Annotated in this window: 45 protein-coding genes (2 of these 45 cut by a window edge); 23 read left to right on the top strand and 22 right to left on the bottom strand. The window is 71.2% G+C overall.

Annotated elements, in window-relative coordinates; translation table 11 throughout:
• Window positions 1–1,874: the 5' portion of an HDIG domain-containing metalloprotein gene (locus WME76_RS36115; protein ID WP_437956732.1), read on the bottom strand. The gene continues 85 nt to the left of window position 1, outside the view; the window shows 1,874 of its 1,959 coding nt (coding positions 1–1,874); the start codon lies at window positions 1,872–1,874; its stop codon lies beyond the left edge, outside the window.
• Window positions 1,875–2,285: 411 nt separating this feature from the next.
• On the opposite strand from WME76_RS36115, the gene folP reads away from it, so the two are divergent.
• Genes folP through WME76_RS36100 form a run of 3 tightly spaced genes read left to right on the top strand, consistent with a single transcriptional unit; the run spans window position 2,286 to window position 5,426 of the window.
• On the top strand, window positions 2,286–3,200 hold the full coding sequence (folP, locus tag WME76_RS36110) for a dihydropteroate synthase (RefSeq protein WP_437956731.1): 915 nt from the start codon (window positions 2,286–2,288) through the stop codon (window positions 3,198–3,200).
• Window positions 3,193–4,491, top strand: coding sequence for a diadenylate cyclase CdaA (gene cdaA / locus WME76_RS36105; protein ID WP_437956730.1), 1,299 nt, complete (start codon window positions 3,193–3,195; stop codon window positions 4,489–4,491). Before folP ends, cdaA begins: the two co-directional genes overlap by 8 nt.
• Window positions 4,488–5,426, top strand: a complete 939-nt coding sequence (locus tag WME76_RS36100) for a CdaR family protein (protein WP_437956729.1) — start codon at window positions 4,488–4,490, stop codon at window positions 5,424–5,426. Before cdaA ends, WME76_RS36100 begins: the two co-directional genes overlap by 4 nt.
• A 62-nt stretch (window positions 5,427–5,488) precedes the next feature.
• On the opposite strand, the gene WME76_RS36095 is transcribed toward WME76_RS36100, so the two are convergent.
• Both WME76_RS36095 and WME76_RS36090 read right to left on the bottom strand, forming a co-directional pair.
• On the bottom strand, window positions 5,489–6,523 hold the full coding sequence (locus WME76_RS36095) for a BMP family lipoprotein (protein ID WP_437956728.1): 1,035 nt from the start codon (window positions 6,521–6,523) through the stop codon (window positions 5,489–5,491).
• An 80-nt stretch (window positions 6,524–6,603) separates the two neighbouring features.
• Window positions 6,604–7,092 (bottom strand): nitrate reductase associated protein, encoded by a 489-nt coding sequence (locus WME76_RS36090; RefSeq protein ID WP_437956727.1) that lies wholly within the window; start codon window positions 7,090–7,092, stop codon window positions 6,604–6,606.
• Window positions 7,093–7,178: 86 nt separating this feature from the next.
• On the opposite strand from WME76_RS36090, the gene WME76_RS36085 reads away from it, so the two are divergent.
• From WME76_RS36085 to WME76_RS36075, 3 genes are all read left to right on the top strand, one after another.
• Window positions 7,179–7,895, top strand: coding sequence for a hypothetical protein (locus tag WME76_RS36085; RefSeq protein ID WP_437956726.1), 717 nt, complete (start codon window positions 7,179–7,181; stop codon window positions 7,893–7,895).
• A gap of 703 nt (window positions 7,896–8,598) precedes the next feature.
• The gene (locus WME76_RS36080) at window positions 8,599–9,849 is read left to right on the top strand and encodes a serine hydrolase domain-containing protein (RefSeq protein ID WP_437956725.1); all 1,251 of its coding nucleotides are present in this window, start codon (window positions 8,599–8,601) and stop codon (window positions 9,847–9,849) included.
• Window positions 9,850–10,964: 1,115 nt separating this feature from the next.
• Complete coding sequence (locus tag WME76_RS36075; RefSeq protein WP_437956724.1) at window positions 10,965–12,275, top strand: carbohydrate porin; 1,311 nt, start codon at window positions 10,965–10,967, stop codon at window positions 12,273–12,275.
• 97 nt (window positions 12,276–12,372) lie between these two features.
• Here the strand turns inward: WME76_RS36075 and WME76_RS36070 are convergent, their stop codons facing one another.
• On the bottom strand, window positions 12,373–13,164 hold the full coding sequence (locus WME76_RS36070) for a UPF0158 family protein (RefSeq protein WP_437956723.1): 792 nt from the start codon (window positions 13,162–13,164) through the stop codon (window positions 12,373–12,375).
• A 304-nt stretch (window positions 13,165–13,468) separates the two neighbouring features.
• Window positions 13,469–14,980: a glycerol kinase GlpK gene (gene glpK / locus WME76_RS36065; protein WP_437956722.1), complete on the bottom strand. Its 1,512-nt coding sequence runs from the start codon at window positions 14,978–14,980 to the stop codon at window positions 13,469–13,471.
• Window positions 14,981–15,259: 279 nt separating this feature from the next.
• Between glpK and WME76_RS36060 the strand changes: the two genes are divergently transcribed.
• From WME76_RS36060 to WME76_RS36015, 10 genes are all read left to right on the top strand, one after another.
• Complete coding sequence (locus tag WME76_RS36060) at window positions 15,260–17,194, top strand: adenylate/guanylate cyclase domain-containing protein (RefSeq protein ID WP_437956721.1); 1,935 nt, start codon at window positions 15,260–15,262, stop codon at window positions 17,192–17,194.
• A 116-nt stretch (window positions 17,195–17,310) separates the two neighbouring features.
• Window positions 17,311–18,264, top strand: coding sequence for an acetyl-CoA carboxylase carboxyltransferase subunit alpha (locus WME76_RS36055; protein WP_437956720.1), 954 nt, complete (start codon window positions 17,311–17,313; stop codon window positions 18,262–18,264).
• A gap of 56 nt (window positions 18,265–18,320) precedes the next feature.
• Window positions 18,321–18,713 carry a hypothetical protein gene (locus WME76_RS36050; protein WP_437956719.1) on the top strand — a complete coding sequence of 131 codons (393 nt, stop codon included), beginning with the start codon at window positions 18,321–18,323 and terminating at the stop codon, window positions 18,711–18,713.
• Entirely contained in the window at window positions 18,710–19,699 is a 990-nt protein-coding gene (locus WME76_RS36045; RefSeq protein ID WP_437956718.1) for a Gfo/Idh/MocA family protein, read from the top strand. Before WME76_RS36050 ends, WME76_RS36045 begins: the two co-directional genes overlap by 4 nt.
• 238 nt (window positions 19,700–19,937) lie before the next feature.
• Window positions 19,938–20,276, top strand: a complete 339-nt coding sequence (locus WME76_RS36040) for a gamma-butyrobetaine hydroxylase-like domain-containing protein (protein WP_437956717.1) — start codon at window positions 19,938–19,940, stop codon at window positions 20,274–20,276.
• A complete protein-coding gene (yihA, locus tag WME76_RS36035; RefSeq protein ID WP_437956716.1) occupies window positions 20,273–21,127 on the top strand; it encodes a ribosome biogenesis GTP-binding protein YihA/YsxC in 855 nt (284 codons plus the stop codon). The genes WME76_RS36040 and yihA overlap by 4 nt, the downstream gene beginning before the upstream one ends.
• Before the next feature lie 210 nt (window positions 21,128–21,337).
• Complete coding sequence (locus WME76_RS36030) at window positions 21,338–23,917, top strand: NADH-quinone oxidoreductase subunit L (protein ID WP_437956715.1); 2,580 nt, start codon at window positions 21,338–21,340, stop codon at window positions 23,915–23,917.
• A 7-nt stretch (window positions 23,918–23,924) separates the two neighbouring features.
• Complete coding sequence (locus tag WME76_RS36025) at window positions 23,925–26,168, top strand: complex I subunit 4 family protein (protein WP_437956714.1); 2,244 nt, start codon at window positions 23,925–23,927, stop codon at window positions 26,166–26,168.
• 3 nt (window positions 26,169–26,171) lie between these two features.
• Window positions 26,172–27,695, top strand: a complete 1,524-nt coding sequence (locus WME76_RS36020) for an NADH-quinone oxidoreductase subunit N (RefSeq protein ID WP_437956713.1) — start codon at window positions 26,172–26,174, stop codon at window positions 27,693–27,695.
• 149 nt (window positions 27,696–27,844) lie between these two features.
• The gene (locus tag WME76_RS36015; protein WP_437956712.1) at window positions 27,845–29,995 is read left to right on the top strand and encodes a beta-galactosidase; all 2,151 of its coding nucleotides are present in this window, start codon (window positions 27,845–27,847) and stop codon (window positions 29,993–29,995) included.
• A gap of 273 nt (window positions 29,996–30,268) precedes the next feature.
• Here WME76_RS36015 and WME76_RS36010 read toward each other — a convergent pair whose 3' ends face one another.
• The gene (locus tag WME76_RS36010) at window positions 30,269–31,123 is read right to left on the bottom strand and encodes a TM2 domain-containing protein (protein ID WP_437956711.1); all 855 of its coding nucleotides are present in this window, start codon (window positions 31,121–31,123) and stop codon (window positions 30,269–30,271) included.
• Window positions 31,124–31,346: 223 nt separating this feature from the next.
• Here WME76_RS36010 and WME76_RS36005 point away from each other — a divergent pair, with 223 nt between their 5' ends.
• The gene (locus WME76_RS36005; protein ID WP_437956710.1) at window positions 31,347–32,495 is read left to right on the top strand and encodes an AI-2E family transporter; all 1,149 of its coding nucleotides are present in this window, start codon (window positions 31,347–31,349) and stop codon (window positions 32,493–32,495) included.
• A 22-nt stretch (window positions 32,496–32,517) separates the two neighbouring features.
• On the opposite strand, the gene WME76_RS36000 is transcribed toward WME76_RS36005, so the two are convergent.
• The gene (locus WME76_RS36000; protein WP_433930183.1) at window positions 32,518–33,261 is read right to left on the bottom strand and encodes an HAD family hydrolase; all 744 of its coding nucleotides are present in this window, start codon (window positions 33,259–33,261) and stop codon (window positions 32,518–32,520) included.
• Complete coding sequence (mrtC, locus tag WME76_RS35995) at window positions 33,258–34,070, bottom strand: myxosortase MrtC (RefSeq protein WP_437956709.1); 813 nt, start codon at window positions 34,068–34,070, stop codon at window positions 33,258–33,260. The genes WME76_RS36000 and mrtC overlap by 4 nt, the downstream gene beginning before the upstream one ends.
• A 187-nt stretch (window positions 34,071–34,257) precedes the next feature.
• Here mrtC and WME76_RS35990 point away from each other — a divergent pair, with 187 nt between their 5' ends.
• The 5 genes from WME76_RS35990 (at window position 34,258) to WME76_RS35970 (ending at window position 41,785) form a co-directional block, all read left to right on the top strand.
• Window positions 34,258–35,892: an extensin family protein gene (locus WME76_RS35990; RefSeq protein ID WP_437956708.1), complete on the top strand. Its 1,635-nt coding sequence runs from the start codon at window positions 34,258–34,260 to the stop codon at window positions 35,890–35,892.
• Between the two features lie 198 nt (window positions 35,893–36,090).
• Window positions 36,091–37,086 (top strand): serine/threonine-protein kinase, encoded by a 996-nt coding sequence (locus WME76_RS35985; RefSeq protein WP_437956707.1) that lies wholly within the window; start codon window positions 36,091–36,093, stop codon window positions 37,084–37,086.
• Window positions 37,083–38,516, top strand: a complete 1,434-nt coding sequence (locus WME76_RS35980) for a serine/threonine-protein kinase (protein ID WP_437956706.1) — start codon at window positions 37,083–37,085, stop codon at window positions 38,514–38,516. The genes WME76_RS35985 and WME76_RS35980 overlap by 4 nt, the downstream gene beginning before the upstream one ends.
• A gap of 92 nt (window positions 38,517–38,608) precedes the next feature.
• Window positions 38,609–39,580, top strand: coding sequence for a hypothetical protein (locus WME76_RS35975; RefSeq protein ID WP_437956705.1), 972 nt, complete (start codon window positions 38,609–38,611; stop codon window positions 39,578–39,580).
• An 87-nt stretch (window positions 39,581–39,667) separates the two neighbouring features.
• Window positions 39,668–41,785: an ATP-dependent helicase gene (locus WME76_RS35970; RefSeq protein ID WP_437956704.1), complete on the top strand. Its 2,118-nt coding sequence runs from the start codon at window positions 39,668–39,670 to the stop codon at window positions 41,783–41,785.
• A 156-nt stretch (window positions 41,786–41,941) separates the two neighbouring features.
• Here the strand turns inward: WME76_RS35970 and WME76_RS35965 are convergent, their stop codons facing one another.
• Window positions 41,942–43,609 (bottom strand): nitrite/sulfite reductase, encoded by a 1,668-nt coding sequence (locus WME76_RS35965; RefSeq protein ID WP_437956703.1) that lies wholly within the window; start codon window positions 43,607–43,609, stop codon window positions 41,942–41,944.
• Between the two features lie 85 nt (window positions 43,610–43,694).
• On the opposite strand from WME76_RS35965, the gene WME76_RS35960 reads away from it, so the two are divergent.
• Window positions 43,695–44,891 (top strand): trans-sulfuration enzyme family protein, encoded by a 1,197-nt coding sequence (locus WME76_RS35960; RefSeq protein WP_433930171.1) that lies wholly within the window; start codon window positions 43,695–43,697, stop codon window positions 44,889–44,891.
• Here WME76_RS35960 and WME76_RS35955 read toward each other — a convergent pair.
• The 13 genes from WME76_RS35955 to WME76_RS35895 all read right to left on the bottom strand — a co-directional run.
• Window positions 44,888–45,439, bottom strand: a complete 552-nt coding sequence (locus WME76_RS35955) for a response regulator transcription factor (protein ID WP_433930169.1) — start codon at window positions 45,437–45,439, stop codon at window positions 44,888–44,890. The genes WME76_RS35960 and WME76_RS35955 overlap by 4 nt on opposite strands.
• 7 nt (window positions 45,440–45,446) lie before the next feature.
• On the bottom strand, window positions 45,447–46,865 hold the full coding sequence (locus tag WME76_RS35950) for an ATP-binding protein (RefSeq protein WP_437956702.1): 1,419 nt from the start codon (window positions 46,863–46,865) through the stop codon (window positions 45,447–45,449).
• Between the two features lie 246 nt (window positions 46,866–47,111).
• Window positions 47,112–47,609, bottom strand: coding sequence for a cytochrome C oxidase subunit IV family protein (locus WME76_RS35945; RefSeq protein WP_437956701.1), 498 nt, complete (start codon window positions 47,607–47,609; stop codon window positions 47,112–47,114).
• Window positions 47,610–47,616: 7 nt separating this feature from the next.
• Window positions 47,617–48,303 (bottom strand): cytochrome c oxidase subunit 3 family protein, encoded by a 687-nt coding sequence (locus tag WME76_RS35940; RefSeq protein ID WP_437956700.1) that lies wholly within the window; start codon window positions 48,301–48,303, stop codon window positions 47,617–47,619.
• Window positions 48,300–49,937, bottom strand: coding sequence for a cytochrome c oxidase subunit I (gene ctaD, locus WME76_RS35935; RefSeq protein WP_061620480.1), 1,638 nt, complete (start codon window positions 49,935–49,937; stop codon window positions 48,300–48,302). Before ctaD ends, WME76_RS35940 begins: the two co-directional genes overlap by 4 nt.
• Window positions 49,938–49,956: 19 nt before the next feature.
• The gene (coxB, locus tag WME76_RS35930; RefSeq protein ID WP_437956699.1) at window positions 49,957–50,901 is read right to left on the bottom strand and encodes a cytochrome c oxidase subunit II; all 945 of its coding nucleotides are present in this window, start codon (window positions 50,899–50,901) and stop codon (window positions 49,957–49,959) included.
• Window positions 50,902–50,931: 30 nt separating this feature from the next.
• Window positions 50,932–51,774, bottom strand: a complete 843-nt coding sequence (locus WME76_RS35925) for an SCO family protein (protein ID WP_437956698.1) — start codon at window positions 51,772–51,774, stop codon at window positions 50,932–50,934.
• The gene (locus WME76_RS35920) at window positions 51,774–52,469 is read right to left on the bottom strand and encodes a hypothetical protein (protein ID WP_437956697.1); all 696 of its coding nucleotides are present in this window, start codon (window positions 52,467–52,469) and stop codon (window positions 51,774–51,776) included. The genes WME76_RS35925 and WME76_RS35920 overlap by 1 nt, the downstream gene beginning before the upstream one ends.
• Before the next feature lie 10 nt (window positions 52,470–52,479).
• Window positions 52,480–53,685, bottom strand: a complete 1,206-nt coding sequence (locus WME76_RS35915) for a hypothetical protein (RefSeq protein WP_437956696.1) — start codon at window positions 53,683–53,685, stop codon at window positions 52,480–52,482.
• A complete protein-coding gene (locus tag WME76_RS35910; RefSeq protein ID WP_437956695.1) occupies window positions 53,682–54,287 on the bottom strand; it encodes a c-type cytochrome in 606 nt (201 codons plus the stop codon). Before WME76_RS35910 ends, WME76_RS35915 begins: the two co-directional genes overlap by 4 nt.
• A complete protein-coding gene (locus WME76_RS35905; RefSeq protein WP_437956694.1) occupies window positions 54,284–55,054 on the bottom strand; it encodes a DUF3341 domain-containing protein in 771 nt (256 codons plus the stop codon). Before WME76_RS35905 ends, WME76_RS35910 begins: the two co-directional genes overlap by 4 nt.
• A complete protein-coding gene (gene nrfD, locus WME76_RS35900; protein ID WP_437956693.1) occupies window positions 55,044–56,477 on the bottom strand; it encodes an NrfD/PsrC family molybdoenzyme membrane anchor subunit in 1,434 nt (477 codons plus the stop codon). Before nrfD ends, WME76_RS35905 begins: the two co-directional genes overlap by 11 nt.
• Window positions 56,474–57,671: the 3' portion of a TAT-variant-translocated molybdopterin oxidoreductase gene (locus WME76_RS35895; protein WP_437956692.1), read on the bottom strand. The gene runs 1,805 nt beyond the window's last position; only the last 1,198 of its 3,003 coding nucleotides appear in the window; the start codon falls outside the window, past its right edge — the gene reads right to left on this strand; its stop codon occupies window positions 56,474–56,476. The genes nrfD and WME76_RS35895 overlap by 4 nt, the downstream gene beginning before the upstream one ends.

Raw genomic sequence — 57,671 nt, 5'->3', positions numbered from 1 at the left:
GCCGCCGCGGCCGCGCCCCGCGCGGTCGACGCGGGCGCCGCGGCAGCGCCCCGCGCGGTCGACGCGGGCGCCGCTGCCGCACCCCGCGCGGTCGACGCGGGCGCCGCCGCGGCTGCGCCCCGCGCCGTCGAGGCGGGCGGCGCCGCGGCGCTCCCGTCGCGCGCCGTCGCGCCGGACGGCGGCACGGGCGTGGGCGTGGCGGGGCGCACGGGGTGCGGCGTGGCCGTGGCCGGCGGCGGGGTGTGCCCGGCGCGATCGCTCTCGCGCTGCCACGGGTACTTGATGCGCCCGTGGTACATGTTGACCAGCGTCGAGGCCATCCGGCTCGTCATGATGCGCAGGTCCTCGATCGTCAGCCCCGACTGATCGAGCTGGCCAGACGCGAGCTTCGAGAACATCACGCGCTGGATCATCTCCTCGAACTTCTTGTGCTCGGGAGGCCAGATGGTGCGCGACGCCGCCTCGATCGAGTCGACGAGCATCAGGATCGCCGTCTCCTTCGTCTGCGGCTTCATGCCCGGATAGCGGAAGTGCTCCTGCGTCAGGTCCTTCGGGTTCCCCTGCTCGACGCACTTGTGCCAGAAGTACTCGACCACCTGCGTGCCGTGGTGCGTGTACGCGAACTCGACCACCGGCTCGGGGATGTTGCCCTCGCGCAGGATCTTCGTGCCCATCACCACGTGCGCCATGATGGCGTCGGCGCTCACCTCCGGCTCGAGATCCTCGTGCGGCGATCGCTCGCCCGGCCCGAGGTTCTCGATGAAGTACTTCGGCTGAACCGTCTTGCCGAGGTCGTGGTAGTAGGCGCCCACGCGCGTCAGCAGGGCGTCGGCGCCGATCGCCGCGGCCGACGCCTCGGCGAGGTTCGCCATCGCGCGCGCGTGCTCCCAGCTCCCCGGCGCCTCCGCCGCCATCTTCTTGAGCAGCGGCTGCTCCAGGTCGGTGAGGTCGAGCAGCTTGTCGCGGGGCACGTGCCCCATCGCGCGCTCGGCCGGCTCCCGGAGGCTCCGCCCGAGCAGGCCGACGAGCAGCCCGCCGCCGATGCAGGCCAGCACGTTGGACCCGAGCCAGCGCTTCAGATCCGCCCCGAGGTCGAAGCTGCCCTCGAACAGCACGGTGAGCGCGATGAACCCGATCGCCCCGGCGAGGCCCGCGAGGCTCCCCGCGATGAGGAGCTGCCGCGAGCCCTTGCGCTTGAAGAAGAACATCGTCGCCGCGATGCCGCGCACGAGCAGCACCGACAGGAGGACGACGTCGAACCGGAGCAGCGACGCGGCGATGAACGCGACGCCCACCTCGACGAGGAACGCCGTCCGCCGATCGAACGCGATCGCGACCCAGAGCGGGAGCGCCGCGACCGGTATCCAGAACTCGGGCAGCGCCGTGAAGAGCAGGAGGAGCTTCGCGACGAGGAACGAGCCCGTCATCAGGACGAACATGCCCACCTGCGTGCGGAGCAGCCGCACCCGGTTCTGTCCGAACCGGCGCAGGTAGACCGTCAGCATCAGGCAGACGATCAGGTAGATGACGTACGTGCTCGCGATGCGCGCGCCGAGCCCGGGCCGCCGCATGCGCCGCACCGTCTCGTACGCCATCGCGGCGTCGTGATCCTCGTTGCGCTCCGACAGCACCGTGCCGCGCGGCACGATGACGCGCCGGTGCTCGTACGAGAGCGAGAAGCCCCCGTCGTGCGAGTCGCGCACGATGCGCGGCCCGTACGGGACCCGCAGCGTCACGGGCGCAGGCTTGCCCATCTCGGGGCTCAGCACGGGGATGAAGAGCTCGCCCACGCTGATCACGGCGAAGAGCGCCGAGAAGAGGACGCTCAAGACGAAGCCGGCGAGGGGACCTGCCCGGATACGCGTGCGCAGCATGGAACCGCTCGGTCTCGTCCGCTGGAGGGAACCTGAGAAACGGTTGACGGGGCACGCTCGCGCGTCACCCCGCCGCCACCGAACGGCCGCGGGCGGCCGCCGATGTCAAGGTGTAGGCGGGACCCTAGCAAAGAAGCGTGGCCGAGTCAGCGTCGTGCGGAGCGTCGCCCCCGGCGCACGTCCCTGGACGAGGGGCCGCCCCGAACGAGAGGCAGCGCCCTGGAAGCCGGACGCGCGGCCGAATGTTGATGGAGGCGCGTCGTCCAACACCCGCGCGCGCCCGCTGTACGCCGGAGCGCCGCGTTCGGACGCCCTCGCGATGTTCCAATTGCTCCCAGAAAACATCGATCGGAGCAGACAATTGCCGTTCGGCGCAAAAGTTGCTACCCACAGGAAATGTCCCCGCTGCGCATGCTGCTCGAACGCCGCAGGAGCGTGGTGATCATGGGGGTCCTCAACCGCACGCCGGACTCGTTCTCGGACGGCGGTCGCTTCGAGAATGAACAGACGGCGCTCGCCCAGATCGATGCGATGCTCTCCGAGGGGGCGGACATGATCGACATCGGCGCGGAATCGACGCGACCGGGGGCGCAGCCGGTGCCTGACGACGAGCAGATCGCGCGGATCGGCGGGAGCGTGCGCGACGCGGTGAAGAGGGGGGCCATCGTCTCGATCGACACGACCTCTCCTGCCGTCGCGGCGCGCGCGCTCGACGACGGCGCGGCGGTGGTCAACACGATCTCGCTCGACAGCGCGGCAGAGCTCGGCGCGCTCTGCGCGCGCCGGGGCGCGTCGCTCGTGCTCATGCACAGCCGCGGCCCGATGTCGGCGATGGCCGGCTTCTCCGCGTACCCGGACGACGCGTACCGCGACGTCGTCGCCGACGTGGCGCGCGAGTGGTCCGTCGCCGCCGCGCGGGCGCTCGACGCGGGCCTGCCGCAGGGCGAGCTCGTCCTCGATCCGGGCCTCGGCTTCGCCAAGAACGCGCGGCAGTCGATCGAGCTGTGCGCCCGGCTCGACGAGCTGTGCGCGCTCGGCTTCCCGGTGCTCGTCGGGCCGAGCCGCAAGTCGTTCCTCGCGCGCGCCGCCGCCTCGGAGCGCGGCGCGGCCGGCGGCGACGCGCTCGCGCCGCCCTCGGAGCGGCTCGGCGGCACCGTCGCGGCCGCGCTCGCGTGCGCGGCGCGCGGCGCCGCGGCGGTCCGCGTCCACGACGTCGGCCCGGTGCGCCAGGCGTTCGACGTGATGCGCGCGATCGAGCGCGCCGGCCCGGGCGGCCGCCGGCGCCCCGGTGCTCCCCTGACCGAGGGGGCGCGCGGCGATGACTGACGGGTTCCTCCGCCTCTTCGCGGCGAGGCCGGTGACGCAGGTCGCCCGGGACCTCGTCGACATCTTCATCGTCGCCTACGTCGTCTACCGCGCGCTGCTCGTGCTGCGGGGGACGCGCGCGATGCAGATGGGCCTCGGGCTCGGCATCGTCTTTCTCATCTACCTCGGGGCGAAGGTCTTCGGCCTGACCACGCTCCTCAACCTCCTCTCGTGGCTGCTCTCGTCCATCATCCTCATCGTGGTCGTCGTCTTCCAGAACGACATCCGCCGCGCCCTCATCCGCGTCGGCGGCAGCAACTGGTTCACGAGCGGCCGCGAGCAGCAGTCGCGCGTCATCGACGAGGTGGTCGCGGCCGCGACCGAGCTCGCCCGCCACCGCATGGGCGCGATCATCGCCTTCGAGCAGGACGCGAACGTGCTGGAGTTCGTCAAGAGCGACGGCATCCACATCGACTCGGTCGTGACCCGGGAGCTGCTCGTGTCGCTCTTCGTCCCCGAGTCGGTGAACAAGCTGCACGACGGCGCGGTGCTGATCCGCGATCTCAAGATCGCGCGCGCCGGCGTCTTCTTCCCGATGCCCGAGACGAAGATCCTCGACGCGAGCCTCGGCTCCCGGCACCGCGCCGCGCTCGGCATCACCGAGGAGACCGACGCGGTCGTGGTGGTGGTCAGCGAGGAGCGCGGGACGATCAGCTTCTGCTTCAGCGGCAACATCGTGTCGAACCTCGACGGCCAGTCGCTGCGGCACGCGCTGCTCGGGCTGTTCGGCCGCTCGTCGCGCCGGCGGCGCTTCGCGAAGAAGGTGGCGCAGGGCGGCCGCGCGAGCCTCCCGACGCCGCCGGTCCGCAGCCCCGCGGCGGGCGCCCCGGCCGGCGCCGCCGCCGCGCCGGGCCACGAGCCCGGCAAGCCCGCCGCGGCCAAGCCCGCGCCGATCGAGGGCAAGCCCGCGGCGCCGATCACGAAGACGACCTCGATGATCAAGGCGCCCGCGGAGGGCGAAGCGCGGACGATGTCGAGGATGTCCACCTCCACGCCGATGCGCTCGGGCGCCGAGGCGCGCGCCCCGGCGGCGTCCAGCGCCGACCTCCGGAGCGCGGCGGCCGCGCCGGCGCCGCCGGACGGCGATCGCCCCTCGTCGGAGCGCGGCCGGCCGGCCATGGTCGACGTCCCGGCGGGCGCGACCGACTCTCCGGTCCCGTCGCAGCGCACCTTCGTTCCGACGGGGCAGGCCGCGGCGACCGCCGCATCCAAGGGGAGCGCGGAGGGCATGCCCCCGCGAGATGAGCCATGACGCTGGCCGGCCTCCGCGAGGCGCTCCGCGCGGCGCTGCTCGACAACCTCGGCCTCAAGCTCCTCTCGCTCACGTTCGCGCTGTGCCTCTACGCCTTCATCCACGGGGCGGAGAACGCGCAGCGCACCTTCTCGCTCGACATCGTCACGATCATCCCGCCCGAGTCCAACAACCGGCAGCTCATGACTCAGGTCCCGAACGCGGTCTCGGTCACGGTGCGGGGCTCGCGCACCCAGCTCGACGACCTCCGCGCCGACGACCTCGGCACGCTGCAGCTCGACCTCCGGAACGGCACGGTCACGCGCATCGAGCTCGACAAGTCGATGTTCCACGTCCCGGCGGGGCTCACGGTCGAGCAGATCTACCCGCCGACGATCGATCTCCGCTGGGACGACGTCATCGTGCGCCCGATCCCGGTGCAGGTGCCGCGCACGGGGGACGCCGCGCAGGGGTTCCTCGTGAAGGGGACGGTCGGGATCGAGCCGGCGATGGTCAACGCCCGCGGCCCGCGCTCGGTCGTCGACGTGATGCAGCTCGCGCGCACCGCGCCGTTCGACATCAGCGGGCTCACCGAGGGCACCTACCAGCGGCTGCTCGCCCTCGACCGGCCGCCGAAGCTCGTGACGTACGACGTCGACAGCGTCATGGCGACGATCGAGATCGGGCGCGAGCTCGCCACGCGTACCTTCGATCGCAGGGTGGAGGTGGTCGGGATCCCGCGCGCCACGGTGACGCCGTCCATCGTGCAGGTGAGGATCACGGGGACGCCGGAGGACGTGGGCGCCGTCAACCCCGACGCGATCCTGGCGCGCGTGGAGCCCAAGGCGGCGAACCTCGATCTGAGCCAGCCGGGCAGCGATTTCCTCGACGTGCTCGTCGACGTCCCGCGCGTCACGGCCGAGGTCAACCCGCCGAAGGTGATGGTGAAGTGGTGAGCGCGCCGCGCTGACGCCGCCGCGTGGACGCTCCGCCGCGCGGAGATCGACGCGGCGGCGCGTCAGCGCGACGGGACCTCGAGCTCGCCCCGCGCGATCCGCGCCGCGAGCGCGTCGACGCGCGCGCTCGCCCCGGCGGGGATCCCGGCCGCGTGCGGGCCCTCGTTCACATAACCGACGCCGCCCTCGGCCAGGCCGAACGACGACAGCCCGCCCTCGAAGCGCCCCTCGACGAGCGCGCGGATCACCTCGAAGACCGCCACGTCGGCGCGCTTGATCATGCTGGTGAGCACCGTCCCCGGCATCTCGTCGTGCTGGTCGCGGTCGACGCCGATCGCCTTGACGCCCATGTCGCGCGCCGCCTCGAACACGCCGTGGCCCGTCGCGCCGGAGACGTGGAAGAGGACGTCGGCGCCCGCCGCGGCCTGGCTCACCGCGAGCGCCTTGCCCTTCACCGGATCGCGGAAGGCGTCCGGCGTCATCCCGGCGTAGGCGACGCTGACCTCGCACGCGGGGCAGACCTCGCGCACGCCCGCGCGGTAGCCCGCCTCGAACCTGTGGACGAGCGGCATGTCCATGCCGCCGATGAAGCCGACGCGCCCCGTCGCCGTCGTGAGCCCGGCGACGGCGCCGACCAGGAAGGCCCCTTCCTCCTCGCGAAAGGTGAGGCCGGCGAGGTTCTCCGGCACGGCGCGGCCCGGCGTCGGCGCGTGATCGAGGCACGCGAAGCGGACGGCCGGGAACGCGCGCGCGACGACCTCCATGTCGGTCGAGAAGATGAAGCCCACGCCGATCACCAGGTCGAAGCCGCGCGCCGCGAAGAGCCGCATCGCCGCCTCGCGGTCCTCCGCGCCGCTCGGCTCGAGCACCTCGGTCGTCACGCCGAGCTCGCGCGCGGCGCGGGCGAGCCCGAGGTCGGCCGCGTCGTTAAAACTCCTGTCCCCGCGCCCGCCCACGTCGAACACGAGGCCCACGCGGACCGCCGCGCGCTCCGCGCCGCCCGGCGGCTCCTCGCCGCGGGCGGGGAGGAGCAGCGACGCCGCGGCGAGCGCCGCGACGGCGGCGGTGACACGGCGGAGGGACGGCGCGGCGGGCATGGGAGCGAGCGGCGAGCGGCGATAGATAGAGGAGCGCCGCCCGATGCATCGGCCGGGCGGACTCGCGCCCGCTGGGCAGGTCAGCCGGGCGGGCTCGCGCCGCCAGCGTCCCGGGATAGCCCGAGCTCGCCGAGCAACGCGCGCAGCTTCTCGGGCCCGCGCTTCGGATCCGCAAGCTTGACGAGCGCGTAGCGCTCCTCCTCCGTCAGCTTCGCCAGCCGGCCGAGCGCGGCCTCGTCGAGCGCGCCGTCCGGGCCGAGCCGGTCGCGCAGCCGCGCGATCACGGCGTCCTTCTCCCACGCGGCGCGGCGCACCGGCGCGTCCGCGAGGGGGGTGAGGGCGACCCCGGCGCGGGCCGCGAAGCCGCGGAGCACCTCCGCGTAGACCGCGACGTCCTCGTCCGTATCCACCGGCAGGTGGCACAGCGCGAGCCGCTCCGCGCGCGACAGCGTCTGCCACCCCGCGAGCGAGATCTTGAGCTCCGCGAGGTCCAGCTTCCGCCGCACCGCGAGCGGCACGCAGTCGAGCACGGCGTGGACCTCGCCCTCCAGCGCGAACTGCCTGTACATGGTCCCCATCTTACCGCCTCGCCCGGGCGATCCGCGAGCTGTCGTTGCGCCTGGGAGGCGCGATGCTCTTGCGGTAGCCTGCTCGCGTGCGCCGCCTCGGGATCTCCACGACGCTGACCGCGCTGCTCGCGCTCGCGTCGCTGACCCGCGGCGCCCGCGCCCAGGAGGCTCCGGTCGCGCCGCCGGCGCCGGCCTCGGCGCCCGTGGCGCTCGACCGCGTCGTCGTGCGCTGGCATGCGCCCGAGACCGGCGGCGTGCGCCGCCCTCAGTTCATCTTCGAGCGGGAGCTCGCCTTCGAGGCGCGCATCGAGGCGCTCGCCGACCCCGACGCGGAGCCCGGGCTGTACCGCGATCGGCACATCCGCGCTGCGCTCGACCGGCACATCGCGGAGACGTTGCTCGCCAGCCTGCCGATCTCGCCCGCGCCGACCTCGACCGAGGTCGCGCAGCGGGCCGAGGCGGCACGGATCTCCCTGGAGCAGCGCGCCCGCGGCCGCGCGCGCCTCCTCGCCGCGGCGGCGGCCGAGGGCGTGAGCTCCGACGAGCTCGACGCGATGCTGCGCCGCCAGGCCCGCGCGAGCCTGTACCTGGACCGCATGGTCGCGCCGATGCTCGAGCCCAGCGATTTCGAGCTCAAGATCGCCCTGCGCTCCGGCGCGACGCCGTTCAAGGATCAGCGCTACGAGGACGTCGCCCCGGCGCTGAAGCGCTGGTACGTGGCGCAGCGGCTCGCCCAGGCGCTCGACGCGTATTACCAGAACGCGCGCGCCCGGGTCTCGCTCAGCATCGTGTCCGCGCGCTGAGCGCGGGAGCGCGCGGTGATCGACGGCCATCACCCGTCGACGCGGCGCGCGACGAGGCGGCCATGGGTCGCTCTTCACGGGTCGCCGCTCGCCGGTCGCCAGCCACTTACAAGGCACGATAGCGCCGACCCGCCACGATAACCCACGACAGGCAGATGCGGCAGAGGCCGATAACGTGGGTGAATTCTGACTCTTGAACTCGAAGAACACCCGGGCAATACTGCTTCGTTGCCTGGTGTTCGCTCAGGCAGCTTGGAGCGCGGGCGCTCCCGTGCTGGCCGCGCGGGATGGGGGTCCAGTGCGCCGTATCCGTAGGGGTATTCGTCGGGGTTACATCCCGGCGATCGGCGTTGGAGGGCGCGTTCCAGGAGCCATGGGATAGAGCACGGGACCGCGGGCGGGCGCCGCTCGTGAGCCGCTGTAAGGCGCTGTGGCGCCCGGCCGGCGGGCTGCGGCGCGCGGGGTGCCGAGCGATGTCGCGCGCGGCGTCGAGGACACCGGGCGCCGGGCCGATCACGGCCGCCGCTGACTCCGCGCGAGCGGCCCCGGCGCGCGGTCATCGTCGCATCGACGCGCGCGCCCCTCGTCAGCGTCGCTGGAGAGGTCTCCGGGACGGCGCATGGCGACAGGCATCGTGACAGGACCTCGCAAGGAGTTGTTTCACATGGATACCGGAGATCGTCCTTTTCATCGCAGGCATCTGTTGCGGGGACTCGGCGGCATCGCGACGCTCACCGCGATCGCGCCTGCGGTGCTCGGCAGCTCGTCCGCGCGCGCGACGACGACGACCGTGCTCGCCTCCGGCTTGCCAGAGGTGGTGGGCATGAGCTCGGAGCGCATCGAGGACGTCTTCGCGCGCGTGCAGCGCCGCGTGAACGACGGCCTCTTCCCGGGCGCGACCGCGCTCATCGCGCGGCGGGGCGTCATCGTGGGTCACCGGGCCTTCGGCAACAAGGTCGCCGGCTCGACCGAGCCGGTCACGCTCGACACGATGTTCGACGTCCTGTCCCTCACGAAGGTGCTGGCCACGGCGACGGCGGTCCTGGTGCTCAACCAGCAGGGGAAGCTCCTGCTCTCCGACAAGGTGGCTGCGTACCTGCCGTTCTTCGGCGCGAACGGGAAGTCGGGCGTCACCGTCCTCGACATGCTCCGGTACTCGGCCGGCCTGCCCGTCGACAACCAGCTCCTCGACGAGCCCAACGCCAAGACGGTCTGGCGCGCCATGGCCGAGACGCCGCTCGAGTACACGCCGGGCTCCTCTGTCCTCTACAGCGATCTCACCTACCGCCTGCTGGGCCGGCTGGTCGAGATCGTCTCCGGCGCGGACCTGAGCACCTTCGCGCGCGCCCACATCTGGGGCCCGCTCGGCATGCACGACACGATGTTCAACCCGCCGGCGGCGCTCGCGCCGCGCGTCGCGGCGACCGGGTACTCGAGCCGCCGCGGCCGCCTCGTGCGCGGCGAGGTGCAGGACGAGCAGGACTTCGCGCTCGGCGGGATGACGGGCTGCGACGGCGTGTTCTCGACGGCCATGGACGTCGCGATCTTCTGCCAGATGATCCTGGGCCTCGGCAGCTACGGCGCCGTCCGGGTGCTCACGCCGCACTCCGTCGACAGGATGACGCGGAACCAGACTCCCCAGGTCACCGCCGCGGCGACGGACACCTCGCCGCTCAACAACCTCCTGCTCGCGCCGAAGGGGCTCGGCTGGGAGCTCTGGACCCCGCGCTTCTCGAACGGTGGAACGCGCCTGTCGCCCGGGTCGTTCGGCAAGGCGGGCGGCGCCGGCACGTTCATGTGGATCGACCCGGCGCGCGAGCTGTTCGGCGTCCTGCTGACGAACCACGGGCTGCCAGAGCCCTTCGACGAGATCGGTTGGAACCGCATGATCGACGGCATCGGCGTCGTCGAGTTCTTCGACGGGGTGATCGGCGCCGTCGCGGAAGAGTGCTGAGGGCTCAGCGCGGCCCGGCTCTCCCGAACATCGATCCGCCTCACTGCGCCTCGCGCGCTCGGGACCGTGCCTGTCCCCCGAGCGACGCCGCCCGGCCGCGGCGAGAACATGATGCAACCCGAGCCGACCGCGTAACGCCGTACCTGGACACGATCGCGTCCACCCACGTGCACTGCAATCGACACTGGCTCGCTCCGAACCTGCGTCAAGCGGTGCGCTATTGACGCGTCGCGTAATCTTGCGGACCGGGGAGCAGGATTCTCACGCGATAGCCTCCTGCCGCTCGGCCCTGCGCGCGCGCGCAGGGTCTTCCCGCTCTGCGGCGCTGCGGGCGCGCCCGCGACCGTCATTGAGGCTCCGCGGGCGCGAGGGGTCGCCTGGAGCTCAACCCGGGTAGAGCGAGGCGCCGCCGCGGCGGCCTCTCGCCTCGCCCCGTGACGAAAAGCCGTGTTCTAGATCCTGAAACAAGGCGCACTCCGGCGCCCACCGCGGCCTCGCCGGGGCAAGAAAAGCGCGCGCCGCCGGGGCTCGCCAGCGCAGCCACCCAGTCAGCGCCACGCGCTCGACGCACTCCCGGCAATACGCGCGGCGCGCGCGTGAATTCTTCTGGCAGCACTTCATCCGACGCGAGTCGTCCGACGCGAGCTGGTTTTGGTGCGACGCGTCAAGGGCGCCGTGGCGCGCGCGCCGGGGAGCCGCCAGTGCCGACGAAACCAAGTGATTTCGGTCACTTCATGATGACGCGCCGCAGAAGTCAACAAACTGCTGTAGGTGCTTCGGAGACCTTTGACATGAACAGAACGTTCCTGTTAACTGTGCCCCCCGCAAGCCCCGCGTGTGTGGCAGCGGGCGGCTCTGTCCCACAGAGCCAACCTTGGATTGTCTTGACAGGCCGCTTCCTCTGCCGCGCTTGGCCACCTGGCCAAACCACGTCCCACCACCCCAAGTACACTCCCAAGAATGGATAGGAGCGTCGTTCGATGACATCACTTAAGACAGACAGGTCGTCGGTTCCCAGCAAGCGAATCGCGGGTCGGCGCACCGTAGTCCGAGCCCTCGGGCTGGTTGCCGCCTCGGCCATCTGCCTCACGGCGGCGCCGCGCTCGGCCCACGCCGTGGGTAGCGAGAACTTCGAGTGGCACTGGTACTCGCGCCTCGGCATGGCGTGGTCTGTCTACGGGCAGAACATCCAGGGCGCGTCGATGAACCTTCTCGGGTTCGGCATCGGCGGTCGTTACGAAGAGGACGACTACTCCGAGCCGTCGTTCGTCGCGCACGTGGTGAAGGGCGCGACGCCGGACGACTTCTTCGTGAAGTCCGAGATGACCTTCGCCATCTGGAAGCAGTACGGCGGGCCGTTCATGCAGCCCGCCTCGAACGGCGGCCAGACGATCACCGTCCAGTTCAACCAGGCCTACATCGAGGCCGGCAACTTCCTCACCCCGGGCCTCAGCGTCTGGGGCGGCGCGCGCTTCTTCCGCGAGCAGTACGCGCCCATCGGCGACTACTTCTACCTCGACGACCTCAGCGGCCAGGGCGGCGGCATCAAGTACGAGAACCTGAACCTCGCCATCCTCGGCTATCGCGGCTTCGGCGCCACCACCCCGGCGTACAACATCGACCTCAACGGCGACGGGGGCATCGACGTCGAGCGCTTCCGCACCATCTTCGCCGGCAACTACAAGTTCGAGTTCGGCGGCGAGGCCAAGCACCACGTCAAGGTCCACGCCGAGGCGCACGTCCTCCAGGCCGCGAAGCAGGGCTCGGGCATCCCGACGCCCGACAACGGCAAGGCCGACTTCGGCGGCGTCATCGGCGCGAAGCTCCACCTCGGCCTCGGCCAGGGCAACTGGAGCGACACGTCCGTGCGCTTCGGCACCGGCATCGCCAACGGCGCCGCCGGCGGCGCCAAGACGTACCAGACGTGGGGCACCGCGAACGACGAGGGCACCTTCGCCGGCTCCTTCGCCATCGAGGCCGTCGAGCACGTCGGCTTCCGGATCGGCGACGCCGCCGCCCTCGAAGGCCTCGCCACCCTGCACTACACCAAGGCGGCGTACGAGGCGCCCGCGGGCGTCACCCCGACCGCCGCTGGCCCGCACGAGAAGCAGTTTGACTTCTCGGTCCAGGCGAACGCCACGATCTTCGCGCACAAGAACTTCCACCCCGTCGTCGAGGCCTCGTTCCAGGGCCGCAAGGACGGCGTGGCGGATCTCGGGACCGCGGTGAAGGTCTCCGTCGTCCCGACCCTCGTGCCCACGGGCGAGCTGAGCGCCGGCGCGCGTCCGCACTTCAAGCTCATCTACACGGCCGCGTTCTACAACGACGCCGCCCGCGAGCAGGCGCTGTCCGCCTACCTCCAGAGGACCGGCGCCGGGTCGAACGTCGGCCACTACATCGGCGCGCGCACCGACTGGTACTTCTAGACCCTGCGGCGACCGACTCCGCCGCTCCCCTCCGTTCGTTCCTCCCACCCTCAGGCCAGCGCTCCGGCGCCGCGATCGCGGCGCCGGGAGCGCGCCCTCACGCCGTATCGCTGCGCGACTCGCTCGCGATCTCCTGCGAGGCAGGACCGGCGTCCTCGTCGGACGGCCCCGGCGCCTCGTGGTAGTGGTGCGCGAACGAGCGCGCCGCGCGCCGCGCCTTCAGGAACTCCGCGAACGCCGTCAGCGTGTCGAGGTCGCGCGGGCCGAGCGCCTCGGCGATGTCGCGGAGGTTCTTGCGCAGGCTCTCCACGCTCTTGCCGCCGCGGCGGGGCTCCCGCACCTCCTCGCGCTCGCGCTCGCGCACGGGCGCCTCGGCCGCAGGGGCGACGGGGGCGGCCTCCGGGCGGGCCGGCACCTCTGGTACCCAGAGCGGACGGGGGACCGGGTTCAGCGCGTGCGCGCTCAGCCACGCCTCCATGAAGATCCGCAGCCGCTCGCTCCGGAAGGCGAACCAGCGCTCCCGCTCCGGACCGTAGGACATCAAGACATCCTTGAAGCGACGGAACGCGCCCTTGCCGTCGATGGCCTGGCTGAGCTTCGCCTGGAGCTCCATGTCTTCCACCATCGGGATGTAGCGCTCCATCCAGCGGTACTGCTCGCGCGAGCTCACGGGATCGATCCGGAGGTAGTTGGCATCGGCCGCGATGCGCGCGTGCATCTGCGGATCGGCCACGCCGTCGACGACCCGCAGCACGTCGCCCGTGCCGAGGTGCAGGTACGAGTGCACCTCTGGGGCGTTGTTCTCGAAGGCGTCCTCCAGCGCCTCCCAGTCGATCGGGATGTCGCGAACGGCCGTCCCGCCGGCTGAAGCATTCTCGGTAGTCGGCATGTCCTCCTCGTCTCCATCGAAAGCAGCGAGGCGGCGGTGGGCTGGCCGCGCGCCTCGGTTCAAGTGCACCAAGTTTGAACGGAAATGCGCCGTCGTCATAGCACTCTACGCTGGTTGGGGGCTTCTGGGCCTAACTCTCGCAACCTAGGGTTGATTCCTTGATCCGGAAGCCCGTTCGGCCGCCGAGCCGCGGCGCGATGACGGCTCGGGAGAGAGCTTCGGAAGACCTGGTTCAAGCGGAAATCAGCGTGGAAATTCGGGGGAATCGTCGAAGAAAGGTGCAAGGTCGAAGAACGCCGAGTGCTCAGGAACGCTGCGACCGCGCGCGGGCGACGGCATCGGCCCAGCGGCGGAGGTGGGCGGATCGATCCGCTTCGCTCATCGCGACCTGGAAGCTCTGCCCGACACGGGACATGCGGGCCGAGTCCTCCTTCGTGCGGAAGAGGCCGGCCCCCACGCCGGCGAGCATTGCGGCGCCGCGCGCCGTCGTCTCCAGGTCGGTGGGGCGCTCGATAGCGACGTTCGCCACGTCCGCCTGGAACTGCATGAGCAGGTCGTTCGCGGCGGCGCCGCCGTCCACGCGCATCCGGCGCAGCGGGTGGCCCAGGTCGTCGGCCATGGCCTGGACGAGATCCGTCACGGAGAGCGCGATTCCCTCGAGCGTCGCGCGGGCGAGGTGCGCCGCGGTCGTGCCGCGCGTGACGCCGGAGATGATCCCGCGGGCGTCCGGGTCCCAGTAGGGCGCGCCGAGCCCGGAGAGCGCCGGGACGAACGTGACGCCCTCGCTGGAGGGCACGGCGCGGGCGAGCGCCTCGATCTCCGCCGCGCTCTCGATGAGGCCGAGGCCGTCACGGAGCCACTGCACCGCGGCGCCCGCGATAAAGGCGCTCCCCTCGAGCGCAAAGACCACCTCGGCGCCGATCTTCCAGCCCACGGAGGTGAGCAGGCCGAAGCGGCTCCGGAGCGGGCGATCGCCGATGTTGGCCAGCACGAACGCCCCGGTGCCATAGGTGCACTTGGCGTCGCCCGTCGCGAAGCAGGCCTGGCCGAAGAGCGCCGCCTGCTGGTCGCCGGCGATGCCCGCGATCGGGACGCCGTCGGGCAGGTGAGGGAAGCCGCGAGTCGCCGCGATGCGCCCCGCCGATCCGACGATCTCCGGCAGGAGCGGGCGCGGGATCTGGAGCATCGCGAGCATCGCGTCGTCCCAGCGCAGCGACTCGAGGCTCATGAGCAGGGTGCGCGACGCGTTGGTGACGTCGGTCGCGTGCACCGGCGAGCCGCCCGCGACGTCGCCCGACAGGCGCCAGACGAGGAAGCTGTCGACGGTCCCGAAGCACAGCTCGCCGCGCTCGGCGCGCGCGCGCGCGCCCGGCACGTTGTCGAGGATCCACGCGAGCTTCGTGCCGCTGAAGTACGGATCGAGCACGAGGCCGGTCGTCTCTTCGACCGCCTGCTCGTGGCCCGCGGCGCGGAGCTCGGCGCAGCGCGCCGCCGTGCGGCGATCCTGCCACACGATCGCGCGGTGGATCGGGCGGCCCGTCGCGCGCTCCCAGACGAGCGTCGTCTCGCGCTGGTTCGTGATGCCGATGGCCTTGATCGCGCTGCCAGCCACGCCCGCCGCCCTGAGCGTCTCGCCCACGGCGTCCTGAACGCTCTGCCAGATCTCCTCCGGATCGTGCTCGACGAGCCCGGGCTCCGGGAAATGCTGGCGAAACTCGCGCGTCGCGCGGCCCAGCGTCGCGCCCGCCGTGTCCATGAGGAGGGATGTCGTGCCGGTCGTGCCCTGATCGATGGCGAGGAGGTACGCGGAATCCATGCGGCCGACTAACGCGGCGGGGTGTGGGCGCATAGCAGTTCCACGCGCCACGTCCAGATGGACTATGGACGAAATACTGATCATATGATCAGTTATGGCGAGGTCCGCTGTTCAGGCGGGCCGACCCGACCGTTCGCTCCGGGCGGTGTCCCGCGCTCCGTGTGCGCGGGGTGGCGCGGCCTCTCCGCCCCGGCTCGCCTGCGCTCATCCCGCTCGGCCCCGGAAGCCGGGCCGGAAAGATTGTCGGTCCGTGCCCGGCTGGGTAATCTCCCAGAACCGATGGCCCGCCTCATCCTGCAGACCGCCGAGGGCCAGCAGGCGATCGAGCTGCGGCCCGTGAACTCGCTGGGGCGCCACCCGAACAACTCCATCCAGCTCCTCGACAAGATCGTCTCGAAGGAGCACTGCATCATCGAGCAGCGGGGCGATCACTTCGTCCTGCGCGATCTCGGGAGCCTGAACGGGACGTTCATCAACAGCGAGCGTGTCCGGGGCGAAGCGCCGCTCAAGCACGGGGACGAGATCGCCCTCGGGTCCACGCGCGGTCGGTTCGACGATCCGGGCGCCGCCGTCGCCCAGCCGATGGTCCAGGGCTGGCCTCCCGGGGTGAACCACCAGGGCGGAATGCCCGCGCAGCCGGCCGGGTACGGGCATCCGCAGCGGGAGGGCGGCTATGCGGCGCCGCCTCCGCCACAGTACGCGCGTCCGCAGCAGCAGCAGCCGGCGCCGCTCGCGGGCACGCCGGCGGCGCCGCCGGTGACGCGGCCGCCGGCGTACGCGCCGCCGCCGCCCCCGCCGCCGCTCCCGGGGCCGGGCGGGACGGCGCCGCTGCCGGGGCGCTCGGGGGCGCACGGCGGATCGTACGTCGCGCAGGGCACGCGCATCGACGTGAACGATCAGGCCCGGCAGATCGGGACGCAGATCGCCGCGGTCGACAAGGGGTTCCTGGCGTTCGACCGGATCGCGAACGACATGAACCAGCTCCGCGCGGACTACGAGCGGCTGCGCCTGTCGCACGAGCTGTCCCGCGAGATCGCCGCCGAGCGCGACACGACCAAGCTGCTCGAGAAGATCCTGACGAGCGTCTTCAAGTTCATCCGCGCCGACCGCGGGGTGATCTTCCTGCGCAACGAGGGCGGCGAGCTCACGCCGCAGGCGATGCAGCGGCGCGACGGGACGACGGCGCCGATCAGCGTGTCCTCGACGATCCTGAACCACGTCGTGCACGAGCGCGCCGCGGTGCTGACCCACGACGCGGCGATGGATTTCGCGGCGTCGAAGGGCAAGAGCATGATCCTGAACCGGATCAGCTCGGCGATCGTCGCCCCGCTCGTGGCGCCGCTGCAGCACAACAACGAGGTGCTCGGGGTGCTCTGGCTCGACTCGGAGACCCTCGCGCAGTTCCAGCCCAAGGACCTCGAGCTCGTGACGGCGATCGCCTACCAGGCGGCGATGTTCATCGAGATCAACATCCTCGGGAAGAAGATCGAGAACGAGATCGTCACGCGGGAGCAGCTCCGCCGGCTGCTCTCGCCGAACATCGCCGAGCGCGTCCTGAGCGGCCAGCTCGCGGTGAAGCAGGGCGGCCAGCACGTCGAGGAGTGCACCGTCTTCAACAGCGACATCCGCGGCTTCACGCGCATGGCCGAGAGCAAGCGGCCCGAGGAGCTCGTCGTGATGTTGAACGAGTACTTCGAGCGGATGGTCGACACGATCTTCCAGTTCGAGGGCACGCTCGACAAGTTCATGGGCGACGGGATCATGGCGCTCTGGGGCGCGCCGGTCGCCCACCGGGACGATGCGGTCCGCAGCGTGGAGTGCGCGCTGAAGATGGGCGAGGTGCTCGGCGAGTTCAACCGCGAGCGGCTGGAGAAGGGCGAGCCGCCGCTCGCTGTCGGCATCGGGATCCACACCGGGCCGCTCGTCGCCGGGTACATCGGGAGCTCGAAGGCGCTCAGCTACACGGTGATCGGCGACGTGGCGAACACGTCGGCGCGGCTCTGCTCCATCGCGCTGGCCGGGCAGATCGTCATCAGCGACACGACGTACGCGCAGCTCGGGGGCAGGTTCGAGACCGAGGAGCTCCAGCCCGCCCGGGTGAAGGGCAAGGACAGGCCGATCCCGATCTACAACGTGATCCGGAGCCGGCCGATGGCGCAGGTCCCGGCGAACGCCTTCCTCAACCCCGAGCCGACGAACGCCGCGCAGGAATGACGGCGATGACGCGGCGCTTCGGCCGAGGGGCGCGCGTCCGCCGCGTCATCGGGGCGATGCGGCGCGGCAGCACAGCGCCGTAGCCGTCCGCCCGCTGCAGCGTTAGGGTCCGGCCCGTGGCTGCTTCCATTCTACCTTTTGAGAGACCTGTCGCTGAGCTCATCGAGAAGGTGCGGGAGCTGCGCGCGCTCGCCGCGGCCGACCCGCGGTTCGAGCCGGAGCTCGCGCAGCTCGAGGACAACACGGGCCGGCTGGCGCGCGAGATCTTCGCGGGCCTCACGCCGATGCAGAAGGTGCTGCTCTCGCGGCACGCAAACCGGCCGTACACGCTCGATTACATCAAGCGGCTGTTCACCGACTGGGTCGAGCTGAAGGGCGATCGGCGCTTCGCCGACGACTGCTCGATCGTGGGCGGGCTCGCGACCTACCACGGGCGGAGCGTCGTCGTGGTGGGCCACCAGAAGGGGCGCGGCGCGAAGGAGAACGTGAAGCGCAACTTCGGGATGCCGCACCCCGAGGGCTACCGGAAGGCGATCCGGCTCTACGAGATGGCCGACAGGTTCGGGCTGCCGATCCTGACGTTCATCGACACGATGGGGGCCTACCCGGGCATCGGCGCCGAGGAGCGCGGCCAGAGCGAGGCGATCGGCGCCGCGCTCGCCGCGATGGCGCGGGTCGGGGTGCCGATCGTGGCGACCGTCATCGGCGAGGGCGGCTCGGGCGGCGCGCTGGCGCTCGGCGTCGCCAACCGGGTGCTGGTGCTCGAGTTCAGCTGCTACTCGGTCATCTCGCCGGAGGGGTGCGCGGCGATCCTCTGGAAGGACGGGGCGCGGGCCGACGAGGCCGCGGAGCGGCTCAAGATCACCGCGCCGGATCTGCTGCAGCTCGGCGTCGTCGACACGATCGTCGAGGAGCCGACCGGCGGCGCGCACCAGGATCACGACGAGGCGGCGGCGCTGCTCGACAAGGCGCTCTGGGCGACGCTCACGTCGATGGACGCGCTCGGCCCGGAGGAGCTCGTCGACGACCGGTACCGCAGGTTCCGCGGGCTCGGATCGTTCGTCGGGTAGCGCTGCCCGGCGCTCCGGCTGGCTCTCCCCGGGCGCCGGGGCTATACGGCTCGCGGATGGACTACGGCAAGGCGCTGCGGACGCTGCTGCTCGTGGGCACCAGCGCGGTCGCCGCCGGCGTGGTCCTCCGGGTGCAGTCGAGGTTCAACGCCTCGGACCGCAGGGCGGCGCTCGGCGTCGTGCAGCAGTACCGCCCGGAGAGCGGCCGGAGCGCGCCGGAGGCGATCGGCGCGCGGCACCCGGGCAAGGCGCCCGTCTGGAGCGCGTCCACCGAGTCGGCCTGCCTCCAGCACGTCCGCGTGCGCGCGACGATCGAGGGGGAGCCGCCGCTCTTCTACGACTTCCTTGTCGACATCAACGGCCCTTCGATCCACCCGGGCAACGGCGAGGGCGAGGCGATCCTGCGCGAGCTCACCGCCACGCCGGCCGCGTCCGCGGGGGCGCCGTGAGCGTCCGGGTCGCGCTGGTGGGCTGCGGTCGGTGGGGGGAGAAGCTCCTGCGCGCGCTGTCGGAGAACGCGCGGGCGCGCGTGGTCGCGGTGGCGGACGTCGATCGCGGGCGCCTGGCGCGGGCGCGCGCGCTCGCGCCGCGGGCGCGGCTCGTGCGCACGGTCGACGAGGCGCTGGCCGCGCGCGTGGACGCGGTGCTCATCGCGACGCCGGCGGCGAGCCACGCGGAGCTCGCGCTGCGCGCGATCGAGGCCGGCGTCGACGTGTTCGTGGAGAAGCCGCTGGCGCTGTCCGCGACCCAGGCCGACCGCTGCGCCGCCCGCGCGGCGGCGCTCGGCCGGATCGGCATGGTCGGCCACCTGCTCCGCTACCACCCCTCCGTGGTGCACCTCGTCGCGCTCGCGCGCGAGCGGCGCCTCGGCGAGCTCGTGAGCTTCAGCGCCGCGCGCCTGTCCACGGCGAGCGCCGGCGGCGGCGGGGCGTCCTCGGCGCTGTGGACGCTCGGGCCGCACGACCTCTCGGTGCTCGCGGCGCTCGACCCGAGCCCGGTCGTCGAGGCGCGGGGCCGCCTCTCGCCCGGCGGCGAGCGCGTCACGGTGGAGGTGCGCCTCGAGAGCGGCCTCGCCGCGCAGATCGAGCTCTGCTCGTCGAGCCCGACCAAGGAGCGGCGGCTGCGGCTCGCGGGCAGCGCGCGCGTCGCGGTCTTCGATGACGTGCGCGCGCCCGACCGGATCCTGTTCCTGGACGGGCGCGGCGCCGAGGCGGGCGAGCGCGCCGAGCGGGACGCGCTCGCGCCGTCCGGGCACGAGCTCGAGGTGCCGTGGCGCGAGCCGCTCTCGGTCGAGATCGAGCACTTCCTCCGCTGCGTCGAGGAGCGCACGCCGCCGCTGACGCCGCTCGACGAGGGCGCCGCGGTGGTGCGGATCCTCGAGCGCGTCGAGGCGACGCTCGCCCCCGTCGAGGCGCGGGCGGTCGCCGCGGGGTAGCCCGGAGGGGCCGCGCCCCGCGGGAAGGGGAGCGCGCCTGGGGGCGTCCGGACGGCGCGGCGAGCGCGGCGAGCGCGGCGAGGACTGACGGCCGGGCGCTGGATCGCAGGGATCTCCGGATTGGCGCGGAACGTGGAGCGTGGAGGCGAGCGCGCGGGGCAGGCGTGCGGCTGCCGCGGGGTCGCCGCCCTTTGCAGCGCCGGATCGGCGTGGTACTGCCGTCGGCTGGAAGGGTAAGATGCCGCAGGATCCGAAGATCACACCCACGCAGGTCAAGGCGCCGCACGGAGCGCGGGTGATGGAGATTCACTGGGCCGACGGGCACCGCGGCGTCCTTCCGCACGAGATCGTGCGCGGGTACTGCCCGTGCGCGAACTGCCAGGGGCACGGCGGCACGATCAACTTCGTGCCCGGCGGCGACCTGAACCTCCGCGAGATCGAGCAGGTCGGCAACTACGCGCTCCAGTTCACGTGGGGAGACCTGCACGACTCGGGCATCTACACCTTCCGGTACCTGCGCTCGCTCTGCCAGTGCGACGAGTGCAAGCCGCAATTCCAGCCGCCCCACTCCAAGTGACCGCCCGCCGCGCACAGAAGGCGCAAGCCGCTCCGAAGGCTCAGGCCGCTCCGAAGGGGCACGCCGCTCCGAAGGGGCACGCCGCTCCGAAGGCTCAGGCCGCTCCGAAGGGGCACGCCGCTCCGAAGGCTCAGGCCGAGCGGCAGCTCGATCCGTTCCAGATCGTCGACTCCTCGTTCGTCGCCGGCGCGGGCACGCTCTCGTCGCTCCCTTCGCCCGCCAGCGCGGAGGTGGCGTTCGCGGGGCGCTCGAACGTCGGCAAGTCGAGCCTCATCAACACGCTGGTCGAGCGCAAGGGGCTCGTCCGGACGAGCTCGAACCCGGGCTCGACGCGGCAGATCAACTTCTACGAGGCCCGCGCGCGCGACGGCGCGGTGTTCCATCTCGTGGATCTGCCGGGGTACGGCTTCACCCACCGCTCGAAGGCCGAGAAGGCGGCGTGGGCGTCGCTGATCGAGGCGTACCTGCGCGGCCGCGTCACGCTCGCCGCGGTGCTGCTCCTCGTCGACGCGCGCAGGGGCCTCGAGGAGGACGATCTCGAGCTCATCCGCTTCATCGAGGCGTCGCGCGACGTCGCCCGACGGCCCGTGGAGCTGCTCCTCGTCGCGACGAAGGTCGACAAGGTGCCCCGCTCATCGATCCGGCGCGCGCTGGATCAGCTCGCCTCCGCGGCCCCGCGGACCGCGGAAGGCGCGCTCCGCCGCGCGGTCGGCTTCTCGTCGATCACCGGAGAGGGCAGGCGCGATCTGTGGCTCGCGATCCGGCGCGCGACGCTGTTCGGCGTCGGCGCGCCGGAGACGCGCAGCGACGCGACGGCGCCGAGCGACGGCGAGACGGCCGAGGACGGATGACGCTGCGCGGGTGCGAGACGCGCGCCGCATCGGCGCGTCGCGCCCCGGATCAGCGCCGATGGAGGTATTGACCCGCCCTCCGGCCCTCCATTAACGTGCGGCTCCTCCGGCTTCGCGGGGGAGTCAACAGAGCCGACAGTCACGCTGTCGCGCGGCGTTTTCAGCGCAGAACGCGCGTGGCGGCCCACGTTCCCACCGGCTGACCCTACGATGCCCGACTACTCCGGCCAGGTCACGCACGTCCACGCGTCGCTGACGCCGCTCTGGTGGATCCCGCTCCTGCCCCTGCTCGGCGCGGCGGTGAACGCGCTCTTCGGCCGGGCGCTGCAGCGGAGCGCGTTCGGGCGCGACCTGTCGAAGCGGCTCCACATCGGGAGCCTCGGCGTCACGCTCGTCGCCGTGGGCGCCATGCTGGGCGCCTTCGCGCTCGGGCTCGCGAACTTCGTGCAGCTCGCCGGGCTCGATCCGGGCGAGCGCGCTCTCTACAGCTTCGCCTGGAAGATGGTCCGCATCGGGTCGCTCGACGCGAACTTCGCGTTCCTGATGGACCCGCTGAGCGGCGTGATGACGCTGATCATCACCGGCGTCGGCGCGCTCATCCATGTCTACGCCGCGGCGTACATGGAAGCGGAGCCGGCCTACTGGCGATTCTTCACGTACCTGAACCTCTTCGTCTTCTCGATGTTGCTCCTCGTCCTCGGGGACAACTTCATCGTGATGTTCTTCGGCTGGGAGGGCGTCGGCCTCTGCAGCTATCTGCTCATCGGGTTCTGGTACAGCGACTACAAGAAGGCCTCTGCCGGCATGAAGGCCTTCGTCGTGAACCGGGTCGGCGACTGGGGCTTCGTGTGCGGCCTCGCGCTCCTCTTCTGGGGCCTCGGCGCGAGGTGGCTCGACGACGGCCGGTACCTCTCCGACTACCGCGCGCGCTTCATCGCGGTGGCCGGAGAGGCGCACGGCGATCAAGGCGCCTCCGCCGGGGCGCGCGACGCGGCGGGGCAGCGCAGGACACCGCGGCTCGCGGGCGCGAAGGGCTATCTCACCTTCACCGGCCACCCCGGCGCGCGCGTGTACCTCGGTATCGCGAACGCGGCGCAGCTCGCCTCGAACCCGCCGCCGTTCGGCGTCTCGCCCTTCATCCGCAAGGAGATCGACGCCGGGGTGCACTCCGTGGTGATCGTGCCGGGCGACGGCGCCGTGATCGGGGGCGACGGCCTCGAGATCGCCGCGATCGATCGGATGCGCGTCGAGCCGGGCAAGGAGGTCGTGGTGGCGACCGTGGGCTCGACGGTCACCTTCCGCGAGATCCACGATCAGCTCGTGATCAAGGACGCGAGCGGCAAGGCCTTCCTCAGGGATGCGCTCCAGTCGAAGACGGTGTGGGGCGGCGTCGCGCTGGTCACGCTGGCCTGCCTCTTCCTGTTCGTCGGCGCGGCCGGCAAGAGCGCCCAGCTCCCCCTCCATGTCTGGCTGCCCGACGCGATGGCCGGCCCGACCCCCGTCTCCGCGCTGATCCACGCCGCCACCATGGTCACCGCCGGCGTCTACCTGATCGCGCGCCTCAACTTCGTCTACGCGCTGAGCCCGGTCGCCAGCGGGATCGTCGCGCTCGTCGGGGCCTCGACAGCGCTCTTCGCGGCCACGATCGGCTTCTTCCAGTACGACATCAAGAAGGTGCTCGCCTACAGCACGGTGAGCCAGCTCGGCTTCATGTTCATCGGGGTCGGCGTCGGGGCGTACTGGGCCGCCGTGTTCCACCTGATGACGCACGCCTTCTTCAAGGCGTGCCTCTTCCTCGGCTCGGGCTCGGTGATCCACGGGATGCACGCCGTGGAGCACGACGAGGCGGCGGCGCAGGACATGCGCAACATGGGCGGCCTCCGCCGCGTCATGCCGCGCACGGCGCGGACTTACCAGGTGGCGTGTCTCGCCATCACCGCCGCGCCCATCCCGTTCCTCGCCGGGTTCTGGTCCAAGGACGAGATCCTCTGGAAGGCGTTCGGCACCGAGAACACCGGTCCGATCCCGGGGCTGCTCATCTACGGCATGGGCCTGGCGGCGGCGCTCGGCACCTCGTTCTACATGTGGCGGAGCTACTACCTGACCTTCGAGGGGCCGCACGCCCGCAAGGAGATCAAGAAGAAGGTCCACGAGTCGCCGGCGGCGATCACCGGGGTGCTCGCGGTCCTGGCGCTCCTGTCGGCGCTCGCCGGCGTGGTGTTCGGCTTCTCGAGCCACTTCATCGGCGGCCACGGCGAGCCCCTTCTCGAAGAGTGGCTCCATCCGGTGTTCGCCCACGCGGACGTCTCGTTCCAGCGCCACGGGCTGGGGCTGGAGCTCGCGCTGATGGCGATTTCCGTCGGCGGCGCGATCGGCGCCTTCTCGCTCGCCCGCGCGCGTTACGGCGAGCGGCGCTCCCCGCGCTGGGAGTCCGAGGAGCGGCGGCTGCCGGGGTTCCAGCTCCTCTCGAACAAGTACCACGTCGACGAGATCTACGACGCGACCGTGGTGCGCGCCTTCCTCTCGCTGCGGCTCTTCTTCGCCGAGATGGATCGGTGGATCGTCGACGGCCTCGTCAACGGCGTCGCGGTCCTGGCCCGGGCCGCGGCCTGGGTCACCGGCGCCATCGATCGGTACCTCGTCGACGGCGTCGTGAACGTCGTCGCCGAGGGCACGCTGAGCGCGGGAGAGAAGCTCCGCACCCTGCAGACAGGGCGCATCCAGAGCTACATCTACCTTCTCCTGGGCGGCGTCGCCTTGCTCAGCATCGTTCATTATTTCCTGCGGTGAACGGCGGATGTCGAACCTCTCCTTCGTCAACATGCCTCGCGGATTCGCCCTCGCGAGCTCGGGCAGAGCCACCACCATGAAGCTCCTGATCTCCCTCCTGGCCGCGCTCTCCGTCGTGCTCGGGGCGGCGCTGCCCGCGCGGGCGCAGGCGCCGAGGGCGGCCGAGCCGCACGGCCAGATCGCGCTGCGCGCGGAGGCGCCCGGCGCCCCGGTCGAGCTCGCCGCGAGCGGGCCGGACTTCGCTGGCTCGTTCACGATCGAGAACCGCGGCGACGGCCCCCTCCGGGTGACGCGGGTGATCGTGCGCACGTCGCCCGAGGATCCGCGCGTCCCGCCGGGTGTCAGCGCGGAGCTCGAGGGCGGCGGCACCGCGGCGACCCTCGCGCCGGGCGCGAGCCGGAAGGTCGTGGTCCGGTGGAAGACCGCGGGCGCGCGCGCGCGCGAGCTCTACGGGCACGTCGTGGTCGAGTCGGACGCTGTCGCGGCCGGCGCGGCCGGCGTGGTGGAGCCAGCGCGGACCGTGGCGATGGGCATCCACGCGGAGCGCGGCCTCGGCTTCGTCGGCGACCACATCCTCTCGCTCATGACGTTCCTGCCGCTGCTCGGGGTGGTCGCGGTCTTCCTCGCGCACGTCCTGCGCCTCCGGGACGACAGGAAGCTCCGGCTGATGACCGTCGTGCTGATGGGCGTGAACCTCGTCCTCGCGGGGTGGCTCTACGCCCAGTTCGACCGGGGCTTCACCGCGGCCGACGGCAACGACGGCTACCAGTTCATCGAGCACGGCGTGTGGATCCGCTCGCTGAACGTCGAGTATTTCGTCGGCGTCGACGGCGTGTCGATCTCGATGGTCCTCCTGACCGCGCTGATCTCGTTCGTGGGCGCCCTCGCGAGCTACAGCGTCCAGGATCAGCTCAAGGGCTATTTCGCCATGTACAACCTCCTCGTCACGGGGATGTACGGCGTCTTCATCGCCCTCGACCTGTTCCTCTTCTTCGTGTTCTGGGAGGTGATGCTCCTGCCGATGTACTTCCTCATCGGCATCTGGGGCGGGCCGCGGCGCGAGTACGCGGCGATCAAGTTCTTCCTCTACACGCTGGCCGGCAGCGTCTTCATGCTGCTCGCGTTCATCTGGTTCTACCTGAACGCCGGCCACACCTACCTGGTCGACGGTCAGGCGACCGAGCGCATCTTCTCGATCCCGGAGCTCTCGCGCGTCGCCTTCACGGCGCAGGGGCTGGAGATCCTCGGCATCGCCGCGGTGAAGGTGGTCTGGGTCTGGCTCTTCGTCGGGTTCGCCATCAAGATCCCGATGTTCCCGTTCCACACCTGGCTGCCGGACGCCCACGTGGAGGCGCCCACGGCGATCAGCGTGATCCTCGCGGGGGTGCTCCTCAAGATGGGCACCTACGGCATCCTCCGCATCAACTTCTCCCTGCTGCCCGAGGCGACGCAGTGGGCCGCGCCGGCGATGGCGGCGTTCGGGGTGGTCAACATCCTCTACGGCGCCTTCTGCGCCATGGCGCAGAGCGACCTCAAGAAGCTCGTGGCCTACTCGTCGGTCAGCCACATGGGCTTCACGCTGCTCGCGCTCGGCGCGATGACGCCGCAGGGCATCCAGGCCTGCCTCGTCCAGATGTTCAACCACGGCCTGATCACCGGGATGCTCTTCACCCTGGTCGGCGTGATCTACGACCGCGCGCACACCCGGGACATCGACAAGTTCGGCGGCCTCGCCGCGGAGATGCCGCTCTACACGGCGCTCGTGGGCTTCGCGTTCATGGCGTCGCTCGGCCTGCCCGGCCTGTCGGGCTTCTGGGGCGAGGCGATGACGTTCATCGGCGCCTTCCCGCGCTACCGCGCCCTCACGATCCTCGCCGCGGTCGGCGTGATCGTCACCGCGGCCTACCACCTCTGGGCGCTCCAGCGGATGTTCCTCGGCACGTTCCGCGCGTCGTGGCGGCAGAGCAAGTACCTCGAGCCGTTCGGCGGGAAGTTCCCCGAGATCAACCGGCGGGAGCTCGCGTCGATCGCGCCGCTCGCGGCGCTGGTCCTCGTCCTCGGCTTCTGGCCGCGCCCGCTGCTCAGCCTCATCGACCGCGGGGCCCTCGAGGTGCATCGCCTCGTCGACAGGCCGGGGCAGTTCCAGATCGCCGGCGCGCCCGGCGTGGACAGCGCCGCGTCGGCCCGCGCCGCGCGGGCCCCGGAGCAGGGCGCCGCGGCGGGCCGGCGCGCCCTCGCCAGCGCCAGATAAGCCGTGGATACCCGCACCCTCGACAACCTGGAGAGCCTCGCGTACTTCGCGCCGGAGCTCGGCCTCATCGCCGCCGTCCTGCTGCTCGTCGCGTGGGACCTCGCCGCGCCGGCGCGCCTCAAGCTCGGCGGCCTCGTGATCATCAGCCTCGCGGCGCTCGGCTGGTCGGGCGGGGTGGGCGCGTACTTCCTGGCCAGCGACGCCGGGCCTCAGAACCTCTTCTACGGCCTGCTCGCGTTCGACCGCTTCTCGAACCTGTTCCGCGTGATCTTCGCGTTTGTCACCGCGGCGATCGTCCTCTTCTCGGTGCCGCCCTCGAAGGAGACGGGGGTCGAGCCCGAGCTCCGCCGCGAGACGGGCGAGTTCTTCACGCTGATCCTCGTGCTCTCGCTCGGCTTGAACCTCATGGCGGCGAGCCGCCACCTGTTGCTCATCTACCTGTCGCTCGAGCTCGTCAGCGTCATCAGCTTCGTGCTCGCGGGCTTCAAGATCAACGACGCGAAGTCGAGCGAGGCGGCGCTCAAGTACGTCATCTTCGGCGGCGTCGCGTCGGGGATCATGCTCTACGGGATGAGCTGGATCTTCGGCATCACCGCGTCGATGCGCCTCGGCGAGTGCGCGGCCCGGATCGCCGAGCTCACCGCGCAGCAGGGCAGGGTGCCCGAGGTCGTCTTCGTCGGCACGGCCTGCATCCTCGCGGGCTTCGGCTACAAGATCAGCGCCGCGCCGTTCCACATGTGGACGCCGGACGTGTACGAGGGCGCGCCCACCCCGGTGACCGCGTTCCTCTCGGTCGGGCCGAAGGCCGCGGGCTTCGCGGTGCTGGTCCGCTTCTTCTGGGACGCGCTCGGCGCCGCGAGCGCGCCGCCCGCCGTCGAGACGCCGTGGCCGGTGCTCGCCGGGTGCCTCGCGATGGCGACGATGACCATCGGCAACCTCTCGGCGCTCGGGCAGGAGAACGTGAAGCGCATGCTCGCCTACTCGAGCATCGCGCACGCCGGCTACATGCTGCTCGGCTTCTCCGTGTTCAGCGACGCCGGCCTCGCCGCGATCGTGTTCTACGTCGTCGCCTACTGCTTCATGAACCTCGGCGCGTTCATGGTGGTGATGGCCGTGGCCGAGACGAGCGGCGGCGACGAGACGCTCTCCGCCTTCCGGGGGCTCGGGCGCCGCGCGCCGCTCGTCGCGGCCTCGATGGCCGTGTTCCTCGTCTCGCTCACCGGCCTGCCCCCGATGGCCGGCTTCGTCGGCAAGTTCTACCTCTTCTCGGCGCTGATCTCCGCCGGGGGCGCGTGGAGCTGGGTCCTGGCCGTCGTCGGCGTGGTGAACAGCGTGATCTCGCTCTTCTATTACGCGCGCGTGCTCCGCGCGATGTACCTCGAGCAGGGCGAGCGCACCGAGCCTGCGCCCGTGCGGCGGCTGCTCGGCGCGATGACCTGCGCGTTCGCGGTTCCGACCCTGCTGCTCGGGGTCTACTGGGGGCCCGTTTACGATTTCGTGGCGCGCTCCCTGACGATCATCCGCTGACCGCGGGCCGACATGCGCTGCTGGCCGCGCGCACCATGGATGACGTGCGCTGACCGCGCGCCGCGCCGCCGTCGCCCCCGGCCGGCGTGCTCGCCGGACCGCACGCGGCGGTATCGATCTCCCGGCGATCCTTGCTAGTGTGCGCGCGCGTGGCCACGACGCAGGACGCGAGCTCTCCAGAGGAACGCTTCACGCGGGGGGTCCGCCTCGTCCCGGGCGGCCTCGACATCGGCGGCAAGCTGGTCCCGCTGTACGCCGGCAGCCTGCACTACTGGCGGCTCGACCCGCCGGACTGGCGCGCCTGCCTCGAGGCGACGCGCGCGCTCGGCGTTCACCTGATCGACATCTATGTGCCGTGGGCCGTTCACGAGACCGGCCCGGGCCAGTTCGATTTCGGCCAGATCGACCCGCGCCGCGACGTCGGCGCCTTCCTCCGGCTCGCGCACGAGCTCGGCTTCCACGTCATCGCCCGCCCCGGCCCGCACATCAACGCGGAGCTCACCGGCTTCGGCATCCCCGAGCGCATCCTCTGGGACCCGAGCTGCCAGGCCCGCTCGGCGCGGAACAACCCGGTCGTGCTCCCGATGCTGCCGTACGGGTTCCCGGTGCCGAGCTACGCGAGCGACGCGTTTCACGACGAGGTCGCCCGTTACTTCCACGCGCTCGGCCCGGTGCTCCGGCCGCACCTCCATCCGGACGGGCCGATCGTGCTCGTCCAGATCGACAACGAGGGCGCGCTCTACTTCCGCGACGGGGCGTACGACCAGGACTACCACCCGGACGCGATTTCCCTGTACCGCGGGTTCCTGCGCGAGAAATACCGCACGATCGAGGCGCTCCAGCGGGCGTACGCGCGGCGGGCGGAGCCGGCGCCGGAGGGCGCCGCGCCCGAGGACGCCGCGGCGGCGCTCCTGCGCGCGGTCGCCCGCGAGCGCGCGCCCGCCGACGAGGGCGACCTGCGGTTCGCGACCATCACGCCGCCGGTCGCCTTCGACGCCGAGACGCCGGCCGATCTCGCGCGCCACCTCGACTGGAGCGAGTTCCACGAGCACCTGCTCGAGACCGCCATGGGCCGCTTCGCGAAGGCGCTCGCCGCGGCCGGCGTCGACGGCCTGCCCACGATGCACAACTTCCCGATGGGGCAGGAGGCGACGCCGCTCAACGCCGCCCGCATCTCGCGCGTCGTCGACCTCGTCGGCCTCGACTACTACAGCGTCGCGAGCCCGAGCAGCCGCCAGATCATCGCCCGCCGGACGAGCGAGCTCGCCGTGCGCTGCGAGGCGCTCTCGCTGCCGCCCTTCGCGTGCGAGATGGGCGCCGGCTTCCCGCCGTTCTTCCCGCCGCTCGAGGAGCGCGACAGCGTCTTCGTGATGATGGCGGCGCTCGCCTACGGGCTGCGCGGGTACAACATCTACATGGCGGTCGAGCGCGATCGCTGGATCGGCGCGCCGATCGATCCGCACGGCCGCCCGCGCCCGTTCGCCGCGTTCTGGCGGAAGCTCTCCGCGGCGCTCGAGGCGACGGCGTTCCACACGCTCCGCCGCCCGGCGCCCGTGCGCATCGTCACGCCGCGCACCGAGCGCCGGCTGAACCGCGTGATGCACGCGTTCGGCCCGCTCACCGGGGCCTTCTTCTCGATCCTGAACTTCGGCGCGCGCGACCGGTGCCTCGAGGACGATCTCGGCCTCGGCTACCCGCTCGCGGTGGAGTCCGACACGTTCGTGCGCGCGTTCGAGGAGGCGCTCGACGGGCGCGGCGTCCCCTACGCCCACGTGGGCGGCGAGGACCGCGACGTCTCGCTCGCCGGCGCGCGCTGGATCATCTGCGCCACCGCGGGCGGCCTGAGCCCCGAGCTGTTCGCGCGGCTCGAGGCGGCGGCGGGGCAGGGGACGCTGATCACGCTCGGCCCGCGCGAGCCCGCGTTCGACGGCGCCTTCCGCCAGCTCCCGCAGCCTTACGACCTGAAGCGGCTCCTCGCCCCCGGCCAGAACCTGCCGGCGCTGCTCCAGGACGACCCCGCGGCGGCGGACAGCGCGGTGTCGCGCGCCATCGACGCGCTCGGCCTGCCGACCTTCGCGTGCGATCCCAGCACCGTGTTCGCCACGCTGCACGAGGACGCATCGGGCGCCCCGCGGGTGCTCTTCCTCTTGAACCCCGAGGACGCTGACGTGGTGGCGCGCGTCACCGTGCGCGCGTCGCGCGCGCGCGACGTGCTGGACGACGCGCGCTTCGAGGCGCGTCGAGGGGCGCTGGAGGTGCGGCTCATGCCCCGCACCGTGCGCATGCTGGCGCTGGAGTGACGGGCGCGGCGGAGCGATCCGGGGTTCGCTCCATGCATTCTTGGATACCGAGGGACGCGCCGAGCGCGCCGATCGGCGCGCGATCTCCTGGTCGTGACCCGCGGTGGAGAGCTCGTAGTCGTTGCCCGGCTGATCGAGGGGGGGCTCGGACGAGAGAGCGAGTTGAACCGACTCGACGCCAGGGACGTGAGGACGTGAGAAGAGCTCTCCGGGGTGCTCCAGGCGTGCCTGGCGTCTTCGCCTGTCTCGTCCGGGCCGCTGCGCGCTGGCCTGTCAGCGGTCGAACCGCAGCGAGTTGCCTTCCGCGTCGCGGAAGCGGCCCATGCCGATCATGAGCGTGTCGATCAGCGACCAGATGCCGAGTCCGCCGCACGTCAGGAGCTTGGCGATGCCGAGGCCGGTCTGGCCGAGGTAGAAGCGATCGGCCCCCAGGGTCCCCAGGAAATACGAGAGCAGAAAGAGCGTGGACTGGCTCCTGGTCGGGTGACCGACGGGCGGGTCGCGCTTGAGCACGAGGCCCTGGGCATCTCGCATGGAACCCGTGCCGATCAGGATCACGTCGATGAGGGTCCAGAAGCCGAGACCACCGCACGTGAACAGCTTCAGGAGCCCGAGCCCGGTCTGGCCGAGGTAGAAGCGGTCGACGCCGAAGATCCCGAGAAACGCTGCGAGCAGGAAGGCTGTCGCCTGGTCCTTGTCCGAGGTGCCCTGGATCGGGCCGGGGTGCGACGGTCCGCCGCCGTACGCGGGCGGCGGCCCCCATCCACTTCCCGGCGGTCCGCCCGGTCCTCCCGGCGGCGGTCCCCAGCCAGCCCCCGGCGGCGAGTATCCCCCGCCGGGCGGCGAGTATCCCCCGCCGGGCGGCGGGTATCCCCCGCCGGGCGGCGAGCCCCACCCTGCGCCCGGTGGCGGGTATCCCCCGCCGGGCGGCGGATATCCCCCTGTCGAGGGCGCGCCACCGCCGCCGGGCGTCACGCCCTGTCCGCCGGGCGTCACGCCCTGTCCGCCCGGCGTCACGCCCTGTCCGCCTGGCGGGCTCGTCCCCCAGCCACCGCCGTTTCCCCAGCTTCCGCCTCCGTTGCCCCAGCCATCGCCTCCGGGCGGAACCCCACCACCGCTCGTGCTCATCCTTGCTCCCTCCAGCGGACGTGGCGGCGATGGCTGTCGTGCGCCTTCGCGGTCGTCGGCCGAGCTTGACTGTATCGCGGAATCTGCGCGCTGCGCTCGAGGAGCCGTGGAAATCGCTGGTGTATGCCGGACGCCCACCCTACCTTGGGCCCGCAACGGGCCGCCGAGGGCGGCGTACAGGCAAGCGCACACGGCAATGAACGAACCTCAGTCCGATCGATGGTTGTCGTTTGCCCTCCGGGCGGGGCTCGTCGCGCTGTTCTTCTGGATGGTCAAAGGGCTGCTCGTTCCGGTCCTGCTCGGCGGCCTGGTCGCGCTCCTCGTCTCCCCCCTCCAGCGCCGCCTCTCGCCTCGACTCGGCCGCTTCCGCAAGTTCGCGCCCGCGATCTCCACGGTCAGCGTGGTCATCCTCGTGTGCATCCCGCTCACGGTCATCATCATCGAGGCCTCCGCCTCGATCAGCCGCTTCTTCGCCCGGGACTGGTCCAGCACCATCGAGCGCTTCCAGGGCATCCTCAACGACGGGCGGATAACGGGGCTGATCAACAGGGCCGGCCTGTCCGGGGACGACGTCCGCAACTACGTGAGCAACCTGTTCCAGCGGGTGGGCAGCTCGATGGCGGGCTTCGCGGGGGGCATGGTCGCCGCGGTGCCGCAGTCGATCGTCGACGCCTTCCTGTTCACCGTGGCGCTCTATTACCTTCTCCGCGACGGCGGCCTGCTGCTGCGCTGGCTGCTCACGCAGTCGCCGTTCCGGCACGAGGAGACGGATGTCCTCTTCGCCTCGATCCAGGACACGGTGCACGGCGCGGTGCTCGGCCTGCTCGCGACAGCCGCCGTCCAGGGGACGCTGACGACGGTCGCGCTCTTCGTCTTCAAGGTGCCGGGCGCGTTCCTGTTCGGCCTGCTGGCCACGCTGCTCTCGCTCGTGCCCATGATCGGGACAACGCCGGTGACGCTGGGCGCGGCCATCTACCTGTTCATCGTCGGGCGCATCGGCGGCGGCATCGGCATGTGCGTCGCGGCTGGCCTGATCGGGCTCTCGGACAACGTGATCCGGCCGTGGGTCCAGAGCTCGCACGGCGGGATGCACCCGCTCATCGCCCTGCTCAGCATCTTCGGCGGCCTCGAGCTGTTCGGCGCGGCCGGGATCTTCATCGGCCCGGTCGTCGCCGCCATCGTGCTCTGGGCGGTCAACACGCGGTCCTCCCTCTCTCGCTCGAGCCTCCCGCTCGGCCTGCACGCCTCGCAGCCGCCGCCGGCCTCGCTGGGGCCGACGTCGCGACCGCCGCCGATGTCCGGCGCGCCGCCGACGTCGCGGCCGCCGCCGACGTCAGGCGCGCCGCCGGCGTCGCGGCCGCCGTCGTTCTGAGGCGGCAGCGCGCGGCGCACGCTCACCAGCGCTCGATGCGGTATCCGCGCCGCTCGGCGACCCGGCGCAGCCTGGGATCGGGGTTGACGGCGACCGGCACGGCGACGAGCTCGAGGAGCGGCAGATCGCTGATGCTGTCCGTGTAGAACGTCGCCTCTTCCAGCCGGAACCCCTGCGCGTCGGCGAGCGCCCGCGCGCGCGCGACCTTGCCTTCTCCGAAGCAGAGCGGCTGCTCGGCGCGGCCGGTGAAGCGCCCGTGCTCGTCGATCTCGAGCACGCTCGAGACGAGGTGCTCGATCCCGAGCCGCCTGGCGAGCGGGTGCGAGGCGTAGCGCGACGCGCCGGTCACGATGGCGCAGAGGTCTCCTGCTGCCTTGTGGCGCCTCACGGCCTCGCGCCCCCCGTCGGCGATGTGCGGCTCGACATGGAGCCGGAACCAGTCGTCGCAGCGGGCCGCCATGACGGTCTCGGGCATACCTTCGAGCGAGAGCAGCGCCCGCTCGGCGACCTTCACGGCGTCGAGCACGCCGAGCGTGTATTGCCCGACCCAGTAGAGGGTCCTCAGCAGATCGCGCGTCGTCGCCTCGCCGATCTGGCGCTGGTACTTCACGTAGAGGCTCGCCGTCTCCTTGCGCAGCAGCGTGCGGTCCATGTCGAACAGCGCCGCGCGCCGGCGCGCCGCGCGGCCGCCCTGCGGCGCGGCGCCGTCGTGCCGCGCCGGCGCGCCGGGGCTGCGCGGCGCCGTGTCGTCGAACGAGGTGCTCACGGCGATAGACCGTAACCGCGGGCGAGGGTGAGGGAGAAGAGGTTGCACGCCGCGTGGAACACGAGCGGCGCCCCGACGCCGCCCGTGCGCGCCCGCAGCCACCCGAAGAGGAGCGCCGGGAAGAACACGGCGAGCCGCGCGGGGTGCTGGATCGTGAGCACGTGCCCGATCGCGAAGATCGCCGACGAGATCAGCCACGCCGGGCCGAGCCTCGCGCCGAGGACGCGGACGCGCGGCGGGAAGACGCGGTCGAGGGCGCTCTGGAGGTAGCCGCGGAAGAACGCCTCCTCGGGCAGCGCGACCACGAGGAGCTGCGCGGCGATCTCGTCGACGGAGGGCGGGCGCAGCACGAACGGCGAGGTCGCGCCCCAGTACAGCCGGTAGCCGAGCCAGAACGGCGGGAACACGATCGCGGCGGCCAGGGCCGCCCACGCGACGGCGCCGAGCGCGGCGCGGGCGAGCCGCCCGGCCGACAGCGGCACGGGCTCGAGGATCCCGCCGAGCGACAGGCCGTGGTCGCGGATGGTCACCTCGTCGTACCGCAGCACGAGCCAGAACGTCGCCGCGAGGAACGTGAGGCCCACGAGCGTGCCCGCGTAGCTCGCCGGCGCCGCGTAGGACACCGCGGTCACCGCGGCGGTCGTGGCGGCCGCGGCGAAGAGCGCGCGCGCGGCGGTGGGCTCGGGAGGCCGCGGGCGCTCGCCGCGGAGCGCGCTCGCGGCGTCCACGTCGGCGGGCGTGCCGGGGGCCTCGCCGCCGGCTCGGGGGTTCGCGTCGCGGCTCGGGTCGATGGGGGTCGGCGGTTGCAAGGCGTGTTCGTCGCGGAGGCGCGCGCGGGATCGCGGCGCCGCGGGCGTCGGCGCGCGCTCAGCGTAACCGCGAGCACGCCGGTCCGCGATGGTCAGCGCTGGACGGGGCGCGCTGGGCGCTGCTCACCGGTCCAGCCTGCGCCCATTTTCTAGCCTTCCCGCGCGGTCTCGTTAGAGTGCGGCCGCTGTGCCGTATTCCCGACTTCGCTGTCTGCTGAAGCCGCTGGCTTGCGCGCTGCTCGCGTCCGTCGCGTCGCTCTCTCCGGGGTCCGCGTCGGCCGCGTCGCCGTTCCTCATGACGCCGGACGCGAGCATCGTCGAGGCGTCGCCGGCGTACCGCTACGCCAACATGACGGACGACGAGGCGATGGCCGAGCTGGATCGCCGGAAGATCCTCTACATCAAGGTCGACCGTGCGCCCGGGGTGCGCGCGCCGATCCGGCTCACGAGCCGGCTGAACGGCGTGCACTTTCATTCGGTGCTCCCGCCCGAGCAGCGCGTGACGAGCGTGTTCGAGATCCTGGACGCGCGCCTCGCGCTCGCGCTCGACGATTTCGCGGCCTTGCTGGCGCGGCACGATATCGACGAGGTCGTCCATTACACGATGTATCGACCCAACGTGCCGATGCCGGGCCGCGACGGCGCGGGCCACGAGGGAGATCACGGGCACCCGACCGCGCAGGCGTCGCCCGCGGACAGCGCCGTCCGCAAGGGGTCGCCGAAGCCCGCCCGGCCCGTGGGCCTCGGCGAGAAGGGGGCGCTCGACGCGACGTCGAAGGCGCCGAAGGAATCGCCGAAGCCGGCGCCGTCCGTGGACCTCGGCGAGAAGGGGGCGCTCGACGCGACGAAGGTGCCCGAGGAATCGCCGAAGCCGGCGCCCGTGGACCTCGGCGAGAAGGGGGCGCTCGACGCGACGAAGGTGCCCGAGGAATCGCCGAAGCCGGCGCCCGTGGACCTCGGCGAGAAGGGGGCGCTCGACGCGACGAAGGCACCCGAGGAGCGCCCGCGACACCCGAAGGAGAAGGGCGCCGCGAAGACCGTGGCGAAGAAAGGCGCCGCGGAGGCGGGCCCGAAGGGCGCCGCGGGGGCGGGCCCGAAGGGCGCCGCGGAGGCGAGCCCGAAGGACAGGGGCGTCGCCGAGGCCATTGCGAAGGAGAAGGGCGCCGCCGGGACAGCTCCGAAGGACAAGGGCACCGCCGGGACAGCTCCGAAGGACAAGGGCGCCGTGGAGGCCGTTGCGAAGCAGAAGGGCACCACCGGCGCAGCTCCGAAGGAGAAGGTCGTCGCGAAGCCGAAGAACGCCGCGGAGGCCGCCCGAAGCGCCGCTCCGAGCGCACCGGCCGATCGGCCGGGGGCGGCCGCGGCGCGCAGCGGGCCCTCAAAGACGGCCGGCAAGGCCGGGACCCGGCGCGTCGCGCTCCGCGAGCCCGTGGGCTCGACCCGCGCCACCGCGTCCTCGCCCAGGCGCCGCGGCGACGTCGCGCTGCGCAGCGACGTGGTTCAGAAGCCGCGCGGCACGTGGGCTCCGCCTGGCACGCGTCACCCCGCGGGCCTTGCCATCGACGTCGGCGCGCTCAGGAAGCGCGACGGCACCTGGATCAGCGTCGCCCGCCATTTCCACGGCCGCATCGGGGACAGGACGTGCGGAGAAGGGGCGCCCCAGCCCGAGCTCCCCGAGGCGCGCGAGCTCCGGTCCATCGTGTGCGAGGCGGCCGATCTCGGGATTTTTACATACGTACTGACGCCCAATTACAACGCGGCGCACGCCGACCATTACCATATGGAGATCAAGGCCGGCGTCCGCTGGTTCCTCTATCACTGAGCGCGCGCCGCGCGCCGGATCCCGCTGCACAGCCCTGAAACGGCGCGCAGCGCGCGCCACTGCACATCCGTTGATTGCGCGTTTTTTGGTGAGTCGCGCGCTTTGTTCGCGCAACTTTCGCCGTGAGAGCGACGATTCCTTCCCCGAACGAAGGCGCCGGCCCTCCGCCGCGCGCCCCCGCAAGGGAGGTCGACGGACATGGTGCAAGAGAACGACGGACAGCCGCTCCCGGGGACTCCATACCGCCTGCTCCGGAGGATCGGGGCGGGCTCGTGCTCCGAGGTCTTCGAGGTGCTGGGGCGCCGCGGACAGCTCCGGGCGCTCAAGCTGCTCCGCGCCATGCACGAGGGATCGAGCGAGATCAGCGCGCGCCTCGTCCAGGAGGGGCGCGCCCTCGCGGCGCTGAGCCACCCGCACATCGTGAAGGTCGAGGAGGTCGGCGTGACGGGCGACGGCCGGCCGTTCCTCGTCATGCCGCGCCTCTTCGGCGAGACGCTGCGCGAGCGGCTCGACGCGCGGGGCCCGCTCGCGACGCCCGCCGCCGTGCGCATCGCGATCCAGGTGCTCGGCGGGCTCGCGGCGACGCACCGGGCCGGCATCGTCCACCGCGACGTCAAGCCGGCGAACGTCTTCCTCGTGCAGCCGAGCGCCGGCGGCGAGCACGGCGCCGACGATCTGGAGTGCGCGCCCGGCGCGCTCGAGATCGACCACGCCGTGCTCATCGACTTCGGCATCGCGAAGGTGAGCTGCGACGGGCTGGAGCCGTCGACCGGCTCGAACGTCCTCGGCACGCCGCGCTACCTCTCGCCGGAGCAGATCCGGGGCGAGGAGGTCGACGCGCGCACCGACGTGTACGCGGTGGGGCTCCTGCTCTTCGAGGCGATCACCGGGCGAGGCCCGTTCCCGGTGGTCGACTCCATGGCGGTGATGCGGGCGCACCTCCACACGCCGGCGCCGCGGCTCCGCTCGCTCCTCTGGGTACCTCCGGCGCTCGACCACGCTGTCGCGCGCGCCCTGGAGAAGGACCCGGCGCTCCGCTGGCAGACGGCCGACGCGATGGCCGCCGCGCTCGCGGAGGCGCAGGGAGAGAACGGCGGCAGGGAGACGCCGTCCGACGGCGGCGCAGGGCTCGCCGCCCCGCCGGCCGGCGAGCGCGGCGCGCGGTCGCTGCTCGCGCACGGAGCGGCGCGATGAGCGGCGCGCCGGCGGAGCGCTCCGAGGCGGGCACCTTGCTGTACGCGCGCGGCGCCTTGCTCGCGCCGAGCCACCCTCGCGCGCGGCAGCGCGGCGCGCTCGTCGAGGGCGGGTCCAGCGCAGGGACGCGTCAGCTCCGCGCGTCCGAGATCGGCTCTTGCGCAGGGGCGCGCCAGCTCGGCGCGTCCGAGATCGAATCTTCCGCAGAGACGCGGCAGCTCCGCGCGCTCTTCGAGGGCGAGCCGCTCCCGGGCACGCCCTACAGGGTGGTGCGCCTGCTCGGCCAGGGCGGCATGGGCGAGGTGTACGAGGTCGAGCACCGCGAGCTCGGCCGGCGGTTCGCGGTGAAGGTGCTGCACCGGATCCACGCCGGCCGCCTCGATCTCTCGGCGCGCATGCGCGCCGAGGCGCGCTCGATCGCCCTCCTGCGCCACCGGAGCCTCCCCGAGGTGTTCGACCTCGGCGCGACCGACGGCGGCCGCCCCTACTTCGCCATGGAGCTCCTCGAGGGGCGCGATCTCAGGACCGAGCTCGCGCGCCTCGGCGTTGTCGCGGTCCCGACCGCGCTCGGCCTGGTCCTGCAGGCCCTCTCCGCGCTGTCGCTCGCGCACTCGGCGGGCATCGTCCACCGCGACCTCAAGCTCGAGAACCTGTTCCTGTGCGACGACGGCACGCTCAAGGTCCTCGACTTCGGCGTCGCGAAGCTCCTCCACGCCGGCGCCTCGCTGACCGACCCGGACGCTGTCATCGGCACGCCGAGGACGATGGCGCCCGAGCAGTGCGCCGCGCGGCCGATCGATCCGCGCGCGGACATCTACGCGATGGGCCTCGTCCTCTACGAGCTCGTCGCCGGGCGGGGCCCGTTCGACGAGCTGCGCGGCCGGCGCGACGCGCTCCGCTTCGCCCACTGCGAGCGGGAGCCGCCGCCGCCGTCGCGCTTTGCGCCGCAGCCGATCCCGCCCGCGGTCGAGCGGCTGATCCTGCGCGCGCTCGCGAAGGCCCCGGAGCACCGCTTCCAGACGGCCGCCGACATGGAGGCCGCTGTGCGCCGGCTGCACGACGGCGCGCAGCCCGGCGCGGCGCCGTCGTCCGTCGCGAGGGAGCTCACCCCCACCGCGACCGACGCGCCTGCGTCCGTCGCGAGCGCGCACGGCGCGCCGCAGCGTCGCCTGCGGCCCGCCTCGTCGATCGGCGGCAGGCCCGGCGCGGCGCTCCTCGCGCGCCGGCCGCGGGCGCGCTCGCGCCAGCGCGCGCGCGCGTCGATCGCGAGCGCGCGCGCCGGGTCGCGCGCCGCCGCGCTCGGGATCTGCGCGCTCGCCCTCGCGTCCGCCGCGCTCGTGCTCGCGCTCGCGCAGCGCTGGCTCCCTGACAGCGATCCTCCCTCGCCGGTGCCGCGCGCCGCCGCGCAGGTGCGCTCGGCTGTAAGGTAGCCTCGTCGAGCCCGTTCTCCGGTCGACACCGCATCACCGCACTGCGGAGTGGAGGCACCATGGACCGGACGCGACGAATCGGGCTGGCTTGTTTGGCGATATCGCTCCTCGCGAGCACGGCGTCCTGCGGCGGCAGCACCGCGCCGCGCCCCGCGGACGCCGCGCCGGCCGGGAGGAGCGCCGTCGCGACTGCGAGCGACCCCGGCGTCGCGCCCTCCGGCGCGAGCGGCTTTCCTGACGGCGCCGCCTTCGAGCCGGGCGCTCCTCCCCCGGCGGCGCCGCTCGACGCGTCGCCCTCCGCGCCCTCGGTCGACTTCGAGCGCCCCGCCGCCGCGCAGGGCGCCGGCCGCGGCGGCGAGGGCGCGGCGCGGAGGTCGCCGAGCCGCGAGATCGCGCCGGAGCCGATCGAGCGCCCGGGGCTCGGCACCGAGTGGGGCGAGACGCGCGTCTCCCGCATCTCGACCGCGCCATTCGTGCGGGGCGATTTCGAGCGCCCGTTCGCGGTCGCGAGCCTGCTCTACAACGACGCCGAGGGCGCCCGCGCCATGGCGAGCGCGTCCGGCTTCCGCCGAACGTCTCCGCAGGCGTTCACCCTGGCCGGCGGCGCCGTCGCGGTAGGGCTCCGCGCCGAGGGTGGCGGCTTCCTGAGCGGCTTCGTCGCCGGCGAGACCAGCCACGTCGTCGGCGAGGCCGGCCAGCGCTACAGCATCGTCCTGCGCAACCTCACGCCGACCCGCATCGAATGCGTCGTCTCCGTCGACGGCCTCGACGTCATGGACGGCCAGCCCGCGGCGTTCGGCAAGCGCGGTTACCTGGTCGAGCCGCACGACGAGCTCGAGATCGACGGCTTCCGCCAGAGCATGGACACGGTCGCGGCGTTTCGCTTCGGCTCGGTCCGCGGCTCCTACGCGAACCAGAAGCACGGCGACGCGCGGAACGTCGGCGTGATCGGCGTGGCCCTCTTCCACGAGCGCGGCACGACGCCCTGGACGCTCGACGAGCTCCAGCGCCGCCGCGAGGCCAACCCGTTCCCCGGGCAATTCGCCACGCCGCCCGGCCGCTGAGCCTTTCCCGCGGGCTTCCGTGCCGCCGCCGCGCTCCGGGAAAATCAAGCTCCCGCTCCGGCCTCCTTCGGGCTACGCCACGCCCCGGTGACGAGCTTATTGAACCCGTCTCAACGTGCGGCCGTCGAGCACGAGCTCGGGCCAATGCTGGTGCTCGCGGGCGCCGGGTCCGGCAAGACGCGGGTGGTGACCACGCGCATCGCCCGCCTGCTCGACCGCGGCATCTCTGCGCGCTCCATCCTGGCGATGACCTTCACCAACAAGGCCGCCGCCGAGATGCACGAGCGCGTCGGCAAGCTGGTCGGCTCGAAGGTCGCGCGCGAGCTCAAGGTCTGCACCTTCCACCGCTTCGGCCTCGACGTGCTCGGCGCGGAGACCCGCGCGCTCGGCCTGCGCGGCGGCTCCTTCGCCATCTTCGATCAGTCCGACGCGCTCGGCGTCATCCGCGAGATCCTCCGCGAGCTGCGCGCCGGGAAGAGCTACGACGTCGGCGCCATCCTCTCGCGCATCTCGAACGCCAAGAACGCGTTCCTCGACGCCGAGTCGTGGGCCGAGGCGCAGCGGCAGGGCAAGGGCATCGACGAGTACGACGAGATATCGATGCTCGTCTACCCGCGCTACATGGCGGCGCTGCGCTCGTTCCAGGCGTTCGACTTCGACGACCTCATCTGCGAGGTGGTGCGCCTCTGGCAGACGCGCGCCGACGTCCTCGATCGCTGGCGCATGCGCTATCGCTTCGTGATCGTCGACGAGTACCAGGACACGAACCGCGCCCAGCTCGAGCTCCTGCGCCTGCTCTGCGGCGAGCACCGGAACGTGGTCGTCGTCGGCGACGACGACCAGTCGATCTACGCCTGGCGCGGCGCCGACGTGCGCAACATCCTCGACTTCGAGGAGCACTTCGCGGGCGCGAAGGTCGTCAAGCTCGAGCACAACTACCGCTCTCGCAAGCCGATCCTCGACGTGGCGAACGCGGTGCTCGCCAAGTCGGGCGGCCGGCGGCACAAGAAGTCGCTCATCGCCACGCGCATGGAGGGCGACAAGGTGCGCTCGATCATCTGCGTCGACCCGGACGTCGAGGCGAGCTTCGTGGCCACCGAGGCGCAGCGCCTCCTCGAGCGGGAGGGCGCGCGGCCGAAGGACATCGCCGTGCTCTACCGCTCGAACCTCCAGGCCGCCGCGATCGAGTCCGCCCTGAAGGAGAGGCAGATCCCGATCCGGATGATCGGCGGCCAGCAGTTCTTCGAGCGCAAGGAGGTGAAGGACCTCATCGCCTACCTCCGCGTCGCGCTCAACCCGAACGACGAGATGTCGCTGCGGCGCATCGTGAACTACCCCGCGCGCGGCGTCGGCGACGCCGCGGTCGCCAAGCTCGGCGCCTACGCGACCGCGCACGACGCCTCGCTCTGGACGGCGGTCTCGCGGCCGCACGCCATCCACGAGCTGAGCGCCGCGGCGATCGAGGGGTGCCGCCAGCTCCTCCGGATCATCGAGGCCGCGCGCGCGCGGCTCGATCGCGGCGAGCCCTCGGCGGAGATCGCCCGCGCGCTCCTCGCGGACGCCGGCTTCAAGGAGGACATCATGGCCGGCTCCTCCACGAACAACGCCGCGGCGCGCCGCTGGGGCAACCTCGAGGGGCTGCTCAACGTCTTCGCGCGCCGCGACGAGAAGGGGAAGGGGGATCGCGAGAACTTCGCCGAGTTCTTGCGGCTGCTCGCGCTCCGGCAGGACTCCGAGGAGGAGGAGGCCACCGACCGCGTGACGCTCACCACGATGCACGGCGCGAAGGGGCTGGAGTTCCCTTACGTCTTCGTGATCGGCCTGGAGGAGGGGCTGATGCCCCACCAGCGCAGCCTCGACGAGCGCGCCACGGACGCTGCGCCGATCAGCGCGGAGGGCGGCGAGACGGGCGGCCACAGCATCGAGGAGGAGCGGCGGCTCTTCTACGTCGCGGTCACGCGGGCCCGCGATCGGCTCTACCTCACGCGGGCGAAGCACCGCGGCTCGCGCGGCAAGATGGTGCCGAGGACGCCGAGCCGGTTCGTGCTCGACATCCCCCCCGAGCTCCTCGACGAGCGCGAGGAGCTCGCGCCCGTCGCGCCCGGGATGGAGAAGGTCAAGGCGGGCGCCGCCGGCGTGCTGGCCGCGCTGGCCATGAACCCCTTCGCTGGCGATCCTCCAGTCATCCCCCGCCGCCGGCTCTAGCGCGGTCTTTCCCCGCTCTCTTCCCCACGGAACAGAGCGGCGTCACCCGCACAGGAGACGGGCCCAGATCGGCGTTTTCGGCGCGCAGGCGTACTCCTGTACGCCGAGCACCGAAAACGCCGATCTGGGCCCGTCTCCGCAGCGGGTGACGTCGCTCTAGATCGCCGCGCCCTCGGCGGCCGCGAAGCCGACGCGGGTGATCTCGGGAGCGCCCTTGCGCGCGACGAAGTCGCGGAAGCTCTCTCCCTCGGCGCGCTCGGCCATGTAGTAGCGCGCGATGGTCGCGATCACCTTGGGCGTCTCCTCCTCGGGGATGCGGCCGTCGAGGCGCTCGCCGATGCGGGCATTCGGGCCGCAGCCGCCGCCGACCCGGAGCGAGTAGTGCGGGCGCTCGACGCCGTCCTTGCCCTTCACCATCAGCCCCGTCATCCCGATGTCGGCGACGTGGTGCTGCCCGCACGAGTTCGGGCACCCCGAGATCTTGATGTCGAACTCGCCGAGGGCGCTCACGAGGTCGTCGGCCTCCTGGCGGTTGCCGCTCGGCACCAGGTGCTCCCGGATGCGCGACCCGACCTGCATGCTCTTCGTGATCGCGAGCGTGCAGTAGTCGCCGCCGGGGCAGGTCACCACGTCGGTGACGTGCCCGGCGTCCGCCTCGGCGAGCCCGATCTGCGTGAGCTCGCGGTGCAGGCTGAGGAGCTGCCCCTCCGGCACCCAGCGCAGCACGAAGTTCTGGGTGTTCGTCGCCCGCACCTCGCTGTTGCTGTAGCGCCGCGAGATGCCGGCCAGGCTCTTGAGCTGCTCGCTCGTGATGTCGCCGAGCGGCAGCTTGACCGTCGCCACCCGGTAGCCGGGCTGCTTCTGCGAGATCGTGTTGGTCCGCTTCCAGCGCGCGAACGCGCCGTCGCCGAGCGTGTCGCGCATCGGCGTGAGCGGGGGCGGATCGCTCTCCCGGTACTCGGACACGCGCCGCGCGATCTCGGCCGCGAGCGCATCGCCCCGCGCCGCCTTGATCCGGTCGAACTCCTCGTCGAGCCGGCGCAGGAACTCGGCCTCGCCGATCTTGCGCAGCAGGAACTTGAGCCGCGCCTTCTTGCGGTTCTTCCGCTCGCCGTCCCGGTGAAACACGCTCACCACCGCCTCGCACACGGGCAGCAGGTCGGACACCGGGATGAACTCCCGCCAGAGGTGCGCGATCTCGGGCGTCGAGCCGAGGCTACCGGCCACGTAGACGGCGAAGCCCTGGCCCGTGTCGCCGATCTTCGCGAGCAGGCCGATGTCGTTGATCATGATCTGCGCGTGGTCGCGCGCGCTGCCCGACAGGGCGATCTTGAACTTCCGCGGCAGGCGCCGGTTGTGCTCGTGGAAGAGGAAGTGGTCGGTGAGCGCGTGCGCGTAGGGCGTCACGTCGAACACCTCGTCCTCGACCACGCCCGCGAGATGGGACGAGGTGATGTTGCGCAGCGTGTCCGCGCACGCGCCGACCGTCGTCACCCCCGCGCGCGCGAGCACGCGCTGAAGGTCGATCGTCTCCTCGATCTCCAGGTAGTGGAGCTGGATATCCTGGCGGGTCGTGACGTGCGCTAGCCCGCGACCCCACCGCTCGGTGACTTCCGCAAGCGCTTCGAGCTGGGCGGCTGTGAGCTGCCCGCCCGGGATCTTGATGCGCTGCATGTGCTTCACGTGAGCGAGCTGCGCGTAGACACCCATGGCCAGCCGCATGGGGCGGAACTGGTCAGGGGTCAGCTCACCACGTTTGAATTTGGCGACGTTCTCGGCGTGCTCGTCGATGGCCGCCGCAAGGCGCTCGACTGGTTGCGACATGACTGATGCTATTCCCTATATTTCCGACGCGTCAAGTGCGACAATTATCCAGGCCGGTGACCGAGGTACCTGGCCGTCCAGCGCCATGAAGATCGACCTGCCGAACTCGACCGATGCCGTGCACGCGGGCGTACTCCGCGAGCGTCCGTCCCACACCCTCGCGCCCGCGATCGCGCAGACAGCCACCTACACGTTTGCGGACACGGCGGATCTCGAGCGCTACTTCGCCGGCGGCGACGCGGATCCCGAGCGGCAGGAGTACGGCCGCTACGGCAACCCGACGGTGCGCGAGGTCGAGCGGCGCATCGCGGCGCTCGACCGCGCGGAGGACGCCGTGCTCTTCGCGAGCGGGATGGCCGCGGTGACGACGACGGCGTTCGCCCTGCTCAAGGCGGGCGATCACGTCATCCTCTTCCGCGACGTCTACCGCCGCACGCGGCAGTTCGTGATCACCGTCCTCGCGCGGCTCGGCGTCGAGCACACGCTGATCGACCCGGGCGCGTTCGACCAGCTCGAGGCGGCCTTCAGGCCGCGCACCCGCTTCGCGCTGAGCGAGTCGCCGACGAACCCGTACCTGCACTGCATCGATCTGTCCCGGTTCGCCGAGATCTGCAGGAAGGCGCGGGTCAAGACGATCGTCGACGCGACCTTCGCGACCCCGTACAACTCCGACCCGATCGGCCGCGGCATCGACCTCGTGGTCCACAGCGCCAGCAAGTACCTGTCGGGCCACAACGACGTCCTCGGCGGCGCGGTCTCCGGGTCGGCCTCGCTGATCTCGCTGGTCCGCGACATGCGGAGCGTGCTCGGGTCGGTGATGGACCCCCACGCCGCGGCGCTGATCGGCCGCGGGATGAAGACGCTCGCGCTCCGCGTCGAGCGGCAGAACGCGACGGGGCTCGCGGTCGCGCGCGCGCTCGAGGCGCACCCCGCCGTCGAGCGGGTGTTCTACCCGGGGCTCCCGTCGCACCCGGATCACCGGATCGCCGCCGAGCAGATGCGCGGCTTCGGCGGCGTCGTGAGCTTCATCGTGCGCGGCGGGCGCGAGGCGGCGGCGCGCGTCGTCGACGGCACGCGCATCGCCGCCATCGCCCCGAGCTTCGGCGGCGTCGAGACGCTCATCGAGCAGCCGTGCATCATGAGCTTCCACGAGCTGAGCGACGAGCAGCTCGCGGCCATCGGCATCTCCCCCGCGCTCATCCGCCTCTCGGTGGGCGTCGAGGAGACCGAGGACGTCGTGAAGGACGTCCTCGGCGCGCTCGACGCCCTCGGCAAGGCCTAGCTCCCGAGCTTCCTCAGCTTCCGCTGCAGCGTCCGCCGGTCGATCCCGAGCAGCTTCGCCGCCGTGGCCACCACGCCGCCCGACTCCCGGAGCGCGGCGCGGATCGCCTCGCGCTCGAGGTCGTCCAGCTTCAGGCTCCCCGGCGGCGGCGTCGGCGCCGTCGACGGCGGGGGCCGCTGGCGCTCCCGCAGGTTCGCGGCCTCGCGCAGCAGCTTGTCCGCGTCGACCGGCTTGCTGAGCAGCGTGTCCGCGCCCTCGCGCATCGCCGCCACCGCGAGCGGGATGTCCCCGAAGCCGGTCAGCATCACGATCGCCGCGTCGGGCTGCAGCTTGCGGTACTGGGCGAGCGCGCTCAGCCCGTCGCCGCGCGGCATGCGGTAGTCGATGACCACGAGGTCGACCGGCTCGTACTCGAGCGCCACGAGCCCCTCGTCGATCGTCGCCGCCGTCCTCGCCACGACGCCGCGGCGCCGCAGCGCCCCCTGCAGCGTCGTGCGGAACGCGTCGTCGTCGTCCACGAGGAGCGCAGTCTCGATCCGTCGCGTCATCTTCACCTCAGGCGGCCCCGGCGCGCTTCAGCGGGGCGGGCAGATCCAGGTCCGTGGGGCCCGTGGTCCCGTCGAGGCGGAGGCGCAAGGTCGCCTTCGCCCCGCCGGTCTCGACGCTCTCCATGCGCAGCACCGCGCTCATGCGCGAGGCCATCATCGAGCTGATGTACAGCCCGAGCCCCATCCCGCCCTGCGACATCTTCGTCGTCTGGAACGGCTCGCCGAGCCGCCCGGCGATCTCGGGGCTCAGCCCCGGTCCGCTGTCGGAGACCGCGATCTCGCAGACGTCGCCGCGCTCGAGGACGCTGACCTCGATCCGTTGCTCGGCCGCCTCCGCCGTCGCCTCGGCGGCGTTGGCGAGCAGGTTGACGAGCACCTGGCGCAGCGCCGGCCTGAGCACGTTCGCCTGCACGGGCCGCGGCGTGTCGAACGCGAGCTCGCCCCGGAAGCCGAGCCGCGCGAGCTCGACCTTCGCCAGATCGCGCACGAAGCGCGTGAGCTCCAGCGGCTCCAGGCGCTGATCGAGCCGGATCTGGCCGCGCATCAGGCTGATGATGTCGCTCGCCCGCCGCGCCTCGCCGGCCACGGTCTCGGCCATGGCCGCCGCGTCCTCCGAGCCCGTCTCGCGCGCCACGTCGACGAGGTCCTTGCTCGCGAGGAGGATCGTCGCGAGCGGCGTGCTGAGCTCGTGCGACATGCCGCCGACCATGCGCCCGAGCATCGCCAGCCGCTCGTTCCGCTGGCTCTGCTGGCGGAGCTCCTCGAGCCGGTGCGCGTAGACGACGACGAAGAAGCCGAGGAACAGCGTCAGCGACGTGAGCGACACGAGATCGCCGAGCTGCCGGATGCGGTCGCTCCCGAGCGGCGCGGAGTCGAGCGGCAGCGGCGCCGCGTGCGTGAGCACGCCGATCGCGGTCAGCGTCAGCAGGCCCACGAGCACGGTCGTGCGCCGCGGGCAGAGCAGGCCGGAGAGGGCGATGTGGAAGGTCAGGAAGACGGCGAACGGGTTCTCCAGCCCGCCCGAGAACCAGAGCATCCAGGCGCTCGCGATCACGTCGCCCACGAGCTGGGCGCGCGCGAGGTCCTGCGCGGGCTCGCGCGCCGACGGCTCGCCCCCGGACCGCTGACGCGCGCGCCGCACCCAGAACGTCCACGCCACGTTGGCCAGCGTGATCGCCGCGATGCCGAGGATGAGCGGCCCGAGCCGGAGGTCGGGCACGAGCTTCCTGCTCGCGAGCGTCGTCGCGATCATCCCCGCGATCGCGACCCAGCGGAGCTGGATCAGCCACCGATCGGCGGTCTCCCACGACGGGGGTTTCGGCCCGGACAGAAGCACCGCGAGCCGGCGCCGCGCCGCCGGGGGCGCGCCGCTCTTGGTGGGGTCGGGACCCGCGTCGAGCGACCAGGACTGGAAGGAGGATTGCATCCGCGCGCGGACAGGGAGGGCTTTCAGGGCGGGGTCGAGCTGCCCGGAGTTCAGCCCCGGAGCAACCTTCCGACCTTGCCTTGCGACGGTCCCTTGTACCGCGCACGAAAGCCGCGAGCACGCCCGAGGTGCGCCGACGCGCAGACCCGGGCGTGATCAGGGAAAAACCCTGAGATTCCCGCGGCTTGTAACTGTAATCTATCTCACGGACGGCGCGCGCTGCGGGGCGCTCGGCCCCGCGGCCGGTCAGTGGGGGCCTTCGGTCCCCTGGTGGACCTGCTTCGGCGGCGGGGCGACCTTGTGCGGCCGCTTCACCGCCCAGTTGTCGACGGCGCGCTTCCCGTCGAACGGCGCCTTGATGTCGGCGGGCCGCTCGGCCTCGATCGGCTCGGCCCGGCCACGGTTGGCCGTGTCGAACATGGTGAAGCCGATGAAGATCGCCAGGAAGATGAGCGACGACGCGAAGATGATGGTGTGGAACTTATGGTCCCACTTCAGGTGCATGAAGATGAGCGCCACGACGCCCGCCTTCACCGTCGCGATGAGGACCGCGATGGCGAGGTTGGCCGCGCCGAGGTCGACGTAGCTCGCCCCCACGGTCACGACCGTGAGCACGAGCAGCGTGAGCCACGTCGCGATGTAGACCTTGAGCGGCAGGACGTGGGGCACGTGGTCTCCGCCGTGCCCGTGGCCATGGTCGTGCCCGTGCCCGTGCGCGCCGGCTGCTTCTGCGTGTGTCGACATGCTGCCCTCAGCCCACCAGGTAGAGGAGGGGGAAGAGATAGATCCAGATGAGGTCGACGAGGTGCCAGTACAGCCCCACCCCTTCGACCGGCGAGTAGTAGCGGCTCGAGAACTCACCGCGCGTGTTGCGGATGAGGATCCACGTGATGAGCCCCATCCCGATGAGGACGTGCAGGCCGTGGATGCCCGTCATCATGAAGTAGATGGCGAAGAAGATCCCCGCGTGGGCCGTCTGGAAGCCCTGGGCGGTGAAGTACTTCCCGGGCAGCAGGCCGTCGTGGAACTTGTGCTGGTACTCGAAGTACTTGATCACGAGGAACACGACCGCGCACAGCAGCGTCACCACGAGCAGCCGCGTGGTGGTCTTCTGATCGCTCTTCTGCGCCGACCGGACGGCGAGCGCCATCGTCAGGCTGGAGCAGATGAGCACCACCGTGTTGACGCCGCCCATCACCTTGTCGAGGTGGTGGTGGGCCTCGACGAAGGAGTCGAAGAACCACGTCCGGAAGATCGCGAACGCGCAGAACAGCCCGCCGAAGAGGAGGATCTCGGTGACCAGGAAGAGCCAGATGCCCATCCTGCCGGCGTCGAACTGCGTGTCCGCGGAGTCGAAATGGTGGGCGACGTGGAAATTGGGGGACAGGGCCGGGCCTGCCTTGTTCGGCCTCTCGACGGCCTCGGCGTGCGCGCTCATGCTTTCTCCGTGTTGAAGTCGTATGCGCCCTTGGTCACGATCGGGGTGCGGACGAAGTTCTCGGTGATGGGCGGGGAGGCGGTGGTCCACTCGAGGCTGAGCCCGCCCCAGGGGTTCTTCGGCGCCGGCGCGCCGGAGCGCAGCGACTTGATGAAGCAGACGAACATCACCATGACGCCGGCGCCCAGGATCCACGAGCCCACGGTCGAGAAGGCGTGCAGCGGCTGGAACTGGTCCAGGTAGTTGTAGTAGCGCCGCGGCATCCCGCGGCTGCCCAGGATGAACTGCGAGAAGAACGTGACGTTGAACCCGATGAAGATGAGCACGCAGGCGATGGCCGCGAGCCGCTCGGAGTACATCTTCCCGGTGATCTTGGGCCACCAGTGGTGGAGCCCGCCGAAGTAGGCGATGACGGTGCCGCCCACCATCACGTAGTGGAAGTGCGCGACCACGAAGTACGTGTCGTGCAGGTGCAGGTCGACGCTGAGCATCCCGAGGAACACGCCGGTGAGCCCGCCGATCGAGAAGAGGATGAGGAACGACAGCGCGTACAGCATCGGGGCGTTGAAGCTGATCGAGCCGCGCCACAGCGTCGCCGTCCAGTTGAAGACCTTGACCCCGCTGGGGATGGCGACGAGGAAGGTCAGGAACGAGAAGATGATCGCGGCGAACTCGCTCTGGCCGGAGGTGAACATGTGGTGGCCCCACACGAGGAAGCCGACCAGGGCGATGGCGACGCTGGAGAAGGCGATCGCCTTGTAGCCGAAGACCCGGCGCCGCGCGTGGACGGCGATGAGCTCGCTGATGATGCCCATGCCCGGCAGGATCATGATGTAGACGGCCGGGTGGCTGTAGAACCAGAAGAAGTGCTGGTAGAGCACCGGGTCGCCGCCGAGCGCCGGGTCGAAGATGCCGATGTTGAACGCGCGCTCCGCGATGAGCAGGAGGAGCGTGATGCCGAGCACCGGCGTCGCGAGGATCTGGACGATGCTGGTCGCGTAGGTCGCCCAGAGCATGAGCGGCATCTTGTACCAGCCCATCCCGGGCGCCCGGAGCTTGTGCATCGTGACGATGAAGTTCAGCCCGGTGAGCACGCTGGAGAAGCCGAGGATGAAGACGCCGAACGTGACGCTCAGGACCGACGTCGTGGTCACCGTGCTCGAGTACGGCACGTAGAACGTCCAGCCGGTGTCGATGCCGCCCGTGAGCAGCGACGAGAGCGTGAAGAGCGCGCCGATCCAGTAGAGGTACAGGCTGAGGAGGTTCAGCTTGGGGAAGGCGACGTCCTTCGCGCCGATCATGATCGGCAGGAGGAAGTTGCCGAGCGCGCCGGGGATGCTCGGGATGATGAACAGGAAGGTCATCACCGCCCCGTGGAGCGTGAACATCTGGTTGTAGGCGTTCGCGCTCATGATCGTCGCCTTCGGCGTCAGGAGCTCGAGACGCAGGACGAGCGCGAACAGGCCGCCCATCAGGAACGCGACGAAGGTGCTGGCGAGGTACATCAGGCCGATCCGCTTGTGATCGACCGTGGTGAGCCACGACATGATCCCGCTCTTGGCCCGGATGTAATCCGTTCCGTGGCCGGCGTCGGGTGCCGTATTGACGTCGACGGTGGTTACTGTCTGCGACATGACTGCTTCTCCCCGGCGCTCACTTCACCGTCTTGAGGTAAGCGATGAGCGCGTCCACTTCTCTGTCCTTGAGGAGCCCCTTGAACGACGGCATCACCGGCGGGTAGCCGCGGACGACCTGGCCTTGCGGGTTGAACACGCTCTCGCGGAAGTAGTTCTCGTCCGCGACGATCTTGGACCCGTCCGCGAGCTCCTCCTCGCGGCCGAACAGCCCCTTGAGCGAGGGGCCCTGGAGGCGCGTGCCGTCGAGCGAGTGGCAGGTCGCGCAGCTCCGCTTCGCGAAGAGCGTCTTGCCGAGCTCCTCGGGCGGGAGGTCGCTGTTGTTGTTGCCCTCGAGCCACTTCTCGAAGTCCGACGGCTCCAGCACCTTGACCGTGGCCATCATGTCGGAGTGGCCGGAGCCGCAGTACTCGGTGCACAGCAGCACCGTCTCGCGCGCCTCCGTCGCCTCGAACCACACCGACGTGTACGAGCCCGGGACCATGTCCTGCTTCACCCGGAACTCCGGGATGTAGAAGCTGTGGAGGATGTCCTTCGAGCTCAGGATCATCCGCACCGGGCGCCCGCGCGGGACGGCGAGCTCGTTCACGGTCGTCGTCCCGTCGGGGTAGGTGAACGTCCACAGGTACATCTCGCCGGTGGCGTTGATCTCGTAGGCCTCGGCCGGCGCCACGGAGGCGTGCACGTAGCCGCGCATGCCCACGAAGAAGAGCGCGATGACGATGGCGAGCGGGATCAGCGTCCACACGACCTCGACGGTCGTGCTGTGGTCGATGGGGCTCGTCTTGTCGTTCTCGCTGCGCCGCTTGTACTTGACGGCGAACAGCACGACCGCCCCGACGACCAGGATGAAGAAGAAGACGGAGACCCAGTAGGCCGCGTCCCAGGCGGAGTCGATGCGCTCAGCGAGCGTCGAGCCCTGGCGGGGCAGCCAGAAGGAGCCGAGTTCGATCGGGTTTTTCATCACCATAGTTGTGGCTCCGCCACCTTGTGTCTAGGAAGCCTCGTTTACGCGCGCCCTCGAGCGGGAGCGTTCAGTCCGCCAGAAGCGAATGAGCCAGAGCCCGATCAGCACGACCGTGACGGCGCCTGACGCCTTCATCAGCCGCTTCGTCGCCAGGACGTACCCCCGGGCGTTGGGATCGTAATGGAAACAGAACAGGAGCACCCGATCCCAGGCGCTCCCCACCTTCCCGCTGCCCGCTTCGCGCAGCGCGAGGCCGAAGTTCTTCTGTGGAAAAGAGATGCCGTACAGCGTACGCGACAGGCGCCCGTCTGGCGTGAAGACAAACGCGCCTGCCGCGTGTGCGTACTGCTTCGTCGTCTCGTCCCATCGGTAGCCGAAGCCCACGGCGTTGGCGAGCGCACGCACCGACGCCTCGTCCCCCACAAGGAAGTCGAAGCCGTCGCCGGTCACCGGCCTGCCGTAGGCCTCAATATAGTTCGCCCGCTTCTTGCGCGCGATATCCGGCGTGTCGCGCGGGTCGAAGCTCACGACCAGGGTGCGGTACTCCGTGCCCGCGCTCCAGTCGGTCTCCTTCATGGCCTGCAGCACGCCGTTCAGCACCAGCGAGCACAGCATCGGGCACTCGTAGTAGCCGAGCACCAGGACGAGGGGCTTGTCCCCCGACGCATACCGGCCGAGCTCTACCTCCTGTCCCGACTGGTCCCGGAGCCGGAGCTCGCGCGGGAGCATCGCTCCCGGCCGCTCCTCGATATCGACGCCGACGAGCTCTGTCGGAATGGTCGTGTCCGCTGCCCGCGCGTTCCGCGCCGGGGTGACGGTGGCCACCACGAGCGCGAGCAGCGCGAGCAGGGCGGACAGCGGGCGGGACATCACTGCACCGGAGCAGGAGGCGCCGGCTTGGGCGCCGCGCCTCCGGGCTGGGCGGGCTTGGCGTCCGCAGGCTTCGCGGGCTTGGTGTCGGCAGGCTTGGCGGCGTCGGCGGGCTTCGCGTCGGCGGGCTTCGCGTCGGCAGGCTTCGCGTCGGCAGGCTTCGCGTCGGCAGGCTTCGCGTCGGCGGGCTTGTTCGCGGCGTCGGCGGGCTTCGTCGCGTCCTGGCCCTGGAGCGGCGCGCCGTTCTCGGCGTTCGGCGCCGCGGCCTCGTCCGGCTTCGTGGCGCCGTCCTCGGGCTGCCCCGGCTGCGCCGCCTGCGCGGGCGTGGCGCTCGCGCCCGGGATGGGCAGCCCGATGCGGTTCTCCTGGTAGGCCTTCAGGGTGAGCGCCACGGCCTGGTCGACAGGGATGCGGACGATGCGGTCCTTCTCGTTCGCCCACTGCAAGCGGCCGAGGCGCTCCTGCTCCATCGCGCGCAGGCCGCGGAGCGCGCTGTTCGGCGGCTCGAGCACCTTGCTCGAGATCTCGCGCTCCATCGTCGCCTTGAAGATCTCGTTGACGAAGAGCACGGTCACCACGAGGGAGGCCAGCGTGGCGATCACGATCACGAAGATGAGCGTGTTGTTCGGGCGATCCGCCTCGGCGTGCTCGTGCTCGCCGTGATCGGTCGCTGTGCTTTCGGTCGCTTCGCTCATGGCCGGCTCCTTACGGGTTGTCGATCCGAGCCGCTTCGGCAAGGTGAGGGTCGTTCAGAGGATACAGCGGGCTCTTGGCCGCTTGAAGCGAGAGCACCCAGGCTCCCACGCCCAGCGGTCCGAGCAAGCCGGCGGCGTCGATCCAGCTCAGGTGCGCGCCGTGGTGATCCACGTTCGGCATGACCAGCCAGTAGAGGTCGACGTAGTGCATAACGAGCATCAGCACCGACGCCGCCCCGAGGACGAGCGGGCTGCGCTTGGCGTGCCGCGAGAGCAGGACGAGGAACGGCACGACGAAGTGACCGAACAGCAGCGCCAGGCTCACGACCTTCCACGAGCCCTCCCAGCGGTGACGGTAGAAGATCGTCTCTTCCGGGATGTTGGCGTACCAGATCAGGATGAACTGCGAGAACGCGATGTAGGCCCAGAAGATCGTGAAGCCGAAGAGGAGCTTGCCGATGTCGTGCTGGCGCTCGACGTTGCTCACCTTGCGCAGGAGCCCCGCCTTGTGGAGGGCGATCGTGATCAGCGCGAGCGCCGAGAGCGAGCTCGTGGCCGCGCCGGCGAACACGTAGACGCCGAAGATCGTCGAGTACCAGTGCGGGTCGATGCTCATCAGCCAGTCGAAGGCCGCGAACGAGATGGTGAGCCCGAAGATCATGACGGCCGGGGCGCTGAACGCCCGCATCTTCGCCGTGGGCCGGAAGTCGGCGCTCTCGTCCTGCGCCCGCGAGGTCTTGATGAACCACAGCGAGAGGCCCGCCCACGCCGCGAGGAACACCGCCGCGCGGATGTAGAAGAAGGTCGGGTTGAGGTAGGGCGTCTTCTGATGGAGGATGTGGTCGTTCGCGGCCTCGGGCCCCATCCAGTGGTGGTAGATGTCGTGGCCGAGCACGGCGACCGGGAGGAACAGCACGGCGCACGCGGGCAGGACGCCGCTCATCCACTCCATGTGGCGGCGCGCGGCCGCCGACCAGCGCGCGCGGGTCAGGTGCTGGATGATCACGAAGAACAGCGCGCCGAGCCCGATGGTCACGAGCCAGGTGAAGCCGGTCAGGTACGAGAACGCGAAGCGCTTCGCGTCGACGACCGCCGCCAGCGCCGAGAGCGCCACGCCGACGATGGCGAGCACCATGCTCCTCGAGACGAGCCGCTTCGCGACCGCCTTATCGAGGACCTTCGTGTCCTCGGCCAGAGCACTTCCGTGGGACTTCATGGAGTTCCGCTCTCCTTCGCGATGTTGCCCCGCTGGGCCTCCGGGACGTCGTCGACGCGCCCGTGCTGGCTCTGCTGCAGCACGCGCACCCACGTGACGATCGCCCACCGGTCCCGGACCGGGATCTGCTTCCGATAAGACGGCATGTTCCGCACGCCGTTCGTGATGACGTGGAAGATCTCGCCGTCGGGCAGCCCGCGCGCCCGGTCGGACGCGAGGTCGATCGGCGGCGGGTACCCGCGCTTCACCACCATGCCCTGCCCGCTCCCGGACTGGTCGTGGCAGGGCGCACAGTAGATGTTGAAGCGATCCTGGCCGCGCCGGATCACCGACTCGTCGACGGCCACGGGCGCCATCGCCAGGAACGTGTCGCCGTCCTTGCCGGTCCGGTAGGCCTCGCTCTCGTCGAGCGCGCCCTGGGACACCGTGCCCTCGACGAGCGGCCGCATGGCGCGACCGTCGGGGAACAGCCGGGTGCCCTCCTCGGGCTGGAACTTCGGCTGCCAGTCCATGTCGCCGAAGACGTGGATCGGCGGATCGCTGCTCGCCTGCCCGCGGCAGCCCGCCAGCAGGACGAGGAGGGGAATACACCAGCGTTTCACGAGGAGACCTCCCTGATGCCCTGCGCGCCGACGCGCTGGAGGAGGTTGCGTGTCTCGGTGGCGTCGAACTTCGGGTCGGTCACCTCGACGCTGATGAAGAAGGCGTCGTCGGTCGCCCGGGGGAACGAGGGGTGCGTCATGGTGGGGTGGAAGAAGGACGGCAGGCGCCCGAGCACGAAGAGCCCGAAGAAGCACGTGAGCGCCGAGAAGAGGACCGTGAGCTCGAAGAAGATCGGGATGAAGGCCTGGTACGAGAACGACGGCTTGCCGCTGATGATGAGCGGGTAGTCGTAGAGCTGCGTGTACCAGGCGAGCAGGACGGCGCTGACGAGCCCCGTCACGCCGCCCATGAGCACGAGCCACGGCAGGGGAGAGGGCTTGAGCCCCATCGCCTTCTCGAGCCCGTGCACGGGGAACGGCGTGTGCGCGTCGAAGCGGCTGTACCCGGCGTCCCGGAGCGCCTCGCACGCGTGGTAGATGTCCGCCGGGGTCGTGAAGTAGCCCATGAGCGCGTACGGGATCCGCTCCCCGGACGCCTCGAGGACCGCGTCCTGCTCGTGCCGGCGCTCGACCTGGCGCTCGGAGGCGAGCAGGGCCTTGCCGTGCGGCCCTTCCTCGTGGGGCTTGTCGTACTCGGCCTCGTCGGCCGGCACGAAGCCCTGCGGCTTGCTGTCGGCCGCGCCGGCGCGGGCCGAGTCCCTTGCCTCCTCGGCGGAGGCGGCCTCCTCGGAGCGCTTCTGGCTCGGAGGGTCGCTGTCACGCTGCATGGTGCGCCTCCTCGTGCTTGTGCGAGCCGTGCGGGTCGGCCGCCGCCGTGATCCCCTTCACCTCGCTGATCGCGACCATCGGCAGGTAGCGGACGAACAGCAGGAAGAGCGTGAAGAAGAGGCCGAACGAGCCGAAGAACGTCGAGATGTCCCAGATGGTCGGGCGGAAGTAGGTCCAGCTGGAGGGGAGGAAGTCCCGGTGGAGGCTCGTCACGATGATGACGAAGCGCTCGAACCACATCCCGATGTTGACCAGGATCGAGATCACGAACATCGCGGGGATGCTGGTGCGCACCTTCTTGAACCAGAAGAGCTGCGGGAAGATCACGTTGCAGCTCACCATGGTCCAGTAGGCCCAGGCGTACGGGCCGAGGATGCGGTTCGCGAAGGCGAACCGCTCGTACTCGTTGCCGCTGTACCAGGCGATGAAGAGCTCCATGGCGTACGCGTAGCCGACCATGGTGCCCGTCGCGACGATCACCTTGTTCATGTTCTCGAGGTGCCGGATGGTGATGAGCCCCTCGAGGCCGAACGCCTTACGCGCGAACACCATCAGCGTGACGACCATCGCGAACCCGCTGAAGATGGCGCCCGCGACGAAGTACGGCGGGAAGATGGTGGTGTGCCAGCCGGGGACGATCGAGACGGCGAAGTCGAACGACACGATCGTGTGCACGCTGAGCACGAGCGGCGTCGAGAGCCCGGCGAAGATGAGGTACGCCTTCTCGTAGTGGAGCCAGTGGCGGTGCGAACCGCGCCACCCGAGGCTCAGGATCCCGAAGACGATCTGCTTCGTCCGGGTCGTGGCCCGGTCGCGGAGCGTGGCGATGTCGGGGATGAGCCCGACGAACCAGAAGAGCGCCGAGACCGTCGCGTACGTCGAGACGGCGAAGACGTCCCAGAGCAGCGGGCTCTTGAAGTTCGGCCAGATGCTCATCTGGTTCGGGATCGGGAACAGCCAGTGGGCGAACCAGATCCGGCCGAGGTGGGCGACCGGGTAGATGGCGGCGCACGCGACGGCGAAGATCGTCATCGCCTCCGCCGCGCGGTTGATGCTCGTCCTCCACTTCTGGCGGAAGAGGAAGAGGATGGCGCTGATCAGCGTGCCGGCGTGGCCGATACCGACCCAGAACACGAAGCCGGTGATGTCCCACGCCCAGTTGACCGTGGTGTTCAGGCCCCAGATACCGATACCGGTCCCGACGAGGTGGACCAGCGAGCCGCCGAGGATGAGCAGGATGCTGATGGCGAGGCACAGCAGGATGAACCATCCCGACGGTGCCTTGTTGAGCACGATGCCCGTGACTTTGTCGGTGATCGAACGGAAGTCGTCCTTCCCCTGCACGAGCGGCGCCTCGTCCAAGAGGGCAGCGCGCTCCGAGAGCCGGGGATGTTCGACCTGGAGGGGTGCTGTGGCGCTCATGCGTCGGCGAGCTCCGGGTTCTTGTTGCGGATCTTCGCGAGGTAGGTGACCCGCGGCTTGGTGTTGATCTCGTCGAGCATCCGGTAGCCGCGCGGGCTCGCGGACGTCACGGAGACCTGGCTTTGCTGGTCGTTGAGGTCGCCGAAGACGATGGCCCGCGTCGGGCACGCGCCCTGGCACGCGGTCACGACCTCGCCGTCCTTGACGTGCTCACGTCCCTCTCGCTTGGCCTCGATCTTGGCGTGGTTGATCCGCTGCACGCAGAACGTGCACTTCTCCATGACGCCCCGCGACCGGACGGTGACGTTGGGGTTGTACTGCATCTTCCGCTGCTCGGAGTCCGGCTGGCCGTATTCGAAGAAGTTGAAGCGACGGACCTTGTACGGGCAGTTGTTGGCGCAGTACTTCGTGCCGACGCACCGGTTGTACGCCATGTCGTTCAGCCCCTCGGGGCTGTGCGCCGTGGCGGCGACCGGGCAGACCTGCTCGCACGGCGCGTTCTCGCAGTGCTGGCAGGGGAGCGGCTGCTGGATGCTCTCCGGCTCGTCCGCGTTCGTGCCCTGGTAGTAGCGGTCGATGCGGAGCCAGTGCATCTCGCGGGTCTCGCGCACGCCGTCGGCGCCCACGACCGGGATGTTGTTCTCCGCCTGGCAGGCGACCACGCACGCGTTGCAGCCGATGCAGGCGTTGAGATCGATGCTCATGCCCCAGGCGTGCCCCTGCCTGCGGTTCGGCTCCTTGAAGAGGCTGAACAGCGCCGGCACGTGGACCTGCTTCTGCGCGAACTCCGGGTCGCTCTGGAGCTGGGCGAGCGTCCCCTCGCGCGCGAGCGGGCGGCCCTCCATGACGAAGTGCTCCTGGGTGCGCGCGAGCGCCGCGACCTCGCCGGTCTTCTCCAGCGAGAAGCCGCCGGCGACCTCGAAGGCGTCGCTCTTCCGGAGCGGCGTCGTGTCGACGCCGACGCCGCGGCCGACGCGGAGCTGCGCGCGCCGCCCCTGGCCGACGCTGATCGCCACCGAGTCGTCCGCCTGCCCCGGCGCGACGACGACGGGGATCCGGACCTGGGCCCCGGCGCCCGACAGCGTCACGATGTCGCCGTCCTTCACGTTGAGCCGCGCCGCCGTCGACGGCGACAGGCACGCGCCGTTGCCCCAGGTGAGCTTCGTCATCGGGTGGGGCAGCTCCTGGAGCCAC

The organism is Sorangium sp. So ce119, from assembly GCF_051524405.1.
In the GTDB taxonomy this organism is placed as follows: domain Bacteria; phylum Myxococcota_A; class Polyangia; order Polyangiales; family Polyangiaceae; genus Sorangium; species Sorangium cellulosum_G.
This window is presented reverse-complemented; position numbering and strand designations above follow the sequence as displayed.

What these genes read in the sequence shown, in the direction of transcription:
- folP (WP_437956731.1), top strand. Translation starts at nt 2,286, where the DNA reads ATGCTGCTCGAACGCCGCAGGAGCGTGGTGATCATGGGGGTCCTCAAC.
- cdaA (WP_437956730.1), top strand. Translation starts at nt 3,193, where the DNA reads ATGACTGACGGGTTCCTCCGCCTCTTCGCGGCGAGGCCGGTGACGCAG.
- WME76_RS36100 (WP_437956729.1), top strand. Translation starts at nt 4,488, where the DNA reads ATGACGCTGGCCGGCCTCCGCGAGGCGCTCCGCGCGGCGCTGCTCGAC.
- WME76_RS36095 (WP_437956728.1), bottom strand. Translation starts at nt 6,523, where the DNA reads ATGCCCGCCGCGCCGTCCCTCCGCCGTGTCACCGCCGCCGTCGCGGCG.
- WME76_RS36090 (WP_437956727.1), bottom strand. Translation starts at nt 7,092, where the DNA reads ATGTACAGGCAGTTCGCGCTGGAGGGCGAGGTCCACGCCGTGCTCGAC.
- WME76_RS36070 (WP_437956723.1), bottom strand. Translation starts at nt 13,164, where the DNA reads ATGCCGACTACCGAGAATGCTTCAGCCGGCGGGACGGCCGTTCGCGAC.
- glpK (WP_437956722.1), bottom strand. Translation starts at nt 14,980, where the DNA reads ATGGATTCCGCGTACCTCCTCGCCATCGATCAGGGCACGACCGGCACG.
- WME76_RS36060 (WP_437956721.1), top strand. Translation starts at nt 15,260, where the DNA reads ATGGCCCGCCTCATCCTGCAGACCGCCGAGGGCCAGCAGGCGATCGAG.
- WME76_RS36050 (WP_437956719.1), top strand. Translation starts at nt 18,321, where the DNA reads ATGGACTACGGCAAGGCGCTGCGGACGCTGCTGCTCGTGGGCACCAGC.
- WME76_RS36040 (WP_437956717.1), top strand. Translation starts at nt 19,938, where the DNA reads ATGCCGCAGGATCCGAAGATCACACCCACGCAGGTCAAGGCGCCGCAC.
- WME76_RS36030 (WP_437956715.1), top strand. Translation starts at nt 21,338, where the DNA reads ATGCCCGACTACTCCGGCCAGGTCACGCACGTCCACGCGTCGCTGACG.
- WME76_RS36025 (WP_437956714.1), top strand. Translation starts at nt 23,925, where the DNA reads ATGTCGAACCTCTCCTTCGTCAACATGCCTCGCGGATTCGCCCTCGCG.
- WME76_RS36010 (WP_437956711.1), bottom strand. Translation starts at nt 31,123, where the DNA reads ATGAGCACGAGCGGTGGTGGGGTTCCGCCCGGAGGCGATGGCTGGGGC.
- WME76_RS35985 (WP_437956707.1), top strand. Translation starts at nt 36,091, where the DNA reads ATGGTGCAAGAGAACGACGGACAGCCGCTCCCGGGGACTCCATACCGC.
- WME76_RS35980 (WP_437956706.1), top strand. Translation starts at nt 37,083, where the DNA reads ATGAGCGGCGCGCCGGCGGAGCGCTCCGAGGCGGGCACCTTGCTGTAC.
- WME76_RS35965 (WP_437956703.1), bottom strand. Translation starts at nt 43,609, where the DNA reads ATGTCGCAACCAGTCGAGCGCCTTGCGGCGGCCATCGACGAGCACGCC.
- WME76_RS35960 (WP_433930171.1), top strand. Translation starts at nt 43,695, where the DNA reads ATGAAGATCGACCTGCCGAACTCGACCGATGCCGTGCACGCGGGCGTA.
- WME76_RS35955 (WP_433930169.1), bottom strand. Translation starts at nt 45,439, where the DNA reads ATGACGCGACGGATCGAGACTGCGCTCCTCGTGGACGACGACGACGCG.
- WME76_RS35950 (WP_437956702.1), bottom strand. Translation starts at nt 46,865, where the DNA reads ATGCAATCCTCCTTCCAGTCCTGGTCGCTCGACGCGGGTCCCGACCCC.
- WME76_RS35945 (WP_437956701.1), bottom strand. Translation starts at nt 47,609, where the DNA reads ATGTCGACACACGCAGAAGCAGCCGGCGCGCACGGGCACGGGCACGAC.
- WME76_RS35940 (WP_437956700.1), bottom strand. Translation starts at nt 48,303, where the DNA reads ATGAGCGCGCACGCCGAGGCCGTCGAGAGGCCGAACAAGGCAGGCCCG.
- ctaD (WP_061620480.1), bottom strand. Translation starts at nt 49,937, where the DNA reads ATGTCGCAGACAGTAACCACCGTCGACGTCAATACGGCACCCGACGCC.
- coxB (WP_437956699.1), bottom strand. Translation starts at nt 50,901, where the DNA reads ATGAAAAACCCGATCGAACTCGGCTCCTTCTGGCTGCCCCGCCAGGGC.
- WME76_RS35925 (WP_437956698.1), bottom strand. Translation starts at nt 51,774, where the DNA reads ATGTCCCGCCCGCTGTCCGCCCTGCTCGCGCTGCTCGCGCTCGTGGTG.
- WME76_RS35920 (WP_437956697.1), bottom strand. Translation starts at nt 52,469, where the DNA reads ATGAGCGAAGCGACCGAAAGCACAGCGACCGATCACGGCGAGCACGAG.
- WME76_RS35915 (WP_437956696.1), bottom strand. Translation starts at nt 53,685, where the DNA reads ATGAAGTCCCACGGAAGTGCTCTGGCCGAGGACACGAAGGTCCTCGAT.
- WME76_RS35905 (WP_437956694.1), bottom strand. Translation starts at nt 55,054, where the DNA reads ATGCAGCGTGACAGCGACCCTCCGAGCCAGAAGCGCTCCGAGGAGGCC.
- nrfD (WP_437956693.1), bottom strand. Translation starts at nt 56,477, where the DNA reads ATGAGCGCCACAGCACCCCTCCAGGTCGAACATCCCCGGCTCTCGGAG.